The organism is Pseudoalteromonas sp. SG44-8, from assembly GCF_014164125.1.
Lineage (GTDB): Bacteria > Pseudomonadota > Gammaproteobacteria > Enterobacterales > Alteromonadaceae > Pseudoalteromonas > Pseudoalteromonas rhizosphaerae.
In genome coordinates this window covers 1-50,122 of sequence record NZ_JACJEQ010000029.1, presented here as the reverse complement: position 1 = coordinate 50,122, position 50,122 = coordinate 1, and the positions used below count along the sequence as shown (strand labels likewise).

Here is a 50,122-nt window from a genome sequence, read left to right as displayed (position 1 = left end):
CCGCTGACCGCTGACCGCTGACCGCTGACCGCTGACCGCTTACTTAAGCCTAATAGCCTTAGCTTCAATATCAATTAGGCCTTGCTTAAACAAACCGCCAATGGCTTTTTTATAATTTGCTTTACTGGTTGAGAAAACTTTTTTAATTGTCTCAGGATCCGATTTATCACCTAAAGCAATAACACCGCCTTCGGATTTTAATCTATCCATTATTTTCTCACCCAAGTCACTTACTTTAGCCATACCTGGTTTTTCAAGAATAACGTCAATTTTTCCGTCTTCACGTACTTTTTGAATAAATCCAGTTAAGCGTTGGCCAACAAACATGTTTTTAAACACCATGTTGTAAAATATAACGCCGTAATGTGCTTCTTCTATTAATACTTTATAGCCAATATCGGTTTTGCCAGCGACAATTAACTGTACTTCTTGCAGCGGGGCGTACTCAGGCTCCGTTTTATTGATAAAACGATTAAAGTTATTTGATGCACAAATACGGCCACTGGCGTTATCTAAATACAAACGTACTAAATAAGAATAGCCTTCTTGCATTCTTGGCTTTTGTTCGTTGAACGGTGCCAGTACATCTTTATCAAGCCCCCAATCTAAAAAAGCGCCAATGCTGTTGATTTCTTTAACACGAAGTAGGGCGTATTCACCTACTTGAGCTAACGGCTTTTTAGTTGTTGCAGTGGCGAGATTAGCATTATCTAAAAAGATAAATACGCTGACACTGTCGCCAGCTTCTAGCTCATGTTTAATTTCACTGCTTGGTAAAAAAACTTCACCCAGATCATGACCATCAAGGTACGCGCCTTCGTTACTTACTTCGTTAACGAATAGGGTTTGGGTGGTTCCAAGGTAACTCATAATTATTCCTGTTCTGGCTTTTTACGACGGCGCATTGGTGCATCACCATCAATATTAAGAGGGGCTTTGATTGGCGCTTGTGGCTTTTTAGGTTTTGCTTTGCGTTTAGTCACAGCTTTTACTTTAGGCTTTACATTTTCTTGTGCTTTAGCCCATGTTGCATCAGGTTTTGGTTCGCGTAAACCTTTAAACTTACCTTTTAACCCTGCAACGGTATGAAACTCAAGTTCATCATTTAAGAATGATTTAATTGCTTTATAGCTTAACCAATCTTTAGGACCGACCAGTGAAATAGCGGTACCTTTAAAGCCAGCTCGACCAGTTCTACCAATACGATGCACATACTCTTCAGCGTGTTTAGGTAAATCAAAATTGATTACATGAGTTACGCTCAGTAAATCAAGACCACGAGAGGCAACATCGGTGGTTATTAAAATTTTAAAGTTTTCACGGCTAAAGCCGTCCATGATATCTAAACGTTTATTTTGTGCTAAATCACCTGCTAATGCTTGGGCTTTAAAACCTTTAGCATTAAGTGATTCGCTTAAACGGCTGGTATCTGTACGAGTCGCTGTAAATATAATGCATTGCCCGACCTTGTCTTGCTTTAAAAAATGCTCAAGCAGCGCTTCTTTATGATCAAGGTGATCTGCTAAATATAAGCTTTGTTTAATATCTGAATGTTGTTCGTTAGCCGCACTAAGGGTAATTTGTTTTGGCTTTTTCAGTAAATTACGTGATAACGCATCGACTTGTGCATGATCCAGTGTCGCTGAAAACAATAATGTTTGGCGCAGGCGATGATCTGCTTGCTCGTTGATCATCTTTAACTGTGGAGTAAAACCTAAATCTAAAATACGGTCAGCTTCATCAAAAATAAGTAACTCAAGGCCACTTAGCTGTAATGAACGCTGAGTTAAGTGATCGGCTAAACGACCCGGTGTAGCAATAACAAATTGCGGGTCGTTACGCAGTGCTTTAATTTGATCATTAAAGTTTTCACCGCCTAATATTTTCACCGCTTTAATATTAGTACCTGCAATTAGCAGGCGAAGTTGGGTAAATACTTGGGTCGCCAGTTCACGAGTAGGCGCCACAATAAGCACACGAGGATCACGTTTACTGAGCGCCTTTTGTTTCATAACCCGTTGAACAGCAGGTAATAAAAATGCCAAGGTTTTGCCCGACCCAGTTTTAGACTGGGCGAAAATGTCATGGCCTGCAAGTGCGGTGGGCACTGCATGGGCCTGAATATCAGTGGGCTGGGTGATCCCTTGATGCGCTAATTGTGTTTCAAGGCGAGTATCAATCCCAAGATCAGTAAAATGCAAAGTGTGTTTCTCCAAAATGAGCAATTTGTTTGGGTATAAATAATTTCGCTATTATAGCGCAGTCCCGAGTGCGGCTAACAGTAAAAAGCCAATTATCACTGCTTTTTTTGCATTTAATTAGAAAAAGCGTAAAATACGCGCCCTCAATATGTATTATGCGCCGGATTTACGATTCGGTTACCGCCAATAACGGCTAAAGCAAAATAGGAATCACCATGACTGCTGTCCATAAAGACAATGTAACCAGCGAGCACTTTGTTGTATGTGCACTTTATAAGTTTGTTTCTTTACCTGAATACGAAGCCCTACGCCAACCATTGTTAGATGTGATGGAAGCCAATGAAGTACGTGGTACTTTATTAATTGCCGCAGAAGGTATCAACGGCACAGTTTCTGCCAAGCGTGAAGGCATTGACAACCTTTTAAGCTGGTTAGACAGCCAACCGAACCTTAATAACATTGTTAGCAAAGAATCATTTGATGATGAATGCCCGTTTTACCGTACTAAGGTAAAACTAAAAAAAGAAATCGTCACAATGGGTGTTGAAGGGATTGATCCGCTGAAAGTGGTTGGCAGTTATGTAAAACCACAAGATTGGAATGCATTGATCTCAGATCCTGAGGTTATTTTAGTTGATACCCGTAACGATTATGAAATCGAAATTGGTACTTTTCAAAACGCAGTAGACCCAAATACTAAAACATTCCGCGAGTTTCCGCAGTGGGCGAAAGAAAACCTCGATCCGAGCAAACATAAAAAAGTAGCTATGTTTTGTACTGGTGGTATTCGCTGTGAAAAATCAACTGCTTACATGAAAGAGCAAGGTTTTGAAGATGTGTACCATCTTGAAGGCGGCATTTTAAAATACCTAGAAGAAGTACCAAAAGAAGAAACCATGTGGGAAGGTGAGTGCTTTGTATTTGATAATCGCGTAGCAGTCGATCACGACCTACAAAAAGGCTCATACGATCAATGTCATGCGTGTCGTATGCCAATCACTGAAGACGAAAAACTCAAACCAGAGTACATGGAAGGTGTTTCGTGTCATCATTGTATTGATGATGTCACCGACGAACAACGTGAACGATTTGCTGAGCGTCAAAAGCAAATTGAATTAGCGCAAGCTCGTGGCGAAGGCCATATTGGCAACGAAGCACAAGCCGTATTACAAAAGCGTAAAGAGGCTAAAAAAGCACAAAAAGACGCACAGCGTAAAAAGTAATTTAGTAGAGTTATTACTATCGTTTTATAAAGCCTCAGCATTGTCTGGGGCTTTTTTAATGGTAATCAAGATTGAATAAATTTAATCCTTAGGGTTTTATTGCACAATAACAGCCCCCTAATTCAAAAGGTAAGATATTATGTTTCGGATCATCTTGACCTTTGCTGCTCTCATCTAATTTTTGTGCTGCAAGTACAGCACAAGAGCTTTTTCAACAATAAACTGCGCTTGAGTTACATGGAGGATGTTGCGTTTTATAAGAGTAATAATAACCAAGCAATTAAAGATAAAGAGCCTGAAATTTAGATACTGTTATCGGGCCTGCGCTGAACAAATTTCATCACTGTTGCCAAAAGCGGCATTGACCTAGCTTTTAGAGTTTTTCAGCAACAGTGGGGGATATATAAGTAATTGGATACGTTTAAGATCTAAACGATATATGAGCACATATAATATGAGCAACACAGAATTTCTGAATAGTTACAAACTTTAGTTCGCAGTTTACTAGGTTTTAAACTTGCTATATTAAGTCCACAACTAATATCGATCATTGCGGACTTACACTGTAAACTAATTTTTAATATGGATTACTATCTAACCCTTTAAATTTAAAGGGTTTTGATTTAATAAAATAAGAACTGGATTCCCCAGCATAAGTCTGGTTTTTATCTAATGCCAACTTCATGACATCTGCATTTTTTTCAAAGTTCACTTTATTAAAGTCTACCCAAACAACATTTGGAGTAAGCGCATTTTCAAAGTAGTAAATTAAATTCCCCTGATCAGCAACAACTCTCCAGCGAGTGTTAGATAAGTGAGGTTGCCCCTCGATTGCAATTCCATAAGGAACTGAAACATTACGGACAACGCTAAACACACTTGCGGCTGCGATTTTAGGGTCACTAGTTTGTGGTAATACGCTCAAGTAATAAGATGCTCGAACAAAACGATCGGCGGCTTTACCAGTACCTGGGAGAAAGTCTTGACCAGAGACCGTATCCCAATAGCTCTTTATAGCAAGTTGTTGTTCATATACAGGGTCATTAGTCATCACTTTATATGAACGATCATGATGTATTTTTAATTTGCCAGCTATGTACTCAAAAATAGCACTATCTCCGCTTGCATCAGATAATGATAAGTGAACTGTCGTGAACTTATCGGTGTCAGGAATAAAGTCTGATACAACTGCAAACTTTTCTTGTTCGAAAAACTTTACCGCCTCATCAACAGTTGCGAAATTATCAAGCGCGTACTGTGCCCAAGCTGCAATAGTAAGACCTGGACGCTCACCATCATAATCAAATTTGGGATATTCAGATGCTACCAACCATAATAGGTTTGCAACTAGTCCTTTTTCATTCATTCCGTCAGGTGCTGCAATATCCCATGAGCTAGCGACTACGCTTCCATACTTTGAACGCCATCTAATTGAGTTAGGCCCAACCTCACCATTACGCTCAATCCCCTTGGGGAAAATCCATAAATTTGCAGGGATATTAATAGAAAAATCCATACTTCTACCGGTCAACACCGTGTTATCTGGGCCATGATAAACAAGGCGAGTACACGCATTAACTTTTGCGTTTAGTAGCATAGTAGAAATCAGAAAAATTTTAGTAGTCGTTGCAATAAATTTTTTCATATCTAGGACCCTTTTTTAAATTATGTCTCAGTCTGCACAAAGTACCGCAAATGTTATGCAAATAAACCTTTCTTGCACCTAGGCTGTACCTGGAATAAGACATCAGATCACAAAAGATAAAACCACATCATTTGATGACCAATACAAACTTTAAATTTTAGCTCATTTTTTCTATGTTATTAGTGAGATTAGAATTTATTTATATTTTTAAAAGGAAAAAGTAAACACGCATTCTAAAGTATGTATTTTCCATATTATTAATTTTTAATTAGTCCAAAATACAAACTGGTTGATACATGGCAATTGCAAGGAAACGTCAAATAAATTGTGTGGATACGGTTATTACCATTGCGTATCCCGTGGCGTGCGTCGTGCATTTTTATGTGGTGAGTATCTTTTTTAGGTAAATAATTGTGATAGGTGTCATCTTAAGTTTTAAATAAGCGTGTTAATACGGTGATGTTTTTATTAAATCACCATGTATACATGCTAACTTTAGATTAATGTTTTTAAATGCGCTTCGGCGGCATTGGTGAGCTGTTCAGGTGTCATGTCTTTAGCGTTATCTACAGCAATAGTGCATTGCTCTAGTGTGTACACATCTTTTTTATACATAAAAATCAGCGGCTCACAACCGTCCTCTTTAGCTTTTGCTGATGTCCAATAAACGGCTGAAAATTCAACATTGCCATGTTCGTAAGACTCAACGCTAACTTCTCCGCTGTGATCGAATTGTAGTTGTTTAGAAAGCTGTTCACTAATGTTAATAAGGTTGACCAAAAATACGGCTTCTTGGTGTGTAATACCATGTATATCGGTAAATTTTTGCTTAAACATAATTGTCCTTTTAAATATAAACTAGCAGAGTGGACCCTAATAAAAACTATTGTTGCATACTATACCTGTTTGCCCACTTACTCAAAAGTACTTAGCAATAAACTAGATATTTTTGACCACTTTCAGGGTTTATTAACCCGTAAATTCAACAATTTTTAGTTCTAAAAGCTCAAACTACCATTATGAGTAAATTTAAGACAATACCTTATTCTGACCAATTAGGCTGTTTATATATAGGGTATTTATAGCTAGTTAGCCTCTTAGCATTAAATACACTGCTATAGTTACTTTCCCCTATAAAGGTATTTCAACGTATTGTTTTGACAGTTAATCGAACTAGACTTTTTATTGATCAAAACACTGTTACACTGCGTACCATAATGGAAATAATAATTAATTAGGTGATCTTTTTGAAATTACGAGTTCTTTTAGTCAGTGTTTTTATTACTTGTTCAGCGGTAATGCCATCGGCATTTGCTGCAAACGTAATTGTTGAACCTGTTGCGATGGAACGTGCAAAAGAGCAAGTTCAAGCGGTTGGTAATGCCGAAGCGATTCGCTCTGTTATCCTCTATCCTGCAGTGGGGGATAAAGTCACGGCTGTGCATTTTAAACCCGGTGATCAGGTAACCGCAGGAGCTATTTTATTAGAGCTCGATTCGCGCAGACAAAAAGCGGCGCTTAATGAAGCGAAAATAAAACTTGCAGATAGTGAACGAATACAAACACGTTTACAGCAAAGTCACGCTAAAGGCGCGGTGCCAAAAAGCGATCTAGATGATGCAAAAACCGTGTATGAGTTAGCTATGGTTGCGGTGACTAAAGCCGAAACCGAATTAGAAGATCGCCAAGTACGAGCACCTTTTAGTGGCACCATGGGGTTAACGGATGTCGAAGTTGGCGATCGAATTACCACTCAAACAGCCATCGCCAGTATTGATGATACTCGTTCGTTATACATTAATTTTAATGCACCAGAGTCAGCTATTACAATGCTTAGAACTAGCGGTAATGTGACTGTGATGCCGTGGCAAGGAAGCGATGCGATAAATGCGCAAGTCGCTTATCTTGACTCACGCATTGATCCACAAACACGTACGCTGCGTGTCAAAGCAAAACTGGATAATGCACAAGCACAATTTTTACCGGGTATGAGTTTTAGAGTACATATTGAGGTATTAGGGCAGAGTTTAGCTGCAGTGCCTGAAGCTGCGCTTTTATGGGGGGCAACTGGCCCCTATGTATGGAAAAGTGTTGAGCAAAAGGCAACTCGCGTTGATGTTAAAATCCAGCAACGTTTAGCGGGTCGTTTGCTCGTATCTGGGCCTTTAAACGAAGGCGATATTTTGGTAGTTGAAGGCGTACAACGTTTACGCCCAGCGCAAGAGCTTAATTATATCAAGCCGCTTGCAGCAGCGCAGGAGTAGGTATGAAACAACAACCTATGATGCAAGATCTCCCTTCAATGGCCATTCGCCGCCCAGTGCTTATTGTAGTACTTAATTTACTGATCATTATTGCGGGTATTGCGGCCATTGCCGGGGTTGAAGTTCGTGAACTGCCTGATGTTGATACGCCAAGGATCACGGTGTCGGCTTCATTTCCTGGGGGCTCTCCAGAGACTGTTGATACCGAAGTAACCAGTAAACTTGAAGGGGCGGTAGCCCGCGTAAGTGGTGTAAAAACCATTCGCGCACAAAGTGAAGAAGGTAACGCACGGATTGTTGTTGAGTTTCGTGCTGGTGTTGACCTTGATGATGCTGCGAATGAAACCCGTGAGTCGGTAGCACGTGTACAACGTGAGTTGCCTGAAGAAGTTGAGCGCGTTTCTATTATCAAGGCTGATAATGATGCTGAGGCGGTTGTATCGCTAACCGTATCAAGCGATACCATAGCCCTTGAAGCGTTGACTGAACTGGTTGAGGTTGATTTAGCACCGCAGTTTTTAACCATTCCAGGTGTGGCCGATGTACGTTTAAATGGTGACCGAAAACGTGTTTTACGGGTGCGTCTTGATCCACTTAAATTAACCAGTTTTAATTTAACCGTTCCTGATGTAGCCCAAGTACTGCGCCAAGCGCCATTTGATGTACCGGCAGGTAGTTTGAAATCGACGGATCAACAAATTATAGTGCGCGCAGATGCAACCTCAGTTACCGCTGAGCAAGTGGCCGATATTATTATTCGTGATGGTACGCGTATTGGTGATATTGCGGCGGTGTATTTTGGTCCTGCGGATCCTCGCTCTATGGTGCGCTTAAACGGCCAGCCAGTGATTGGCATGGAAGTTATACGTCAAGCACAGTCAAATACCATTGAAATATCTGACGAAGTATTAAGTTTATTAGCAAAAATGCAAACGCGTTTTCCGGAGCTGAAATTTACTTTAACTTCCGATGATGCACAATTTATCAGGAGCTCAGTTGATGAGGTGATTTACTCACTGGTGTTAACTGTGCTGCTGGTGATCATTACATTATGGGTATTTATCGGCTCTTGGCGCGCGACTTTAGTGCCTGCATTTGCAATTCCTGTTGCCTTGGTTGGTTCATTAGCGTTGATATGGGCACTGGGTTTTTCAATCAATATACTTACTTTGCTGGCATTAGTGTTAGCAACGGGGTTGATTGTTGATGATGCGATTGTGGTCAGCGAAAACATTCAACGTCAACGCGGTTTAGGCCTTGGCCGCCGTGCTGCTGCGGTAATTGGCACGCGAGAAGTGTTTTTTGCTGTTGTCGCAACGACAGCGGTGTTAGCGGCGGTATTTGTTCCTATCGCTTTTTTACCCTCAACCGCAGGGCGATTATTTAGGGAGTTTGGTGGGGTACTTGCGGGAGCGGTGATCATTTCAAGCTTTGTAGCGCTTTCATTAGTGCCAGCGCTCACCTCAAAGCTAAAACTCAAACAAGGTGGTAAACACCCATTTGCTAAAATAGGTCATTGGCTTGCTAATATTTATACTAAAACCATTCATTGGGTGCTTGATCATGCGTGGCTTACGTTTATAGCTAGTATATTAGTCGCTGCGGGTTCGGGTGCTTTGTATCTCAATTTAGATAATGAATTACTGCCTTCAGAAGATCGCGGAAAAATACGTATCTTTGCTCGGGGCCCTGACGGTGTTGGTTTGAATTTTATGGACCGTCAAGCAATGCAAATGGAAGATATTTTGCTGCCGTATGTGCAAAGCGGCGAAATTGAATCTATTTATACTGTTGTAGGGCAGTGGGATCCAAATATTGTGTTTATTACCGTGCCTTTAAAACACTGGGATGAGCGTCATTTTTCACAGCAAGAGATCATTAATAAAATTCGAGGTCCGCTGGGTAATATTCCTGGGGCGGCAGGTTATCCGTCTGGGTCAAATAGTTTAAATTTACGCGGTCAAGGTGGCGGTATTGAGCTGGCACTATTAGGGCAAGATTACCTGCAGATTTATAAGGCCGCACAAGATTTTGCTGCACAGGTTGAGCAGACTATCCCGTCGATTGACAACGTGCGTATTTCATATCAGCCATCACAGCCGCAATTGCGCGTTAATATTGATAGACGCCGTGCAGAGGAATTAGGGGTGTCACTGAGTGATATATCAATCACCTTACGTGCTGCGATAAATGGCGATGATATTGCAGATTTAAATATTGGTGACCAATCGGTACCGATTATTCTGCAAGCACAAAATCAAACCATTAAAGATCCCAGTGATCTCGCTAATTTATATATCAGTGCAAATAGCGGTCAGTTAGTACCACTGAGTAGCGTTGCAACCATAACAGAAGAAGGTGTTGCCGCCGAGCTTGAACGCCACGCACAGCGTCGTGCTATCGAGCTTGATATGGAACTGCCGGCGGACATGAGTATTGCACAGCTGGTATCGCAATTACGTGATATTTCAGAGCAAACGCTACCAAGTGGCATTAGCTTGGCATTTAAAGGTGAAGCTTTAACCTTTGAAGAAACTTCTAATGAAGTATTTATCACTTACATACTGGCATTTTTAATCGTATTTTTAGTATTAGCTGCACAGTTTGAAAATGTTAATAGCGCCGTGGTGGTGATGGTAACGGTACCGTTTGGTATTACATCAGCAATTTTAGCACTGTATTTAACTGGTACTTCGTTAAATATTTACTCGCAAATAGGTTTGGTGATGTTAATTGGTTTAATCGCGAAAAACGCGATTTTGTTAGTTGAATTTGCTGACCAATTGCGCGACCAAGGTTTAACTGTTCGTAAAGCTGTAGAGCAAGCAGCATTAGTACGTTTAAGACCAATTACTATGACCTTGATATCAACCTTACTAGGTGCACTGCCGCTGATATTATCAACCGGGGCGGGAGCTGAGGCTCGCAATGCCATTGGCTGGGTCGTGTTTGGTGGCTTGTCTTTAGCGGTGCTATTTACGTTGTACTTAACACCGGTAATTTACTTGGGCTTAGCGCGCTTTACTACCCCTCGTGGTGATGAAAGTAAGCAACTTGCGCAGGAGCTTGATAAGGTAGAGTAAATCACAATTAAAATAGCCTAATTAACTATTTATCTTTGAAAAATAAGTTAATTAGGCTCACACTTGGGAAAGCTATCCCCAACAGGTTTTTTTTATGCAAGCCGAACAAGTAGAAATCGCGCAGTTTTTAGCACAACACCCGCCTTTTGACAGCCTACCGAGTAAAGCAATCAATGAGCTCGCGCAACAGGTTGAAGTCGCCTACTTTAGAGCGCACACCGATATTTTATTATTTGGTCAAGATATAGCCGATCTTTATGTGATCAGAAGCGGCTCTGTTGAAATGTATCGACGTAATGGGGAACTGGATAATCGTTTAACCACTGCCGGTATATTTGGGCAGATGGGTTTACTGATGAATCGCAAGGTTCGCTTTCCAGCTAAAGCACTTGAAGATACGCTAGTGTATTGCATTAATGTTGAACTATTTAACCGCTATTGCGACGAATTTGATTCATTTGCTGACTATTTTGAAACGGATGGTAATGTTCGTTTACATCAGGCAATTGTTGAACAAGCCGATGGTAATGATTTAACCACAGCAAAAGTAAAATCGCTGATCCACCGTGATGTGGTAACAGTTAATACTGATTCAACGGTGCAACAAGTTGCCCAGCTTATGACTGATGAATCGGTGTCATCGGTTTTAGTTACTGATAGTACCAAACCTATTAACGACGACCCAGAGGAAGATGATGGTCAAGTTGTTGGTATTATCACAGACAAAGATTTACGTACCAAAGTCATTGCTCATGGGCTGGCATTTGACACACCCGCGCATACAATAATGTCTACAAACTTGGTTTTATTAGATGCCAATGCCTATGTTTTCGAAGCTGTACTTGCGATGCTACGTGATAACTTACATCACTTACCGGTGGTCCAAAAACGCCGTCCAATTGGGGTTATTTCCCTTTCTGATATTTTACGCTATGAATCACAAAGCAGCTTGCTATTGGTACGTGGAATACTTGCGCAGCAATCAATTGAAGATTTAACCCACTATGCACGCCAGCTGCCGAATGTGTTTGTACGCATGGTAAATGAAGATGCAAACTCGCATATGATTGGCACGGCAATGGCTGTGATTGGCCGCACTTTTAAACAAAGGTTACTGGTATTAGCCGAAGAAAAGTATGGGCCGCCGCCGGTTGCATACTGTTTTATCGCATTAGGTTCAATGGCGCGGGATGAGCAACTCATTGTTACTGATCAAGATAACGCGCTCATTCTAGATGATGATTATGATGATGAACTTCATGATACGTATTTTCAAAATATTGCCGATTTTGTTTGTGATGGTTTAGCTCAATGCGGTTATACCTATTGTGATGGCGAAATAATGGCGTCATTTAAAAAATGGCGAAAAACACGTGCACAATGGTTTGAGCAATTTGCTCAGTGGATAGAGCTGCCTAAACCGCAAGCCTTACTAAATAGCTCCATATTTTTTGATTTAGACGGGGTGTGGGGTAAAACCAAATGGGCCGATGAGCTTAAAATATTTATTGCCAAACAAAGCAAAGTTAATCGCGTATTTTTAGCTAATATGGCTGCAAATGCTCGCAACAGAACCCCACCATTGGGGTTTTTTAAAGGCTTTGTTATGGAGCACAACGGTCAGCATAAACGTTCTATGAATTTAAAGCGCAGAGGCACAGCGCCGCTTTCAGATGTTATTCGTGTTCACGCATTGGCGGTTGGATCACGTAAGCAAAACTCGTTCGAACGCTTAGAAGATATTATTGAAGCCAAGCTTCTACCACAAGGCAAAGCACAAGATTTGCGAGATGCGCTGGAATATATTGCCATGATGCGGATCCGTCACCAAGCGTGGCAAATTGAACAAGGGGAAGAACCCGACAACGATTTAGACCCTCATTTATTATCGCCTTTTGAGCAGCGTAACTTAAAAGAAGCTTTTGCAATTTTAGAAAAAGCACAAAGCTATTTGAAATTTAGTTACTCAGCAAACTCTGGGGTAAAGTAATTTATGGCTTTCAGAAAGCAAGCAATGATTGACTGGGCAACACGCTATAAAAATTTATTAAGCGGCGCTCAAAATGACACTATCAAACGTTTTTATGGAGCTGCTTTTAGCGATAAATTCGCAGCAATTAAAGATGTGCCATTTGTTGCAATGGACTTTGAAACAACCGGTTTAGATAGCACCAGTGATGATATTGTCAGCGTTGGTTTAATTCCTTTTAATTTACAGCGTATATATTGCAAAGATAGTCGCCATTGGGTGGTGCGCCCTAGGCGTAATTTCAACGAGGGATCCATTGTAATACATGGCATAACACATTCAGAAATTGACGATGCACCGGATTTTAATCATATTATTGAGCCATTATTGCAAGCACTCAGTGGTAAAGTGGTTGTTGTACACTATGGCGCGATTGAGCGGCACTTCTTAAATACTGCACTGTTACTTAGGCTTAACGAGGGGATCAACTTTGCTTTGGTCGATACCATGGAAATTGAACGAAAAGCCTTAAAAGCCAGGCAGGGTTTGCTAGGTTGGTTATTTAATTCTAAGTTAGGATCGCTTAGATTAGGTGATTGTCGCCAGCGCTATTCATTACCTGTGTATAAAAACCATAACGCTTTAACTGACGCTTTAGCAACGGCTGAACTGTTACAAGCACAATTGAGTCACCATTACCGAGAAGATACACCGATCTCGCAGTTATGGAGTTAAAAGTTTCTTAACCTGAACTTTGGCTAATAAGCTTAAATAAAAAAACGCCGCAAATTTGCGGCGTTTGTGGTTTTAAATAGCGTTTATTTAGCCGGTAACGGCTCAGTTCTCAGACCTAAAATAAGGCTTAAACACATAAACAGCAAGACGATTGTAAATGGTAAGCCGGTAGAGACCGCACCTGCTTGCAGTGCTTCGATTGCTTGTGTACCACCAATCCACAGTAGCGCGGCTGCGATAGCACCTTCAATAGATGCCCAAAATATGCGTTGTGGTACTGGCGCATCAATTTTCCCGCCAGCAGTGATAGAGTCTATTACTAATGACCCTGAATCAGATGAAGTGATAAAAAACACTAAAACTAATAGCACAGCAATTACAGACAAAATATTAGACATAGGTAATTCATCTAGCATTTGAAACATAGCCATAGGGACATCGGTTAAACCATTTAGGCCAAGTGCGCCAACACCATTGACTACTTGATCAATTGCGATACCGCCGTAAATTGACATCCATAATACTGTAACCAATGTTGGAATAAGTAATACCGCAATCAAAAATTCACGGATAGTACGACCGCGTGATACGCGAGCGATAAACATGCCTACAAACGGTGACCACGAAATCCACCAAGCCCAGTAAAATACAGTCCAGCCATGCATCCATGTTTCGTCTTCACGGCCATGTGGATTACTTAATGGAATGATATTTTCTACATAACCCATAAAGGTGGTAGGAATATTACCCATCGCAACAGCAAAGCCAACTAAGCAAACAAATACCAAAAGGGCAAAAGCAATTAGCATGTTGATATTACTAAGGAGTTTTACACCGCCATCGATACCACGCACAACAGAAATAATAGCCAGTAGGGTAACGCCAACAATAACGAGTATTTGTGAGCCAATGCCACCTTCGAGACCAAACACGTGGTTTATCCCCGCAGACGCTTGCTGAGCGCCTAACCCCAATGATGTTGCCAAGCCAAATAAAGTTGCCAGTACTGCTAAAATATCAATGATATGACCAGGCCAGCCCCATGCTTTATCGCCCAATATAGGGTAAAAAATTGACCGGATAGACAGTGGTAAACCTTTGTTATATGTAAAGAATGATAGTGATAAGCCAACTACAGCATAAATAGCCCAAGGGTGCAGGCCCCAATGGAACATAGTTGCCCCCATTGCCAGTTTTGCAGCTTCTGGGGTGTTGGCTGTTACATTCAGTGGTGTTTCATACCAACCAGTAAAATATGCAACCGGTTCAGCTACCCCCCAAAACATTAAGCCAATACCCATGCCTGCGGCGAATAACATAGCGAGCCATGAAACACGAGTATATGAAGGCTTAGCATCACTGCCTCCTAAACGGATCTTTCCGTAAGGAGAAACAATCAGTGCTAAACAAAAAATAACGAAGAAGTTTGCAGCCCACATAAACAAGGCATCAAAATTATTAATTATATCGAGTTTCACACCATCAAGTGCTGCTTTTGCAGTTTGTGGATCGGTAGCGAGAATGGCGATTAAAAAGATGACAATCAGGCCCGCGCTGATGCCAAAAACAGGGTTGTGTATATCAAATCCCCATTTTTGCACGTTATCCTGACCTACGGTGTAATCCGTATTGTCGATACTATATTTGTCATGATTTTCGCTCATGCAATACCTCTTTTGTTGTCCTAACAAGCTGCTTGTTACCAGCAACATACCTAATTTAATTAGTCTAAGTAACCTGAGCTTTGGATAATAAATCACTACGTTAGTAAATTTTTAAAGCAAAGTTCAGGTTAGGTAATAATTGATACTTAAATTTATTTGAAGACTAACTAATTTAAAAGATGATCATACAGCTACTAGTGTATGAGTTAAATACCAAATGTAAATGATTTTGTAGTTAAATAGCGGCTTATATGGCCATTGCAACCATTTTTATGTTTTTATATAAAAGTACATAATTCGCAAAAGGTCAAAAATTAGTTTGATTGTTAAAGTAATCGCGGCTGTTTTTTGTGGTTAATTGAACTATTATTTTTGTAGTTGTAAAAGGCAGCTGCACGAGATTGACGTTTTATAGTCGCAGTAATGAAAGCGTAATATGAATATGATTTAACATTAGGTGAGCTATATCATTGATCAGTTGCGATAAGGAATTTAGTCATTACTATGAGTAACCATGGCAAAGAGAACACTAAAAACACAGCTGATGAGCATCAATTAGTCCATCATTACCAGCGTGTTCGACACCAAAGCGTGACGTTAATAAACTCGTTATCAGCAGAAGATTGCCAATTACAAGCTATGGCCGATGTAAGCCCTAGTAAATGGCACCTTGCGCACACAACGTGGTTCTTTGAAACTTTTTTACTAATTGCACATAGCTCTCACTACACAGTATTTAACCCTAACTTTAAAACTTTATTTAACTCATATTATAACGGTATAGGTGAACAATTTAAGCGTGCCTGCAGAGGGAGTTTATCGCGGCCTAGTTTAGATGACGTGATTACCTATAGAGAATATGTTGACCGGGCGGTGATTGAATTACTGAGTGCACCGTGTAGCGAGTCAATAAAGCAAGTTATTGAATTAGGACTTAACCATGAACAACAGCACCAAGAATTAATGCTGATGGACATTCAATATAACTTTTCAGTTAATCCGTTGTTTCCTGCTTATTGTGACACTAACAAAATCCGTATAGAAAATCCTGTTACGCAAGCCAGTCCTCTTAGCTTTGTGGCATTTTCAAAGCATACTGCAAATATTGGTGCAACTGAGCAAACGTTTAGCTACGACAATGAACGGCCAACTCATGAAGTGCTTATTCAGCCATTTAAATTTGCTAATCGGCTAACTACCAATGCTGAGTATTTAGCGTTTATACAAGATGGTGGTTACCAAAACCCAGAGCATTGGCTCAGTGACGGTTGGGCGCAGATAAATAATGCTCGGCAAACTGCGCCACTCTATTGGCATAAAGTAAATAATGAGTGGTTTGAATTTACATTAGCTGGATTACAGCCTTTGGCGCTAAATGAGCCGCTAAGCCATGTTACCTTTTACGAAGCAAACGCTTTTGCACATTACTCACAAGCACGCCTCCCAACCGAATTTGAATGGGAAAGCGTTGCTAACAGTAATGCGGCGCAAACTATCACCCAGCTGACCGACAACTGTTGGCAGTGGACAAACAGTGCCTATTTACCGTACCCAGGCTTTAAGCCAATAGCAGGCGTGGCAGGGGAATACAATGGTAAATTTATGGCGAACCAAATGGTACTGCGCGGTGGCTGTAAACTTACCCCACAAAATCATTTAAGACTAACTTATCGCAATTTCTATTATCCACACCAAGCGTGGATGCGCAGTGGTATTAGACTCGCTAAGGATTGAGCATGAGCCAAATAACAACATTAACGACAATCGACATTGATAACCGCTTTTTAAACGATGTGATTGCGGGACTGTCACAGCAGCAAAAGAATCTACCCTGTAAATATTTTTACGATGATAATGGGGCCGCTTTGTTTGAGCAGATCACTGAGCTTGATGAGTACTATGTGACACGCACAGAGCTGAGCATTTTAACCAAGCACAGCCAAGCAATTGCCAAGTTGCTTCCTGATAACTTATCAATCATAGAGCCGGGCTGTGGCTCGGGTAAAAAAATTGCTTATTTGTTAGCGCACTTAGTGAATGTGAAAAGTTTTGTGCCATTTGAGATCTCTAATGAAATGCTTAATTACTCACTGGCTCATTTATCTCCATTATTTCCTGAGTTAGCTATTTCGCCGTTGTTGGGGGATTTTACTCATAGCCAAATGGTAAAGCAGTTAAGCCGTGAAACACAATTGGATAGCCAAACGAATCTCGTGTATTTTCCAGGCTCAACAATAGGCAATTTTTCACCACTAAAAGCCATTGAGATCATGAAAAATTTCCATCGGTTATGTGGTATTAACGGTTATGTACTGATTGGCATTGATTTGCTCAAAGACCGTCAAGTATTACTTGATGCTTATGACGATAAACAAGGCGTCACCGCGGCATTTAATAAAAATTTGCTCCAGCGTATTAACGCTGAGTTAAATGCTGATTTCGATCTTAGCCAGTTTAATCACCAATCACGGTTTAATGAAAAACTAAGCCGTATTGAAATGCATTTGATCAGTAACTGTGATCAAACAGTCACCGTCAATGGCGAATCATTTAGCTTTTCTCAAGGTGAGAGTATCCATACAGAAAACTCCCATAAATACGCACTACAGGCATTTACTGAACTTAGCGCCCAAGCTGGATTACGTTTAGAGCAAACGTGGCAAGACGAGCAGGGGTATTTTGCATTGTGTTTATTAAGGCCAATTTAAACAATGAACAGTCCATAATTTATTATTTAACTGTACTTAGCTAAAAATGCTGCGCAAATTGATTTTTTAATAGTATAAATACTACATTAAACCTACGGCTGCTGGTGTAGCCATTATAAAACCTTATTACGAAGAGGTTAGTGTGGACAGTTCTACTAAATTAAAAACGATTGCAGCACATTTATTTGCACAACGCACAAGTGCAGCGCCACAATCAGATTTACCGCCACAATTAGCATTAACAAGCACTGAAGATAGTTTAGCTGTTCAACAATTGATGATTGCATTAAACAAGGGCCAAGTATTTGGTTGGAAATGCCTATTACCACTTGATAACGGTGCGATTATTTTGGCTCCAATATTAAAGCCGCCGCAATCATTTGCACAAATCTGCACATTATATACTGAACAAAACAAGGCACGGATAGAGCCTGAAATTGCTTTTGTGTTTGCGCAAAATATGCCAAAGCAGGCCAGCTATAGCGAAGCTGAAATTGACCACGCGGTGAGTGACACGCATATGGCACTTGAGCTGATCCAAAACCGTTTCTCTACAGCTTATCAAGCAAATCACTTTGCAAAGTTAGCGGATGGTTTAAGTAACCAAGGGGTGTTACTTGGTCCTAAAATTAATAAGCAAGCGGCTTATGATGCGGCACATATTACTATCGCGATAACACAAAATAATCGCTGTCATAGCTATCTTGGCAAGCACCCATGTGGTCTGGCACAAACACCAATCTATTGGGCAGTAAATTATCTGGCTAAGTGTGGGATCACGCTCGCTGCTGGCCAAATTCTCATAACAGGCTCATATTGTGGTGTTATTGAGTTAGACACTGATGTTGATACTGAAATTGACTATGCAGGGCTTGGAAAATACACCGTCAAATTTAGTGGCTTAACTGATAATGACATTACTGTTTTTTAAACGGTAATTAATGGTTGCTCCGGCAACAGAATCTTGGAAAAGCTGGCCATGTGTTTGTTCAGTGTATTGTTTGATTATCGGGGCAATAATGCTGATGGCTGAACCAGTAGCGCTATCTTCATCCACGCCATAATAAGGAGCAAAATATCGAAAATGCCACTGTGTGGTTTGATTAGCTGTTTGGCGTTGTTGCAATACAATCACTGCATTTGGGTAGTATTGTAATTGTGCTGTATTTATCGCGAGTGTTTCTAAAGGCTGAACACTGTTAATCATCACAGTACTGTAGCCGTTAATTTCTGCTGTTTTATAGCTTTGCACTATTGAGGTAGGAATGGCTTGTTGCAGCAGAACCTCTGTTTGTACCTCGGTGCTATCAATGGTGACTAATTGTAGTTGCAGTGCGCGTTGATGTATTCTGGTTTCAAATACTTCCCCTGTATTTGTATAAAAGGTGTTTGGGCTAAACCCTTGCCATTTTTGTAAAAACAGTGCAGCGGCGAGTGTCCCATGACCACAGCGGCTGATCTCATGGCTGTGATTAAACCAACGAATAGGGCATCGATTTTTTTTGATATTGGCTTGATTTAAAAATACGGTGGCGGGCTGAGCGGTGTTTTTTGCAATGCGCTGCATTAGTCGAGTTGTTAACCCTGTTTTATAAATAACAATTAACGCAGACGAACCTTTACAGCGTCTCGCTGTATCGTTAAAAACTTGCTCAATAGCAAAAGACTGCACAAAGCGCGGGGCTTTGTGCAGTCTGTGAGTTATTGCCAGATTTAATAAGCGACTAGGCTTATTATTTCTTTTGTGCATAGGCGTCGTTATGAATACCTGCGGCACGACCTGATGGATCGGCATTATTTTGAAATGATGCATCCCATAATAACGCTTCAGGCGTTGAACAGGCGACTGACTTACCGTGTGGTACACATTTAGCGGCTGCATCACCTGGGAAGTGAGATTCAAAAATAGTACGGTAGTAATACGCTTCTTTTGAATCAGGTGTGTTAATAGGGTATTTAAATTTTGCGTTTTCAAGCTCTTGATCGGTTACTTGCTCGTTTACAAACTCTTTTAATGTATCAATCCAGCTGTAGCCTACACCATCCGAAAACTGCTCTTTTTGACGCCATAACACTTCATCAGGTAAGTAGCCGTCAAAGCCTTCACGTAAAATATGCTTTTCAATTTTGCCATCTTTACACATTTTAGCTTCAGGGTTGATACGCATAGCAACATCAACAAACTCTTTATCAAGGAAGGGAACGCGGGCTTCTACACCCCATGCCGCCATTGATTTATTTGCGCGTAAGCAATCAAACATGTGCAGTTTAGATACTTTACGGTTTAATTCTTCATGAAACTCTTGTGCATTTGGTGCTTTATGAAAGTACAAGTAACCACCAAATAGCTCATCAGCGCCTTCACCAGAGAGCACCATTTTAATACCCATCGCTTTGATTTGGCGAGCCATTAAGTACATTGGCGTCGAGGCACGAATAGTGGTTACATCGTAGGTTTCAATGTGATAAATAACTTCACGTAGGGCATCAATCCCTTCTTGAATCGTAAATATAATCGGGTGATGAACAGTTCCTATCATATCAGCTACTTTTTGTGCAGCCGCTAGATCTGGGGAGCCCTCAAGGCCAACCGAGAAAGAGTGCAGCTTAGGCCACCATGCATCGCTTTCATCATTATCTTCAATACGTTTTGCTGCAAAACGTTGGGTAATAGCTGAAATAACGGATGAATCTAAACCACCTGACAACAACACGCCATAAGGTACGTCACACATTAATTGACGTTTAACGGCGGCTTCAAGTGCATCTTTGACGTCTTCGGCTTTTGCGCTGTTATCTTTAACTGCATCGAAGCTTTGCCAATCACGGGCATAATATGGGCGCAATTGACCATCTTTACTCCATAAAAAATGTCCAGGAGGAAATTCTTCAATATGCTTACAGATTGGTGAAAGTGCTTTTAGCTCTGAGGCAACATAAAAGTTACCGTGCTCATCGTGGCCAGTATAAAGTGGAATAATACCAATATGATCACGGCCAATTAAATAAGCGTCTTGTTCTTCGTCATATAAACAAAAAGCAAAAATACCGTTCAGATCATCTAAAAATTCAGGCCCTTTCTGTTTGTATAACGCTAAGATAACTTCACAATCTGATTGAGTTTGAAAAGTGAAATCGGTTTCAAGGTTAGCGGCAAGTTCTTTGTGATTATAAATTTCGCCATTAACCGCTAGAATATGAGTTTTTTCAGGATTGTATAAAGGCTGCGCACCGCTTGATACACCAACAATGGCTAAACGTTCATGCACTAAAATCGCTTTCTCTGATGAATATACACCAGACCAATCAGGCCCGCGGTGACGTAATAATTTTGACATTTCAATTGCTTGCGTACGCAATGGAGCGGGATCAGACTTTATATCTAATACACCAAAAATTGAACACATAGTAACTCCTCATTCCTATCATGTGTGTTAGTTAGGTCATAATACCTAACCATTCACGTTTGTTTTAACAGAAATAATTAACTAAGTCACATAGCTTTTACAATATTTTCAGAATAATTTATGCACCAGCATGGCCGCTGATGCACCAAATTGGTCAGTGGGTGGTGCCAGCCGCGACTTTTACATCTTGTTTTGCAACAATAGCTTCGTTGATCATTACTTTTAACGCGCTTAACACGGTTTCTTCGCTCATACTCGGTGCGCCATTATGGTGCACAGCTTGGCTTGGTAAATAAGGGATATGCACAAAGCCCCCTTTGATGTGTGGTTCATGCTCATTGATATGATGTAATAGACCATACATAACGTGATTACACACATATGTACCCGCTGTATTAGAAATGGCGGCTGGGATCTCACTTTGTTGCAGTGCTAATAACATGCGTTTGATAGGTAATTGTGCAAAATAAGCGGCAGGAGCATTTTTGACGACGGGGTGATCAATGGGTTGCTTTCCTGCGTTGTCTTTAATTCGGGCATCATCAATATTAATCGCGATACGCTCTATGCTTATTTCACTGCGGCCACCGGCTTGGCCGATACATAATACTAGAACCGGATGATGCTGCTCTATGGCTTTATAAAGCACCTCTAATGAGGTATTAAACTCACACGGTAGCTCAAGGGCTATTACTCGGTGCTTAGCGATTAAATGTTCGTCGAGTTTGCTTACCGCTTGCCACGACGGATTGAGCGATTCGCCGCCAAATGGTGCAAACCCAGTTATCAATACGCAGGGCATGCTTGATGTCAGTTTAGTCATTAAAAATCACCATATACATTAAAATAATATTGACCGTTAATAAGGCCAGCGCAGTAGGTATTTGCACCTTTATAACATGGTATTTGTCTTTTAGGTCGAGTAATGCCGCTGGAATGATATTAAAGTTTGCTGCCATTGGCGTCATTAACGTTCCACAGTAACCACTGTACATCCCAATTGCTACCAGTGGTGCGGCGCTGGCGCCATGACCTTCGATTAAAAAAGGCATAGCAATACCCGCAGTCATTACCGGAAATGCAGCAAACGCATTTCCCATCACCATGGTAAATAACGCCATGCCAACACAATACAGCACCACCAGCATAAAACGATTCTCTGGCGCTATAAATAAAGTAACCAACTCTTTAATTGAGTCTCCTGTTTGCGCCACAATAAACACGCCACCAAGCATTGCTAGCATTTGTGGCAGTATTGCTGCCCAACCGATAGAATCTAGCAGCCGACGGGATTCAGTGACAGCTTCAATCGGATTTCCCCCAGTAATTTTCCAGCCAATAAGTAGCGCAGATACACACGCTATAGTGAGCGATGCGAGAGTTAAATGACGTTGATCAAGTAAGTAATAATCACCAATTGCGATACCATCAAAAGAAACAGTCAGTAATACCGTGATCACGGGTATCATTAATGCGGGAACAAATAATTTATTGCCTAGGCGAGAGGCCGATTGTGTTTGTTGCTGCTCAGTGAGTGGTTGATAACTGCCCATGCTTACTAGGTTTAAACCCGCTAACAGGGCAATTAATACTACGCTCACACCAACCCATAAATAAGTGTTGGCTTTGCCGAACAAGGCAATAGATACATCACCAAATAAAAAACTGCTACCAAATAACAACCAAAATAATGCTGTGGTGAGCCTTTTTGGATGGTTTTTGTCTTGCAGCGTTCGAACAACTAAAAACATCACAACGAGACCGATTAATAAATAAATGTTCTCAATGGTGATAATTGTAGCGTTTGAGTTAGTTACATCGGTTGTTAGTACTTTACTCATCACACTTCCTGCTGTTTGTAGTGAGCAACAGCCAGAGCTATTTTTGCTTCTAAACGAGATAATCTAAATAAATGAATAATGAGTGCGGCAATGGCGGTCGGAATAGCCCATAAACCAATATGCAGCGGTTCAATACCGGCAATGCCGTTTTCCTTTAAGAAGGCATCCATCAATAGTACAGCACCAAAAGCAATGAAAATGTCTTCTCCAAAGAACATCGCAATATTATCAACGGCAGCTGCATGGGCGCTGATCATGTCTTTTATGGGTTTTGGCAGCTCACCGTGTTTATTGGTCGCGGCACCTAATGCCATGGGGGCTAATAATGGACGAACAGTTTGTGCTTGACCGCCAAGGCTTAATAACCCAAGGGCTGCTGAGCATTCTCGAACGATAAAATACAGGGCTAATATACGTGCGCTGGTGGCACTTTGAATTTGTGCAATCCAGTTTTTCGCATGCTGTTGTAAACCATAGCGCTCTAGCAGTGCGATAACGGGTAAAATAAGAATAAAGCTGGCCAGTTGACGAGAGTTCATAAACTTCTCGCCAAAGGTTTGCAAAAGGGTGAGGATATCTAAATTTACCGCCCAACCAGTTGCAAGGCCAGCAACGGTTACTACAATCAGTGGGTTAAAGCGCAAGGCAAATCCTAGCACAACCACTGGAATGCCAATTAATGGCCAATAATTAAGATCAAACATCATAGTTCCTACACTGTGCTGTGTTTATTATTATTTATTAAGCTGAGCTTTTATTTAGTGATTGGTTATCTGATGCTCAAGTTTTTTAGTGCAATAGTCAATTGTTGTAGGTGAGCGTCAAGTTTTCGCTGCGCAGTATTTGCAGCTGCTAGGTTGACGAATTCAAATCGCACAAAGTCACCAGGTTTAAGTTGTGCAAATTGGTGTTGATCCGCACTTATTATAGTACCAAGTAGCGGGTATCCTCCGGTTGTTTGGCCATCATTTAGCAATACGATAGGCTCACCACTGGATGTTAGTTGGATAGAGCCCGGGCTAACAGCTAAAGAAGGCAATGAATGTGTATGCATTAATTGATTATGCTCAGTACTGAGCCTTACTCCCATACGATTACTTTGCGGACTGACTTGCCATTTCGTCTGGGCAAAAAAATCACTAAATTGTTGTGATAGTAATTGTTGATGTGGGCTTGAATGGACGCGGATCACACTGCGCTTAGCGGGGGCAATCGCACCACGTTGCGGCCAATTGCCATCAAATGGCGTGATTGGGACTTGATCATTGGCTTGTAAAGGCGCGCCCGTTAGGCCACCAAAACCTGCTGCAATATCGGTGGCTGTTGAATTCATCACTGCATGACAATCAATGCCGCCTTTAATTGCGAGGTAGCTGCGAAAACCTTGCCGAGCGGTGGCAAATGTCAGTGTTTGTCCTTGCTCTACTGGGTAACTCCAGCCGGGATAAATACTTACTCCATCAAGCTTTGCTTGCATATCAGCGCCATGCAGCGCAATAACAGTGGCACATTGAAACTGTAATTGCGCTAAGCCTAAAGTGATCTCAATAACACTTTGATTGTCATCATTGCCCACTAAACGATTGGCAATGATCATTGCATAAGGGTCAAGCGCACCAGATTGGGCAATTCCTAAATGACGATAGCCATGACGACCAAGATCTTGAATCGTCATTTGCATTCCGGGCTTTATTACGGTGATCATAATACCGACTCCTTAGTAACAAATTGCAGCGTATCGCCCGGTTGTATTGCGCATGGTGGAGTATTTTCACTGTCAAATAATGCAAAATCACTGTGGCCGATAATATGCCAACCACCGGGCGAATCAGCTGGGTAAATCGCAGTTTGATTAGCGCCAATGGCAACCGAACCTTTGGGCACTCGAGTTCGCGGCTGTGCTCTGCGCGGAGTATGTAATTGACTATTCAGACCGTGCAAATATGCAAAGCCTGGCTGAAAGCCTAAAAACAATACTTGATAATGCCCTTGGCTATGTATATCAATTACTTGTTGTGGCGATAAATTGTGATACTCAGCTACATAGTCTAGATCTGGGCCGTAGTCACCACCGTATTGGGTAATAATCTTATGATGCTTACCCTGATAGTCGTGCGGATTTATATTTGCCCACCAAAGTGCTAACTGAGCTTGCCAGTGAGCAAGCGAAGTAGGGTCTATTAAATAAACTGTCAGCGAGTTCATTGCGGGTACTACATCTATAAAGGCGTCGCTGGTGTTGCATTGTTGCACTAGTGCCCAGATTTTTTTTTGAATGCTCAGACTGTCATCGTTTAGGGCAGTGGCATCAAGCAATATGCTGTTATTACTGAGGACACTAATAGTTGGAGAGATAGTTTGTTGATCCATAGCCAAATGTATTTATTATTCTTGAATACCTCAAACTAGCATATAACGTATGAAATGTTTATAGCGATGCGACTAGTTAACAACCTTGCAATATTAACATTACCCAGTGTAGCGCAAACACATTAGTTTGGTTATGGAATGTTCTGGACTAATACACGTAAACTAGATATGTGAGTCAGACTATAAAAAACTGTGGCATATCACTCACTGTTGCTTAGAGTAGGTGTTTGATAATGCCACAGTTGTTATAACAACTAATGATGTTAGTAGAATGCATTAAGTTATAATAGCTTACTGCTAATTACTTAACAGCCACTCACTGAGCAAGCGCACACCATAACCTGTGCCGCCTGGTGAAATTTCATCTTTTCCTTTAGTTGCTAGTGCATTACCTGCAATATCTATGTGTACCCAACGAGTTTCACCAGCAAAATGTTGCAAAAAGCTGGCGGCCGTTGTTGCTCCGGGGCCACTTGAGCCTAGGTTTTTAAGATCGGCAATGTCTGAACTTAAGGTTTCTTTATATCCCAGCGGTAAGCGCCATAGGTTTTCATTTACTTGTATTCCAGCTAAAGTGAGTTGCGTAACAAGCGTATCGTCATCAGAAAACACCGCCGCATAATCGTTACCTACGGCTTTGATTTTAGAGCCGGTAAGGGTGGCAACGTCTATCATGATCTCCGGCTTGAAATATTCACGTGCATACCACATTGCATCACTTAATACTAAGCGTCCTTCTGCATCAGTATTAACAATCTCAACGCTTAAACCTTCTGCGGTGCGAACCACATCACCAGGGGCAACAGCGTATTGCGACACCATATTGGCAGCCATACCCATAACGGCAACAATGTTTTTGTCAGCTTTTGCAAGCGCCATTGCTTTGATAGTCCCAAGTACAGCGGCGGCGCCAGCCATATCAGATTTCATACGCGCAATTGATGCGCCTGTTTTGATACTATAACCACCAGAGTCAAAGGTGATCCCTTTACCAACCAGAGCAATAGGGGTCGCGTTTGAGCCTTTGTAATGTGCAACGACTAAGCGAGCGCCTTGTTCGCTGCCACGCCCGACAGCTTCAAGTGCCCCCATACCTAGTTCTATTAATTGCTTAGGCTCTAAAATAGTGATTTCTACACCTAGAGACTCAAGCTCTTTTGCCGCACTAGCAAAGTCAACAGGAGTCATTTCGCTGGCCACTTCTGAGGTTAAATCACGTGCTAAAAACACTCCTGCTTGAATGCTTTCAAGTTCAGAATAGTTACGTTTTGTTTGCTTGGAATTACTAACGTCAAAATGATAACTGACAGTGTGAGTGTTCGGAGTTTGTTTATATTTTTCAAAACGATGGTCGCGTAAATTTGCACCGTGTGCAAAGTGAGCACTAAGTACACTGTTATTGTTTACGCCTTCAACGTCATCGAATGCAACCGCAGCAGTTGTTGTTTTACTGCTCATTAATCGCGCATGAATATTACCACCTAGTTTGGTCATTAACGCTCTATCAAGCTTATCTTGCTTACCGGTACCAACAATCAGCACGCGTTTATAGTCACTATTATAAGGTGCAATTAATTCAACAGTACTGGCGTATTTGCCACTAAAACTTTCATTTTCAATAGCGTGCTGTAATTGAGCATTAAACTTTTTATTGATTGAGTTAAATGCGGTATTGCTCCCATCCTCACTGTAAAACAACACTAATGCTTGTGCATTACTATCAAGCTTGGAAGAAAAATTAAACTCTGCAGCATGGCTTTGCGTACTAAGTGCAAGGGCAATTGATAATGCAGAAAAAGCAATAAGGTTTTTCATGTTTGTACCTTTATTAAATAAACACGTTTTACCTCATTTATTCGCATAGGTTAAGTCGGATTCGGTAAAGCCGCAATAATGAGCGATAAAATAACCCACATTCCTGAAATAATATGTTCTGCTTCAAGGTCTACTAAAATGAAGCAACAAATAGAAAGAGGTAGAGTATGTTGGCAGCAAAGAATTGGCTTAAATTAACCACTTTAACAATTTTGTTCAGTTCGGCAAGTTATGGTGTTTCCCTTAACAATGAAAAAGATAATGATATTCAAGCAACAATGCATTTAGAAACCATGGTACTTGGTTCTGGTTGCTTTTGGGGGGCAGAAAAACGTTATGAAGCGCTTCCTGGTGTAATTGATGCAAAGTCAGGCTATGCAGATGGTAAGGGTTTTAAAGCAACTTATCGTAATATTACCCAATCATCGCGCAAGTTCGATGAAAATAATTACGCTGAAGTTGTTCAGGTTACTTACAATAGCAATATAATCAGTGCTGCAACGTTATTAAAAAGTTACTTTGAAAGTCATGATCCAACGCAAAAAAATCGCCAAGGAAATGATATTGGCACGCAGTACCGTTCAATTATTTTAACTACTACTGAGCAACAAGCTGCACTGGCTGAAGAATTAAAACAGCAGTATCAAGATAAACTAACCCAAGCTGGTTATGGCTCTATAAAAACCATTATAAAACCATTAACGGTATTTTTTCCGGCTGAGGAATATCACCAAGACTACTTAGTTAAAAATCCTAATGGCTATTGCCCTGATCATTCAACAGGCGTTGTTTTTGAAAAACGCAGTGATGATAAAGTTGATAATACGGCTTTACTCGCAGGAAAGCAGATAGTGATCATTGATTCACGAGATTACTGCCCTTATTGTGAAAAACTCAAAAAAGATGTGTTAAATGATTATCAAGGAACCATTGCCGTCACTTATCGTAAAGCCGATCAACTTGATGGTTTAACGATTAAATCAGCGACGTGGGCCACCCCAACAATCTTATTTTTAGAAGATGGTAAAGAGGTTTATGGTCGCCAAGGTTATGTGTCTAGCGAAGAGTTTTATAAAGCACTTGGCGCATTTAAATTAGGGGATAGTGAAGCATATACAGTGGCATTTAAGGCCCGTACAGATAGTCCGTTTTGTAAACAGTACGATATTTTTAAAAATACCCCGGACGGTATTTTTATAGACAAACTCAGTGGTGTACCACTTTTTGATACTCGGGATCGATTCAAATCGGGCACCGGGTGGCTGTCATTTACTCACCCCATCAAAGACAGTGTGACCATGCATGAAGACAATAGTTACGGTATGCAACGTATTGAAATTAAATCTAAATCTACGGGTATTCATTTAGGGCATTTGTTCCCAGGTGAAGGCCCAAAAGGTGAAGATCGTTATTGTATCAATGCAACTGTGTTAGATTTTGTCGCTCGCAAAGACACCTAACAGTTTAGAATAATGGCTGAGGAAATGCAGAGTAAGGCTTCAAAATAAACTATTTTTACGATAAACCCATTGAGCTGGGTTTATCGTATTTAATGAGTTGTATATCAAATTATAAGAGTACAATTAATGTCGGATCATCACTGTTATTGGCTTTATTTTAAGTGTTTAAATGTGTCTAGCAGCCATTTTATAAATAGCTCAAGCTGTGCATTTGCCTCTCCAGGGTAGTGCTGTACTAAATAGTATTTATCCTTGGTTACTAATGGTTCATCAGTAAAGTTGCACAACCAGCCTTCGTCAAACCATGTTTGACTAATAGGCAAAGGAATTAGCGCTATACCCATACCTTGTTGCGCTGCACGGGCAACACCAAACATACTATCTACTTGTATAATTTGCTTGGGTGAAAAGTCATCAAGGCCTGCATGTTCAGCCCATTGATGCCAAGCCCAAGGACGCGCTTTGTGCAAAATTAACGGCACTTGTTGTAATGCTTCAAGTGGCTTTTTGTGCCACTGTTGCCAATTTTCTTTATTACAAGCCGGTGTGTATTGTAATGAAAACAGCTCGTGGACAACGCCTTCAATTGGCTTCGAAGACGACAGCACAATAGATAAATCACTTTGTTTAGTTAACTCTTTACGCGTTTTCATGGTGTTTAGTTGTAAATTGGTTTTAGGGTGCTCAACAGTCCACTCGCTCAGTTTCGGCATTAATAACTCACTGGCAAAAAACTCTGGCAAAGTAATGCTGATGGTTATATTTTCTTGCAGCTGACTAAATTCGTTAATGGTTTTTTCGAGTGCTTTTATAAGTGGTGATACCGAGTCATAAAAGTTTTTCCCCGCAGCTGTAAGTCTAATTGAGCGTGTTTGGCGCTCAAACAACTCAATCCCTAACTGTTCTTCTAGTTGCTTTATTTGATGACTAACAGCAGATGGAGTCAAATAAAGCTGATTGGCGGCTTCTTTAAAGCTTAGCGTTCTTGCCGCAAAACAAAATGAACGCAATCCTCTGATAGGTGTTTGCATGATAATACTATTTAATTAACTCATACCGTTAGTTAAGCAATTATTAACCCAATTTGCAAAGTACGCACAAGATTTGTATGGGTTATCGTGAATTAGTGCATTTATGCTTAAAAAGCACACTTTAAAAGTTTATTTAATCTACAAAGCTGAGTTTGACAGCTAAATAGTTAGTTATTTTACTTTTTATGCATTACAGATAGCGGGTGGTTTTCACAATTATGGGGCACAAACAGTTTTTTTGCCATAACATAGTGCAACCTAGCAATAGGGTAAAAAAAATCCCTCTTGCGAGGGATTTTGGGTAACTCAGCGCCATTGGCACTGGGAATGAGGTCGGTACAGGGTGAACCTGAGCGTTAAATTAAAAAACCATCTCAGGGATTTCACCATCAACAAGTAATTTACCTGCTGTTTTACTAATAATTTCATCAACTGACACGCCCGGTGCGCGTTCTAAAAGATGAAATGCGCCGTCTTTGACTTCTAACACGGCTAAATCTGTTACTATTTTCTTTACACAGTTAACACCAGTTAAAGGTAAAGAGCAACTTTCTAGCAGTTTCGAGTCACCATGTTTACTTGCATGGGTCATAGTAACGATAATATTTTTTGCACCAGCGACAAGGTCCATCGCGCCGCCCATGCCTTTGATCAACTTTTTAGGGATCATCCACGATGCGATACTACCGTTTTGGTCAACTTCAAATGCACCTAGAACAGTTAAGTCTACATGACCTCCACGGATCATTGCAAAACTATCTGCACTATTAAATATGGCTGCGCCTTTAGCTGCTGTCACGGTTTCTTTACCCGCGTTTATCATATCTGCATCAAGCTCTGCTTTAGTAGGGTATTGCCCCATGCCTAGTAAGCCATTTTCAGACTGTAACATCACTTCAATGTTATCAGGTACGTAGTTTGCCACTAACGTAGGAATACCGATACCGAGGTTAACGTAATAACCGTCTTGTAGTTCTTGTGCAACGCGCATTGCGACTTGTTCACGTGATAATGCCATAATTATTGCTCCTTAATCGCGAGTGGTTACACGTTCAATGCGTTTTTCAAAGTTACCTTTGATCACGCGATTAACAAAAATACCAGGGGTGTGAATTTGGCTTGGTTCTAATTCACCCGGTTCAACAATTTCTTCTACTTCGGCAACGGTAATTTTACCTGCTGTTGCGGCCATTGGATTAAAGTTCATGGCAGTATGGCGAAACACTAAATTACCATAACGGTCCGCTTTCCATGCTTTTACAATGGCAAACTCACCAGTGATTGATTCTTCTAAGATATAAGGGCGTCCGTTAAATTCTTTTACATCTTTACCTTCTGCTACAGGCGTACCGTAACCTGTCGCTGTATAAAAAGCAGGAATGCCAGCACCACCGGCACGCATTTTTTCAGCCAGCGTACCTTGCGGAGTAAGCTCGACATCAATCTCGCCGCTCAACAATTGCTGTTCGAATAGGGCATTTTCACCCACGTAGGAGGCAATAATTTTTTTAATTTGCTTGTCGTGCAATAAAATACCTAAACCAAAATCATCTACACCGCAGTTATTCGATACCACAGTAAGTTCTTTGGTTTGTTTACGTTTGATTTCGCTGATCAATCCCTCAGGGATACCGCATAAACCAAAACCACCAGCGATAATGGTATCGCCATCTTTTAAGCCTTCCATTGCAGCTTCATAACTTGAAACCACTTTATCGAAACCGGCCATGGGCCCACTCCTTATTTGTAATTATATGACTACTAATTTAAGGCTAAATATAGACTATTGATCAGTAGTTTGATTTTTAAGTGCCAAGGATACCTTGCTCACAGGTTGTTTATTTAATGCCGTGCAAATTGCCCAACCAGCTTTAGCCAGTCTTTCTAAATCAATTCCATGCTCTATGCCAAGTCCTTGTAGTAAGTAAACTACATCTTCAGTGGCAACATTTCCTGACGCACCCTTTGCATAAGGGCAGCCACCAAGGCCTGCAACTGCACTGTCAACCGTTGCTATACCTCGCTTTAAGGCAGTGTAAATATTTGTGAGCGCTTGACCATAAGTGTCGTGAAAATGAACAGCTAACAATGACTTATCAATTTCAGCTAGTAGTACGTCCAACAGCTCATCGACCTTTTTTGCGGTACCTACGCCAATAGTGTCACCTAGGCTTACTTCGTAACAACCAAGGTCTAATAACTTTTGACATACTTGTAGTACGCGCTGCGGATCGATATCGCCTTCGTATGGGCAGCCAAGCACACAACTAACATAACCACGAACACGAATATTATGTGATTTAGCAAAGGCCATTACATCAGTAAATCGGGCTATGCTTTGGTCAATTGAGCAGTTAATATTCTTCTGACAAAAGGCTTCACTGGCAGCAGTAAAAATAGCAAATTCTTTAATACCCACAGCATGGGCTGCTTCTGCACCTTTTAAGTTAGGCGTAAGTGCCGTTAAATTAGTCGTAGGTAAATCAAGCGCACTGATCACATTGCTGGAATCGGCCATTTGTGGCACCCATTTCGGTGATACAAATGCGCCTGCTTCAATGTCTTTAATACCTGCATCAGCAAGAGCGTTAATTAAGGTTACCTTATCTTGGGTAGTTACTGCACGCTCGTTTTGTAAGCCATCACGGGCACCCACTTCAACAATGCGAACATGACTTGGTAGTGGACTATTCATCTGCTGCGCTCTCATCGCTGACAATTGCTAATAGGGCACCATGACTCACCAGAGCACCTTCTGCAAAACAATAGCTTTGCAATACACCATCATGGGGGGCGGTGAGCGTATATTCCATTTTCATTGCTTCGATGATCACCACAGCATCACCTTTTGTGATGGTGCTGCCAACGTCAATAAGGTGTTTTACAACGGTACCATTAAGTGGTGCTGCAAGCGGTAGGGCATCGCTTTCGTGATCACTGATATAGTGTTTATCAAAAATATCAAAGGTAGTTTGCAATGCTTTGTACATTACTGTGATGGTATTGTCTGCAGTAACCACATGGGCGATATGTTTATTGTCATTGATAAATACACTACACAGGTTATTGTCGATACTGCCAGAGGTTGTATAGTCAACCTCATCGATGCGGACTGTGTACCCCGCTTGATGAGCTGTTGCAGTGATCGCATTATCAACGAATGGCACCTTGATTGTTGCTTCTGCATTGAGTTTAAAACCAGCTAGACTGTCCCATGCGTTCTGAGTTCCTTGACGATTAAGCCCAGTTAAATAGCTAAATGCAGCTATAATGCGGCTGCTAACAGCGTGTTGTTGATCAACTTTAAGCAACGCATCGCCTTGCTCTTCAATAAAGTGAGTATCAGGAGCGCCTTGCTTAAAGGTTGCATGGTTAGCAAGGGTGTGTAAAAAACTCACATTACAACTAAAGCCCGCTAAATGAAATTGTTCAAGGGCTGTGCTTAATCGTGCTAAAGCTTGCTCGCGAGAGTCATCATGAACGATCAATTTAGCGATCATAGGATCGTAAAATGGACTGATCTCATCCCCTTGCATGATCCCAGTGTCAATGCGTACATACTCAGATTGAACTGGTATATACAAGCCATTGATGGTACCAGAGCAAGGAATAAAGTCATTGCTTGGATCTTCGGCGTAAATACGCGCTTCAAAGCTGTGGCCCTGTAATTGGATATCACTTTGTTGCATGGGTAATGGGTTACCTGCGGCGACGTTAATTTGCCAATTAACTAAATCGACACCAGTCACCATTTCAGTAACAGGGTGCTCAACTTGCAGCCGGGTGTTCATTTCCATAAAGAAGAATTCATCGCCACACAGTAAAAACTCAACCGTGCCTGCACCTCGGTAATTGATCGCAAGTGCACAGCGTACTGCGGCTTCGCCCATTTCTTTGCGTAGTTCGTCAGATAAACCAGGCGCGGGGGCTTCTTCAATCACCTTTTGATGGCGGCGTTGTAATGAACAATCACGATCACCTAAGTACACACAGTTACCGTGATTATCAGCAAACACTTGCACTTCAACATGGCGTGGTTTATTAACATAGCGCTCAAGTAGTACTAAGTCGTTACCAAAACCGGCGATTGCCTCACGCTGTGCACCTTGTAGAGCACTGATAAAGTCTTTTGCATGTTCAACCACGCGCATGCCTTTACCACCGCCACCAAAGGCTGCTTTGATAAGCACTGGGTAACCAATTTTTTCAGCTTCAGCTTGTAAAAACGCAGGATCTTGTTTGTCACCATAATAACCAGGTACTAATGGTACATTCGCGGCTGCCATTATTTCTTTGGCGCGGGTTTTTGAGCCCATTGCTTCGATACTGCTCGCTGGTGGGCCTATAAACGCAATATTATTGGCTTCACAGGCCTTTGCAAATTCACTGTTCTCAGATAAAAAGCCGTAACCAGGGTGAATGCAATCAGCACCTGCATCCAGTGCTACTTGGATAATTTTATCAGCTACCAAATAGGAGTCTTTACTCGGCGCTGCGCCAATATGGTAGGCTTCATCGGCGAGTTTTACATGTTGTGAATTTTTATCTGCATCAGAGTAAACCGCCACAGTGGTTAAGCCCATTTGCTTTGCGGTACGCATAACCCGACAGGCAATTTCGCCGCGATTAGCAATAAGAATTTTTTGTAATGATTGTGTGCTCATGGTGATCCCTATTTTTGCCAATTTGGTGGGCGTTTTTCAAAAAAGGCAGATAACCCTTCTTGACCTTCTTCAGATACGCGAATTTTGGCGATACGCTCTGCGGTTAAATTTATGATTTGTTCATTAATATCATGGCCAGCTACATCGTTGATCAATTGTTTTGCTGCGCGAACCGCGACAGGGCCGTTGTTGATCAGTGTTTCGAGTAGTTGATCAAGCGCGCATTCAAGTTTACCGGTTACTTGATGAATTAAGCCTAATTGCTTGGCTGTGTGGGCATCAAAAATCTCAGCGGTTAAAAAATAACGACGTGCAGCGCGCTCGCCAATGGCTCTGATCACATACGGGCTGATTACAGCTGGAATGAGGCCAAGTTTTACTTCGCTTAAACAAAACTGTGCATTGTCTTGGCATATGGCTATGTCACAACAGGCAATTAAGCCCAGTGCGCCGCCAAATGCCGCGCCTTGCACAGCACATACCGTTGGCAGTGGGCTGCTGGCTAATACATGCATTAATTTGGCAAGTTGTTTTGAATCCGCAAGATTCTCACTGAAGTCATTGTTTGCCATGGACTTCATCCAATTAAGATCAGCCCCTGCAGAGAAATGCTCTCCCTCAGTTTTTAAAACAAGGGCGCGTACATCTAAGCTATTAGCATGCTCTATACATTGAATAAGTTCTTGGATCACTTGCTCGTTAAAGGCATTGCGCTTTTCAGGGCGACTTAAAACGAGTACAGCCACATTTGATTTAGTTATTTGTAGTGTTACTGACATACTCACGTCCTTACATTCTAAATACGCCGAATTGCGAATCACGTTTTGGTGCATTGGCTGCAGCACTGAGGGCTAAACCTAGCACACTTCGGGTATCTGCTGGATCGATGATACCGTCATCCCACAAACGGGCGCTGGCATAGTATGGATGACCTTGTTGCTCGTATTGCTCGATAATCGGCTGTTTAAACTCGCTGATTTGATCATCAGTCATGCTTTGGCCTTTACGGGCTAAACCATCTTGCTTAACTTGCGCCATAACGCCTGCTGCTTGTTCACCGCCCATCACAGAAATACGCGCATTAGGCCACATCCACATCATAGTCGGTTCAAACGCACGACCACACATGCCATAGTTACCTGCGCCATAAGAGCCGCCAATTAATACGGTAAATTTTGGAACATCAGCACACGAAACAGCCATCACCATTTTAGCGCCGTGTTTAGCAATGCCTTCGGCTTCGTATTTTTTACCTACCATAAAGCCGGTAATATTTTGTAAAAACACCAGTGGAATATTTCGTTGTGCGCACAGCTGTATAAAGTGCGCGCCTTTTTGAGCTGACTCACTAAACAAAATGCCATTGTTAGCAACAATCCCAACCGGATGACCATAGATTTTCGCAAACCCAGTCACTAAGGTATCGCCAAAGTAACGTTTAAACTCATCAAATGAAGAATCATCCACGGTACGCGCAATCACTTCACGAACATCAAATGGCTTTTTAAGATCGGTGCCAACAATGCCGTATAATTCGTTAATATCATAACGCGGTGCTTTTACTTGCTCTAATATTGGCGAAGTAGGGCGTTGATAATTAATTCGTTCAATACATTGGCGAGCAATTGATAACGCATGAGCGTCATTTTCAGCGTAATGATCGGCAACCCCTGATGTTTTACAGTGGACATCAGCGCCGCCAAGTTCTTCTGCGGTTACCTCTTCACCTGTAGCCGCTTTTACCAGCGGTGGGCCGGCTAAAAATATTGTGCCTTGCTCTTTTACAATGATGCTTTCGTCGGCCATTGCAGGCACGTACGCGCCACCTGCGGTACATAAACCCATAACGACTGCAATTTGTGGAATGCCTTTGCCCGACATACGCGCTTGATTATAAAAAATACGACCAAAGTGCAGTTTGTCAGGAAACACATCATCTTGCTCAGGTAGGTTGGCACCACCTGAATCAACCAAATATATACACGGTAGGTGACACCGCTCGGCAATATCTTGTGCGCGTAAATGTTTTTTAACGGTTAGCGGAAAATAGGTGCCACCCTTAACTGTCGCATCATTGGCGATGATCATACATTCAACGCCTTTAACACGGCCAATACCGGCAACTACACCGGCACAAGGAATCGCTTGCTCATATACACCAAATGCTGCAAATTGTGAAATCTCTAAAAATGGTGAACCTTCGTCAAGTAAGGTACTAATGCGTTCACGCACGAACATTTTACCACGGCTTTCATGGCGTTTTATTAACGCTACGCCACCACCTTGGCTGATCTCGCTTACTTTATCGCGTAAATCATCAACCAGTGCCGCCATATTTTTATGATTTTGCAAAAACTGCGGGTCGTGAGGGTTGACGCTTGATTTTAAAATAGTCATAGCGCTTATCCTTAACGGCTTTCAGTAAATAATTCGCGACCAATTAGCATGCGACGAATTTCCGAGGTACCGGCACCAATTTCATAAAGCTTAGCGTCACGCAATAGGCGGCCAGTGGCGTATTCGTTGATATAACCGTTACCACCGAGAATTTGAATAGCATCAAGTGCCATTTTAGTTGCCAGCTCTGCCGCATATAAAATTGCGCCTGCGGCATCTTTACGGGTCGTTTCACCGCGATCACATGAACGCGCAACAGTGTATACATAAGAGCGAGCTGCATTCATTTGTGTATACATGTCGGCTACTTTGCCTTGTATCAGCTGAAATTGACCAATCGGTGTATCAAACTGCTTACGTTCATGAATATAAGGTACAACAATATCCATACAGGCTTGCATGATACCCAGCGGGCCTGCCGCTAGCACAACACGTTCATAATCAAGGCCACTCATTAGTACCTTAACGCCTTCGTTTAAATTGCCAAGGATGTTCTCTTCTGGTACTTCACAGTTTTCGAACACTAATTCACAGGTATTTGAGCCGCGCATCCCGAGTTTGTCGAGTTTTTGGGCGGTAGAAAAACCAGGGAAATTACTCTCAACAATAAATGCGGTGATGCCTTTAGCGCCAGCGGTTAAATCAGTTTTAGCATAGATCACTAAAGTATGCGCATCTGGACCATTGGTGATCCACATTTTATTACCGTTTAAAATGTACTTATCGCCTTTTTTCTCGGCTTTAAGTTTCATTGATACTACGTCAGAGCCTGCGTTAGGCTCACTCATGGCAAGGGCACCAATGTGCTCACCACTAATTAATTTAGGTAAGTATTTTTCTTTTTGTGCTTGCGTGCCATTGCGATTAATTTGATTAACACACAGGTTAGAATGAGCACCGTAACTTAGGCCGATAGAGGCACTCGCTCGGCTAATTTCTTCCATTGCGATTACGTGCTCTAGATAACCTAAACCGGCACCACCGAGCTCTTCGGGTACGGTCATACCTAATACACCCATTTCGCCAAGTTGTGGCCAAAGCTGATTAGGAAACGCATTATCAAGATCGGTTTTTTCAGCTAAAGGGGCAATTTCTTGGCTAGCAAAACTGTTTACATGATCGCGGATCATATCTGCGGTTTCGCCAAGGCCAAAGTTCATTTCTTTATATAGTGAAATAGTGCTCATGATTCATTCCTGTGTGAGAGACTGTTAATGAATAGTCATTTAATCGTTATTGTTTAAAACTAGTTATTCATCTAATTGATTTAAGGTGTCGCGACAACGACGCTCTGCGGTTACTAATTCCATCAAGACAACTTTAATGTCATCCATTTGTTGGCTTAGATCAGCTTTTTTATCTGAGATTAAGTCAAGCATAGTCACTAACTGTTTAGCGCTGGATTTATCGGCATCATAAAGTTCAAACAAACGGCCTGTTTCAGCTAAGGTAAAACCTAACCGCTTGCCACGTAAAATAAGTTTTAAACGCACTTTATCGCGTTTTGAATAAATACGGGTTTGGCCATTACGCTCAGGTGAAATTAAGCCCTGATCTTCGTAAAAGCGAATTGAGCGGGTGGTTATATCAAACTCTTTAGCCAGTTCACTGATACTAAAGGTTTGTTCATTGCTTGCCGGTTCGGCGGCTGAACTTGCAAAGTTTGTTTGATTATCTTGATTCATAGTGTTTTTACCTCATTCGAATAACTCCAATATAAGTGAAGTTTACGTAAAGGTAAAGTGGATTGTAGAACTTATACTTTAGACTAATAACCTAAAGCCATAAATAGCAGGTGTAACCTGTATTAATGCAGCTTGCAGGGGCGCTGTTTGTATTAGGCTACAGCAAAATAAAGATATGTTTACACTTTTGTTGGGCGCAAAAACCTTGATTTTAGATTTACGTTGGCGTAAACGTAAATATTATGTATGCTCATAAGCAGATTATAAATACAGTGTTTGGCTAATCTCTGCATATGAATATAGCCAATTATAAAATGGAGCCTTTTTTATGACTACCGAAGCCGTTGTTATTGTAGCAGCAAAACGCACCCCAATGGGTGGTTTTATGGGAGCCCTTAGTGATGCAGCCGCCACTGAGTTAGGTGCAACAGCCATTGCCAGTGCGCTTGCTGACACCGGATTAAGCGATACAGCTATTGATGAAGTGATCATGGGCTGTGTATTACCGGCAGGTTTAGGTCAAGCGCCAGCACGTCAAGCAATGTTAAAAGCAGGTCTTGCGCGCAGTACTGGCGCTACGACCATCAACAAAGTATGTGGTTCAGGTTTAAAGGCCGCCATGCTTGCACATGATTTAATTAAAGCCGGTTCAATTAACAGCGCGGTTGCAGGTGGCATGGAAAGCATGACCAACTCGCCATACTTTATTCCTAAAGCGCGTGGCGGTATGCGGATGGGCCATGGCGAAATTAAAGATCACATGATGAGTGATGGCCTAGAAGACGCATACGATAATAAAGCGATGGGCTGTTTTGCTCAAAATACGGCTGATGAATACGGTATTGGCCGCGAGCAAATGGATGAATTTGCACTTAATTCACTGACCAAAGCAAATGCTGCGATTGCAAATGGCGATTTTGTAAATGAAATTGCGCCGCACACTATTAGCTCTCGCAAGGGCGATGTAACCATCAGCATTGACGAGCAACCAGGTAATGCACGCCCAGAAAAAATTCCCGGTTTGCGTGCTGCGTTTAAAAAAGACGGCACCATCACTGCTGCTAATTCATCGTCAATTTCAGACGGTGGCGCAGCCCTTATTTTAATGAGTGAATCGCACGCCAAAGCACAAGGGCTGACGCCACTGTGTCGTATTGTTGCGCACAGTACCCATTCTCAAAAACCAAGTGAGTTTACTCTTGCTCCTGTTGGCGCAATGAATACTTTGCTTGCAAAAGCAGGCTGGACAACTGACGACGTTGACTTATGGGAAATTAACGAAGCATTCGCCATGGTAACAATGTTGGCGATTAATGAATTAAAACTTGATGCCAGCAAAGTGAATGTTAATGGTGGTGCTTGTGCACTTGGCCACCCAATTGGTGCTAGCGGCGCACGTATTTTAGTGACACTTATCCATGCTCTTAAAAATCGTGGCCTGAAAAAAGGCGTAGCGTCTTTATGTATTGGCGGTGGCGAGGCGGTCGCACTGGCGGTTGAAGCACTATAAATTAGTTAAATTTAAACTCTTACAGCCGTAGGCTCTTTTAACAATAACTACTGCGGCTTAATTTATTACCCTCTGGGGAGGAGTGCGTTATGCACCAAGTACCATTACTGATCAACGGCGAATTTGTTCAATCAACATCAGATCAACTGATTGACGTTATTAATCCAGCAAACCAAGAAGTGTTAGCACAAGTACCGTGTGCTACCGACGCTGAAATGGATGCGGCTATCGCATCAGCCAAAGACACCTTCAAAAGCTGGAAAGATGTGCCAATTACTGAACGTGCGCGCATTATGATGAAGTATGCAGCACTTTTAAAAGAGCACCACGATGAACTAGCCACCATTATTTGCCATGAATTAGGCAAAACCTTTGAAGATGCCAAAGGCGATGTTTGGCGTGGTATTGAAGTGGTTGAGCAAGCAGCTAATGCGCCATCTTTAATGATGGGCGAAACCATGGAAAACGTGGCCCGTAAAATCGATACTTACTCATACATGCAACCACTGGGTGTGTGCGCGGGTATTACGCCGTTTAACTTCCCAGCGATGATCCCACTATGGATGTTCCCACTGGCGATTGTCTGTGGTAACACCTTTATTTTAAAACCTTCTGAGCAAGATCCGCTGACGCCAATGCGACTCGCTGAACTGTTCATTGAAGCCGGCGCACCAGCAGGTGTATTACAAGTTGTTCATGGCACTAAAGTACAAGTTGACCGCTTATTAGAAGATCCCGCAGTACGTGCAATTTCGTTTGTTGGCTCGTGTGGCGTAGGTGAATACATTTACTCTAAAGGCACTGCTAATTTAAAACGTGTACAAGCCTGTGTCGGTGCTAAAAACCACATGGTGATAATGCCTGATGCAAGTCGCTCACATGTAGTTAATAACCTTGTTGGTGCCTCTGTTGGTGCTGCGGGTCAGCGTTGTATGGGTATTTCAGTGGCGGTGTTTGTTGGCCAAGCGAAAGACTGGGTTGAAGACATCAAAGCCGGTTTTGCCAATGTGCGCCCGGGTGTGTGGGATGACAAAGATGCAGCCTATGGTCCGCAAACATCGACCGCAGCCAAAGCGCGTATTTTGTCACTGATTGCACAAGGTAAAGAGCAAGGTGCAACGTGTTTAATTGATGGCTCTGATTTTACTGTTGCAGGCTATGAAAAAGGTAACTGGGTAGGACCTACCTTATTTACTGACGTCACCACTGAGATGGATCTATACAAAGAAGAAATTTTTGGCCCAGTACTGGCGTGTATGTTTGTTGATTCGCTTGATGAAGCAATCGCGCTTATAAATGATTCTCCATTTGGTAATGGCACGTCGTTATTCACCTCAAGTGGTGCGGTTGCGCGTAAGTTCCAACATGAGATTGAAGTTGGTCAAGTGGGTATTAACGTACCAATTCCTGTGCCACTGCCATTCTTTTCGTTCACCGGTTGGAAAGGTTCATTCTATGGCGATACGCATACGTACGGTAAGCAAGGTATTCGTTTTTATACTGAGACCAAAACAATTACTTCACGTTGGTTTGAAGACGAGATTGCCTCTGGTCCAAACATGAGCATTAATCTTAAATAACTAATTTAACTTACTCCACATAATAAAAAAGAGGGGCACGAAGGCTATTTCACACACAATATTGCCTTCGTTGCTCTTCACGAATATCTAATTTGACAACGCAATTATAAACAAGAGGTCTCCAATGGACTTTAATTTAACTGAAGATCAGCAAGCATTTGCTCAAACAGCTCGTCAATTCGCAGAATCAGCACTGGCTCCTTATGCAGCAAAATGGGACCGCGAACATATTTTTCCAAAAGATACCATTAAAGCTGCAGGTGAACTGGGTTTCTGTGGTTTGTATACGCCAGAGGAAGCAGGCGGTTTAGGCCTGTCGCGCTTAGATTCAAGTATTATTTTTGAACAGTTGGCGATGGGTTGTACAGCTACAACCGCAATGTTGACCATTCACAATATGGCGACCTGGATGATTGCAAGTTTTGGTACTGAGCAAACAAAAGCTCAATATTGTGATCAACTTGTTATGGGTGAGCTACTAGCTTCTTATTGTTTAACAGAGCCTGGTTCAGGCTCCGATGCAGCCTCATTGAAAACAAAAGCGGTTCGTGATGGCGATGATTACGTGATCAATGGCTCAAAAATGTTTATCTCAGGCGCAGGCGAGACCGAAGTGTTAGTAGTTATGGCGCGTACTGGCGGTGAAGGAGCGGCGGGTATTTCTGCGTTTGTAGTACCGGCTGATGCCAAAGGCGTTGAATACGGTAAAGCAGAAGAAAAAATGGGCTGGAATGCGCAGCCAACACGACTAATTAGTTTTGAAGATGTACGCATACCTGCTCATAATTTATTAGGTCAAGAAGGTCAAGGCTTTAAGTTTGCAATGCAAGGCCTTGATGGCGGGCGTATTAATATTGCAACTTGTTCAATTGGCACTGCCCAAGCGGCACTTGAAACAGCCCGTGAATACTTAAAAGAACGCACACAATTTGGTAAACCGTTGGCTGCTTTTCAAGCGCTGCAATTTAAAATTGCCGATATGAATACCGAGCTTGTTGCGGCGCGTCAAATGGTGCGTTTAGCGGCTTTTAAACTTGATAATAATGACAGCGAAAAAACCACTTATTGCGCCATGGCAAAGCGTTTTGCCACTGATGTCGGTTTTACTGTTTGTAATGACGCACTACAAATTCATGGTGGTTATGGTTATATCAAAGAATACCCACTGGAGCGCCACGTTCGTGATGTGCGCGTTCATCAAATTCTTGAAGGTACTAACGAGATCATGCGGGTGATTATTGCACGCCGTATTTTAGCTGAATCAGCAGCCGATATTTTATAAGGATCGCGAAATGTCAAACCCAAGTATTGAATTAACCATTGAAGGTCACGTAGCGATTTTAACCATGTCTAATCCGCCAGCGAATACCTGGACTAAAGACACGTTAATTGCCTTAAAAAATATGGTAAATGAGCTCAATGACAATAAAAATGTTTACTCCTTAGTGATCACCGGTGAAGGTGAAAAGTTCTTCAGTGCTGGTGCTGATTTAAATGTATTTGCTGGTGGCGATAAAGGCGTAGCAGCGACTATGTCGCAAGTATTTGGTGACGCATTTGAAGCATTAACTGCATTTCGAGGTGTATCCATTGCCGCGATCAATGGCTATGCCATGGGTGGTGGTCTAGAAGTAGCGTTAGCATGTGATATTCGCATTGCAGAAGAGCAAGCACAAATGGCACTACCAGAAGCCAAAGTAGGTTTACTACCGTGTGCGGGTGGCACGCAAAACCTAGCATGGTTAGTTGGTGAAGGCTGGGCTAAACGTATGATCTTATGTGGTGAGCGTCTAAAAGCAGATAAAGCCCTTCAAATCGGCTTAGTTGAAGAAGTGGTACCACAAGGCGAAAGTCTTGCAGTGGCACTTAAATTAGCTACTCAAGTGGCAGATCAAAGTCCTGTTGCTGTTAGTGCCTGTAAAACCCTGATCCAAAAGGGCCGCACTCAGCCAATGGCGCATGTATTACCGCTTGAACGTGAGTTATTTGTTGGTTTGTTTGATACACAAGATCAACAAGAAGGGGTGAATGCCTTCCTAGAAAAACGCAAAGCAAATTGGGTGAATGGCTAATGATTGAGTTAACGCAATTAAATTCACCAGATGCGCTCGTGGTGTTTGAAACTGCGAGCGCTGCAAACGGTTCACTCATTGGTTTTGCCACGCTCAACTCCCCTAAATCGTTAAATGCACTTAATTTTGAGATGATCAAATTATTAGCGCCGCAACTTAACGCATGGGCGGCTGACAGTAATGTTGCGATGGTGATACTTAAAGGGGCAGGGGATAAAGCATTTTGTGCCGGTGGTGATGTAGTCAGCCTGCATAATGCTATGAACAGTGGTGAACCGGCAAATCTAATAGAAGATTACTTTGCTCACGAATATCGCCTTGACCACCTCATTCATTGTTATGATAAACCGATCCTTGTTTGGGGTAATGGTATTGTGATGGGCGGCGGTTTAGGCTTAATGGCGGGTGCAAGTCATCGTGTGGTAACTGAGAACTCACGTATAGCTATGCCTGAGCTAACAATTGGTTTATACCCAGATGTAGGCGGCAGTTATTTTCTACATAAAATGCCTGAACATGTCGGCTTATTTTTGGGGTTAACTGCAGCGTCTATTAATTGTGACGATGCAATGTATGTGGCATTAGCTGATCACTACCTCAAAGCGGATAAATACGACACTCTGATTGAGCAATTGTGCAGCATTAAGTGGGGTAAAACGGCTTCATTGAATCACGAGAAGCTGACCAGCTTACTTACCGAACTTGATAATGTTTCTGGGCGTATGCCAAAAGGCAATGTAAAGGCGCATTTAGCCACCATTCAAAAATTGGGTGAGCTTACTGATCTACGCGATAAAGTAAATTATATCTTAAATCTAGAAACTGACGATACGTGGCTTACCCGAGCGCAAAAAGCATTAAAGCATGGTTGCCCGCTCAGTTGCGCCTTAGTTGAGCGTCAACTTGCCAGTTCAAAAGGTAAAAGTTTAGGCGAATGTTTTCAAATGGAACTGGGTATGTCGGTTCGCTGTGGTGAAGTCGGCGAGTTTCAAGAAGGTATTCGTGCGTTACTGATTGATAAAGACGGCGCGCCTAATTGGCAGTTTAAAACGCTTGAACAGATCCCAGATGAATTAGTCGAGAGTTTTTTTGTTCAACGTTGGGATCACGACTCACATCCACTAAAACAACTTACACAAGGATAATGTTATGTCACTTTCTATTGGTTTTATTGGTTTAGGTAACATGGGTGGCCCAATGGCTGCCAACTTAGTTAAAGCGGGTCATCAGGTTAAGGTGTTTGATTTAAACCGAACGGTCGTAAATCTACTTGCTGAAAATGGCGCGATCGCCGCGGATGATGCTAAACATTGTGCAACGGATGTTGATGTATTGATCAGCATGCTACCGGCCAGTAAGCACGTTAAGTCACTTTATTTAGGTGATACCGGACTTGTACATATTTTAGCAAAGTCAACGTTAGTAATTGATTGTTCAACGATTGATGCAGCATCAGCACGCGACGTAGGCGCTGAGCTTAGTGAACATGGTATCGACTTTGTTGACGCGCCGGTATCCGGTGGTGTTGCCGGTGCAACGGCAGGTACACTGACCTTTATCGTCGGTGGTGGCGATGAGCAATTTGCTAAGGCCCAGCCGGTGCTTGCTGATATGGGTAAAAATATCTTTCATGCAGGTGATATTGGCGCAGGACAAGTCGCAAAAATTTGTAATAACATGCTATTGAGTATTCTTATGGCGGGAACCAGTGAAGCAATTCAAATGGGTATAAATAATGGCCTTGACGCAAAAGTGCTGAGCGACATTATGACCGCCAGCTCTGGTCGTAACTGGACTCTTGAGCTTTACAATCCTTGCCCAGGTGTGATGGACACAGCCCCGGCTAGTAATGATTATAAACCAGGCTTTATGGTTGATTTAATGGCTAAAGACCTAGGTCTTGCGATGGAAGCCGCGCAGCAAAGTAATTCAGTAACCCCGATGGGGTCAATGGCTAAAAACCTTTATACCATGTTGCAACACCAAGGTGCGGGCAGCGAAGACTTTAGCGCCATATTTAAATTATTCTCGAAGGAGTAACAGGTGGAAATTAAAAATAATACCGTGGTGATCACCGGTGGCGCACAAGGCTTAGGATTTGCAATGGCGCATAAACTTGCGTCGCTTGGTGCTAATATTGCGTTAATTGATATGCAACAAGCGTTGTTAGATGATGCAGTTGCTGAGCTTAGCCAACATGGTGTAACTGTAAAAGCCTATGTTGCCAATGTGACTGATGAAGATGCGGTGGTAAATACATTTAATACCATCAATACAGATTTTGGTCATATTGGTGTATTGATAAATAATGCCGGTATTTTACGCGATGGTATGTTTATCAAAGCTAAAGAAGGCAAAGTGGTTGCAAAAATGGCGCTTGATCAATTTAAGTCAGTGATTGATGTAAACTTAACCGGCGTGTTTTTAGCGGGGCGTGAAGCTGCATGTCATATGATTGAATCGGGTAAAGGTGGCGTGATAGTTAATATGTCGAGTGTTGCTCGTGCAGGTAACATTGGTCAAACTAACTACGCTGCGTCGAAAGCGGGTGTGGTAGCGATGACTACAGGTTGGGCAAAAGAGCTTGGCCGTTTTGGTATTCGTGTAGGTGCCATTGCACCAGGCGTTATTCGTACTAATATGACTGATGCTATGAAACCAGAAGCCAAGCAGCGTATGCTAGCAGTAACACCCGTAGGGCGCTTTGGTGAAGCGGATGAAATTGCGCACACCGCGCAGTATATTATCGAAAACGACTTCTTCACCGGTCGCGTGGTTGAGATTGACGGCGGTATTCGTTTGTAAGTAAACCTTTTTTAAGTGTAATAAAACGGCAAGCCTCGGCTTGCCGTTTTTGTTTTATAACTTAATTGGTTAATAAAGTAGCATTTTAAATGGCGCTGTATGTACATACAGTGCTTTTTTGTTTATCAGTAATAGCTTAACGAATTGGGCTGTAATTCATTTAGCGCTTCCTATTTTAGTTGTCATAGTTGCGATGAACTTCTACTATTAATTATCTATTTGTTCTTATAATGATAAGCACCTTCAGGGATCAAACATACATGATTGAGATAAACGAACAGATACTGAAAGATATAAATAGAAATTTTATTATTCCTCCTAAACCTGAAATATTAACTGAGTTACAAAATTTAATAGCAACTGGCGATGCGCCTATTGCTGATGCCGCTAAGGTAGTGGTAAAAGATTTAGCAATTTCATCAGCAATACTAAAAATAATAAATTCTCCTGCTTATGGCTTATCTCGTACTGTTGCTGATATAAAACAAGCCGTGATGTTTCTTGGTTGGGACGGAGTCAATGCGCTTGCACAGGGCTTGAAATTAAAAGAAATGTTTGCAACCGATAACAGCTGTATTAGTTTAGAAAGATTTTGGGATACTTCAACCGAGATTGCTAATGTAAACATGATGATAGGTCAGCGTCTTAAAAAACAGATAGCCATAGAGCCCTTGTATACGCTTGGGCTTTTTCATGATTGCGGTGTGCCTCCTATGGCAATAAAATATGATAATTATTTAACCGCTTTACACTGTGCTAATCAAACAGACAAAGAAACTATTATTGAGATTGAAGAGCGTTTATATAAAACAAACCATGCAGTTGTTGGCTATTATTTTGCTAATAGTTGGCATTTACCAAAAGAGATATGTCAGTTAATCCTCAACCACCACAATGCAGCTATTCTTGCTGAGGTGACAGATACAGATGAACAAATCTGCTTTGCTATTTTGAAAATGTCTGAAAACTTAGTGACTATGGTCAGACGAGGCTCGCCTATACCACAGTGGGGTATTATAGAATCAAAAGTCTTAGATGTACTGCATTTGAATGATGATGAGTATTGTGACTTAAAAGAGGACGTTATTGATTTTTTAAACAGTTGCTCATAAATAATTAATTAAGGTTCTTAGCTTTCGCCTCAGCTATCGTTTAGTGCCAATGTTAGTCCAGTTTTTTGCACTATATTTCTACTTGCTTGGGCACCTTACTGAGCAGCCTAATAACCTTGAGCCGCTGTTACCTTGGAACATTGAGTAAACTAGGTGTTGTTAGCTATATCGAAAACAAAAGGAATTAACATTGCGCTAGGCAATGACTTAGATTCACAAGGTTTAGTATCATTGAGAAATATTTGGATACATATTCATTACGGGATATGACCCGCCAATTGCACTTTCTGTTAATAAAAAGTGCATCATGGGTGGTGTGGGGACTGGAGGTTAGAGACCTACGACTCACGATCATATAATTACTTTTCATCTTTGTCATTGATTATTGCTGCGAGAGCAGGGCGAACAACAGCAAGAATTAGAACTATGATTACCAGTGCACCCATAATCAATTTGACTAGTTTAAAGAACCAAGGTTTTTGCCATATTTTTCCAGTTTCTTCTTCTAGTTTCTTTTGTTTGATGAATTCATCATAAGCTTTATTCAAATCAGAGTGCTTAGTAACTTCGGGATATTCAATAACAATACCAATTTTAACCAACGATACACGAGCTAATTCTGATTGTTCTTGGTTGACGTAAAGCATATGGTTTTTAACATCTGCATAGTAGTGAATACGCTCTTGCTCCAATACATCTGCGATTTTAACTGAGTCAACCAAACGCATATCCTGAATTAATGGCCTATAAATTGGACTATCTTCATTTGCCCATTTAACAGCCAAAATTGCAAGGAGTATTGATATACACAAAACCACCAGTAGCTTGTGTTCTTTTGTGATTAGTTTATTAATTTCATCTCTCCGTGATATCGAAACTACAACCGAGCTTACGAGTAGTTATAACGAGGCTGTAGAATAACTTTATACACCGCTTTCACAATGCTTCGCAATGAAAGCCTCAATCATTGCATCAAATGACTTAAATACTGGGTTGTGCGGGTGAGTTCGCCCCCTTAACACATTTTTATCGCTGTTGTATACAGATAAAGACTCTTGGTATTTTTTGCAACCATTAACATAATCATTATCTGTACCGTATGCATTACCCATAGAAAACAAAGCCTTTGACACACCCCAGTAATCTCCGTCTTCTTCAAATGCTTTAGCAGCTAACTCAAAATGTTTAATTGATTTTGAAGCTGTTGGATCGTATTCATTGTGTTTTATGTAAAAGTCTTTGTGTTCGCGGTAACTGCTATTCTTATAAAACAAACCTAGAAAGGTATGAGCCTCAGCAACACCATAAATATTTTTTGATTTTTCAAGTTCAGCAAGTGCCTCTAATCCAAGTTTTTCAGCTGCTAATCCTCGTCCCTGAGTTCCCATTAGTTGATATGCGTAATTTAGCTTCGTCATAGGGTCACTTGTATATGGAACTCCTGCCGCAGCGCAGCCTAGTAAAAATAAAGTGATTAGTGAAATAATGGTTAGCTTCATGCCAAACTTTCCTTAGGTGTATAACGAGCCTAAAGAATAACTCGTTTTTAATTTATTTTTATTGATGCATTAACCATAGCCGAGTTCCTATTTTGATTCAATTAGTTACTTTGATGATACGTAAAATATAAAAAAGGATTTGCTGTTGCTTTAATTAGCGTTTTGGAAGGTATGACAGGTGTTTAGTGGCTTATTTGGAGAGGTAGCAGCTTACCTTTATTAATGCATCGTGTTTTGCAGCTTTTCTATATTATGAACTAAGCAATACAGTTGCCGCAGTGTGAAGAGAGGCATTCACTTTCGTTTGACCGCGTAAGGTCAATTTGTTCATGCCTTGTTAATTGTAATATTGCGCTTTTTACTTAAAGGTATGCGGGCTCAACACATCCTAATCTTTTGTCATTCCTTCAATAAAAAGCTGTCGTCGCGCCATTGGGCTGTCTATTTTGACCTTCATTTTAATTAGCTAACGGTGGATTTAGATCACTGGAACCGCCGTAGGATAAGAATGTGTTACTGGCGGCAATGGCGCTCTTTTAAGGTATAACACGCACTAAAGTACGCAGTTTAATGAAATTGGGTGTTAGCAAACAGTGTGATATCACCAGTACCAAAAGTAGGCGCTTGGAAGCGAAGGCCCTTGTCGAAGCTCAAAAACAAAAGGAATTAACATTGCGCTAGGCAATCACTTAGATTCACAAGGTTTAGTGTCATTGAGAGATATTTGCATCAATATTCATTACGGGAGATGACACACCCATCATGCACTTCCTGTTAATAAAAAGTGCATGATGGGTGGTGTGGGGGCTGGAGGTTAGAGACCTCCGGCTACCCGATTAGGTTTCGTTTACGCTTTTCATTGCTTTAAATAATAACACCGACATCAAAATAGCAAAGAAATTAATCGTGATGGAAGATTCCCCTATTGCCCAAGAGAGATGGAATGTAAAACCCAATAATAAGGAGAATGCCCAACCACCAATATCAAAGCCTACTATTTGTATTACATAGAGCCAAAAAGCCAGTTTAATAAATGACACCTTACCTTGTCGAATTTTGTATGCGACAAACAAGTTTATGAAAATGAGAAGAGGCGTAAGCAACACTAATAATAAAGTAACTCCTTCTGCGTCGGGAAGTAGTGCTAACAAACTTGAGCTAACTAAAACACTCAGTATGCTGGCTACGATCAGTGCATAAAATGCTATTCTGGTATATCCATTTTGAATCAATTTTACCAACCTTGGATTAGAAACATAACGCTTACAATAACGGGAAAAACCGAGCGCTTTGCAACGAAGTTGCAGCGAGGCTTTTTCCCAATGAGCGAAGCGAATGATGTTTATTGTTTTGTTAGTGTTCATTGTCAGATTCAACCGTTT

At 41.5% G+C, this 50,122-nt stretch carries 42 protein-coding genes and 1 pseudogene; 18 read left to right on the top strand and 25 right to left on the bottom strand.

Annotation, left to right across the window (positions count from 1 at the left end; all coding sequences use genetic code 11):
• Window positions 1-39 precede the first annotated feature (39 nt).
• Together H5163_RS17570 and H5163_RS17565 are read right to left on the bottom strand one after the other, a co-directional pair.
• Window positions 40-870, bottom strand: a complete 831-nt coding sequence (locus H5163_RS17570) for a S1 RNA-binding domain-containing protein (protein ID WP_182719011.1) — start codon at window positions 868-870, stop codon at window positions 40-42.
• Window positions 871-872: 2 nt separating this feature from the next.
• On the bottom strand, window positions 873-2,201 hold the full coding sequence (locus H5163_RS17565) for a DEAD/DEAH box helicase (protein WP_182735630.1): 1,329 nt from the start codon (window positions 2,199-2,201) through the stop codon (window positions 873-875).
• 215 nt (window positions 2,202-2,416) lie between these two features.
• Here H5163_RS17565 and H5163_RS17560 point away from each other — a divergent pair, with 215 nt between their 5' ends.
• A complete protein-coding gene (locus H5163_RS17560; RefSeq protein ID WP_182730596.1) occupies window positions 2,417-3,424 on the top strand; it encodes a rhodanese-related sulfurtransferase in 1,008 nt (335 codons plus the stop codon).
• Window positions 3,425-4,001: 577 nt separating this feature from the next.
• On the opposite strand, the gene H5163_RS17555 is transcribed toward H5163_RS17560, so the two are convergent.
• A complete protein-coding gene (locus H5163_RS17555) occupies window positions 4,002-5,069 on the bottom strand; it encodes a linear amide C-N hydrolase (protein ID WP_182735629.1) in 1,068 nt (355 codons plus the stop codon).
• 296 nt (window positions 5,070-5,365) lie between these two features.
• Between H5163_RS17555 and H5163_RS21480 the strand changes: the two are divergent.
• Window positions 5,366-5,469 (top strand): annotated as a pseudogene (locus tag H5163_RS21480) (transposase); the annotation flags it as partial.
• Window positions 5,470-5,564: 95 nt separating this feature from the next.
• Here H5163_RS21480 and H5163_RS17550 read toward each other — a convergent pair.
• Window positions 5,565-5,906 (bottom strand): hypothetical protein, encoded by a 342-nt coding sequence (locus H5163_RS17550; RefSeq protein WP_149982479.1) that lies wholly within the window; start codon window positions 5,904-5,906, stop codon window positions 5,565-5,567.
• Between the two features lie 410 nt (window positions 5,907-6,316).
• Here H5163_RS17550 and H5163_RS17545 point away from each other — a divergent pair, with 410 nt between their 5' ends.
• The 4 genes from H5163_RS17545 (at window position 6,317) to H5163_RS17530 (ending at window position 13,120) form a co-directional block, all read left to right on the top strand.
• The gene (locus H5163_RS17545) at window positions 6,317-7,333 is read left to right on the top strand and encodes an efflux RND transporter periplasmic adaptor subunit (protein ID WP_182730593.1); all 1,017 of its coding nucleotides are present in this window, start codon (window positions 6,317-6,319) and stop codon (window positions 7,331-7,333) included.
• A gap of 2 nt (window positions 7,334-7,335) precedes the next feature.
• Window positions 7,336-10,416, top strand: a complete 3,081-nt coding sequence (locus tag H5163_RS17540; protein ID WP_182735628.1) for an efflux RND transporter permease subunit — start codon at window positions 7,336-7,338, stop codon at window positions 10,414-10,416.
• Window positions 10,417-10,510: 94 nt separating this feature from the next.
• Window positions 10,511-12,406: a DUF294 nucleotidyltransferase-like domain-containing protein gene (locus tag H5163_RS17535; protein WP_145233241.1), complete on the top strand. Its 1,896-nt coding sequence runs from the start codon at window positions 10,511-10,513 to the stop codon at window positions 12,404-12,406.
• A gap of 3 nt (window positions 12,407-12,409) precedes the next feature.
• Window positions 12,410-13,120 carry a 3'-5' exonuclease gene (locus H5163_RS17530; RefSeq protein WP_182735627.1) on the top strand — a complete coding sequence of 237 codons (711 nt, stop codon included), beginning with the start codon at window positions 12,410-12,412 and terminating at the stop codon, window positions 13,118-13,120.
• 83 nt (window positions 13,121-13,203) lie between these two features.
• Here the strand turns inward: H5163_RS17530 and H5163_RS17525 are convergent, their stop codons facing one another.
• Complete coding sequence (locus H5163_RS17525; RefSeq protein WP_145233245.1) at window positions 13,204-14,784, bottom strand: BCCT family transporter; 1,581 nt, start codon at window positions 14,782-14,784, stop codon at window positions 13,204-13,206.
• Between the two features lie 504 nt (window positions 14,785-15,288).
• On the opposite strand from H5163_RS17525, the gene egtB reads away from it, so the two are divergent.
• The 3 genes from egtB (at window position 15,289) to H5163_RS17510 (ending at window position 18,423) form a co-directional block, all read left to right on the top strand.
• Entirely contained in the window at window positions 15,289-16,518 is a 1,230-nt protein-coding gene (gene egtB / locus H5163_RS17520; RefSeq protein WP_182735626.1) for an ergothioneine biosynthesis protein EgtB, read from the top strand.
• A gap of 2 nt (window positions 16,519-16,520) precedes the next feature.
• Window positions 16,521-17,492, top strand: coding sequence for an L-histidine N(alpha)-methyltransferase (gene egtD / locus H5163_RS17515; protein WP_182735625.1), 972 nt, complete (start codon window positions 16,521-16,523; stop codon window positions 17,490-17,492).
• Between the two features lie 142 nt (window positions 17,493-17,634).
• Window positions 17,635-18,423 carry a 2-keto-4-pentenoate hydratase gene (locus tag H5163_RS17510; protein ID WP_220494598.1) on the top strand — a complete coding sequence of 263 codons (789 nt, stop codon included), beginning with the start codon at window positions 17,635-17,637 and terminating at the stop codon, window positions 18,421-18,423.
• On the opposite strand, the gene H5163_RS17505 is transcribed toward H5163_RS17510, so the two are convergent.
• From H5163_RS17505 to H5163_RS17470, 8 genes are all read right to left on the bottom strand, one after another.
• Window positions 18,394-19,242: a PhzF family phenazine biosynthesis protein gene (locus tag H5163_RS17505; protein ID WP_182735624.1), complete on the bottom strand. Its 849-nt coding sequence runs from the start codon at window positions 19,240-19,242 to the stop codon at window positions 18,394-18,396. The two genes, H5163_RS17510 and H5163_RS17505, sit on opposite strands and share 30 nt — an antisense overlap.
• Window positions 19,226-20,899, bottom strand: coding sequence for an asparagine synthase B (gene asnB, locus H5163_RS17500; protein ID WP_145233255.1), 1,674 nt, complete (start codon window positions 20,897-20,899; stop codon window positions 19,226-19,228). Before asnB ends, H5163_RS17505 begins: the two co-directional genes overlap by 17 nt.
• 154 nt (window positions 20,900-21,053) lie before the next feature.
• Window positions 21,054-21,722: a pyroglutamyl-peptidase I gene (gene pcp / locus H5163_RS17495; protein WP_149982472.1), complete on the bottom strand. Its 669-nt coding sequence runs from the start codon at window positions 21,720-21,722 to the stop codon at window positions 21,054-21,056.
• On the bottom strand, window positions 21,715-22,740 hold the full coding sequence (locus H5163_RS17490; RefSeq protein WP_145233259.1) for a DUF979 domain-containing protein: 1,026 nt from the start codon (window positions 22,738-22,740) through the stop codon (window positions 21,715-21,717). Before H5163_RS17490 ends, pcp begins: the two co-directional genes overlap by 8 nt.
• Window positions 22,740-23,444 (bottom strand): DUF969 domain-containing protein, encoded by a 705-nt coding sequence (locus H5163_RS17485; protein WP_145233413.1) that lies wholly within the window; start codon window positions 23,442-23,444, stop codon window positions 22,740-22,742. Before H5163_RS17485 ends, H5163_RS17490 begins: the two co-directional genes overlap by 1 nt.
• Window positions 23,445-23,509: 65 nt before the next feature.
• The gene (locus H5163_RS17480; protein ID WP_182735623.1) at window positions 23,510-24,445 is read right to left on the bottom strand and encodes a biotin-dependent carboxyltransferase family protein; all 936 of its coding nucleotides are present in this window, start codon (window positions 24,443-24,445) and stop codon (window positions 23,510-23,512) included.
• Window positions 24,442-25,110, bottom strand: coding sequence for a 5-oxoprolinase subunit PxpB (gene pxpB / locus H5163_RS17475; RefSeq protein WP_182735622.1), 669 nt, complete (start codon window positions 25,108-25,110; stop codon window positions 24,442-24,444). The genes H5163_RS17480 and pxpB overlap by 4 nt, the downstream gene beginning before the upstream one ends.
• 297 nt (window positions 25,111-25,407) lie before the next feature.
• Window positions 25,408-26,925 carry a leucyl aminopeptidase gene (locus H5163_RS17470; RefSeq protein ID WP_182735621.1) on the bottom strand — a complete coding sequence of 506 codons (1,518 nt, stop codon included), beginning with the start codon at window positions 26,923-26,925 and terminating at the stop codon, window positions 25,408-25,410.
• 167 nt (window positions 26,926-27,092) lie between these two features.
• On the opposite strand from H5163_RS17470, the gene msrA reads away from it, so the two are divergent.
• The gene (gene msrA / locus H5163_RS17465) at window positions 27,093-28,385 is read left to right on the top strand and encodes a peptide-methionine (S)-S-oxide reductase MsrA (RefSeq protein ID WP_182735620.1); all 1,293 of its coding nucleotides are present in this window, start codon (window positions 27,093-27,095) and stop codon (window positions 28,383-28,385) included.
• Window positions 28,386-28,537: 152 nt separating this feature from the next.
• On the opposite strand, the gene H5163_RS17460 is transcribed toward msrA, so the two are convergent.
• From H5163_RS17460 to H5163_RS17420, 9 genes are all read right to left on the bottom strand, one after another.
• Window positions 28,538-29,416, bottom strand: coding sequence for a LysR family transcriptional regulator (locus H5163_RS17460; protein WP_145233266.1), 879 nt, complete (start codon window positions 29,414-29,416; stop codon window positions 28,538-28,540).
• 361 nt (window positions 29,417-29,777) lie between these two features.
• A complete protein-coding gene (locus H5163_RS17455) occupies window positions 29,778-30,434 on the bottom strand; it encodes a 3-oxoacid CoA-transferase subunit B (RefSeq protein ID WP_145233269.1) in 657 nt (218 codons plus the stop codon).
• A gap of 12 nt (window positions 30,435-30,446) precedes the next feature.
• Window positions 30,447-31,145, bottom strand: coding sequence for a CoA transferase subunit A (locus H5163_RS17450; RefSeq protein WP_145233270.1), 699 nt, complete (start codon window positions 31,143-31,145; stop codon window positions 30,447-30,449).
• Window positions 31,146-31,199: 54 nt separating this feature from the next.
• Window positions 31,200-32,111 carry a hydroxymethylglutaryl-CoA lyase gene (locus H5163_RS17445; protein ID WP_182735619.1) on the bottom strand — a complete coding sequence of 304 codons (912 nt, stop codon included), beginning with the start codon at window positions 32,109-32,111 and terminating at the stop codon, window positions 31,200-31,202.
• Entirely contained in the window at window positions 32,104-34,080 is a 1,977-nt protein-coding gene (locus tag H5163_RS17440) for an acetyl/propionyl/methylcrotonyl-CoA carboxylase subunit alpha (protein ID WP_182735618.1), read from the bottom strand. Before H5163_RS17440 ends, H5163_RS17445 begins: the two co-directional genes overlap by 8 nt.
• A gap of 8 nt (window positions 34,081-34,088) precedes the next feature.
• Window positions 34,089-34,859 carry an enoyl-CoA hydratase/isomerase family protein gene (locus H5163_RS17435; protein WP_149982464.1) on the bottom strand — a complete coding sequence of 257 codons (771 nt, stop codon included), beginning with the start codon at window positions 34,857-34,859 and terminating at the stop codon, window positions 34,089-34,091.
• A gap of 10 nt (window positions 34,860-34,869) precedes the next feature.
• On the bottom strand, window positions 34,870-36,477 hold the full coding sequence (locus H5163_RS17430; RefSeq protein WP_182735617.1) for a carboxyl transferase domain-containing protein: 1,608 nt from the start codon (window positions 36,475-36,477) through the stop codon (window positions 34,870-34,872).
• Window positions 36,478-36,488: 11 nt separating this feature from the next.
• A complete protein-coding gene (locus H5163_RS17425; protein ID WP_182730585.1) occupies window positions 36,489-37,664 on the bottom strand; it encodes an isovaleryl-CoA dehydrogenase in 1,176 nt (391 codons plus the stop codon).
• A 63-nt stretch (window positions 37,665-37,727) separates the two neighbouring features.
• Window positions 37,728-38,162: a MerR family DNA-binding transcriptional regulator gene (locus H5163_RS17420; RefSeq protein ID WP_145233276.1), complete on the bottom strand. Its 435-nt coding sequence runs from the start codon at window positions 38,160-38,162 to the stop codon at window positions 37,728-37,730.
• Window positions 38,163-38,490: 328 nt separating this feature from the next.
• Here H5163_RS17420 and H5163_RS17415 point away from each other — a divergent pair, with 328 nt between their 5' ends.
• From H5163_RS17415 to H5163_RS17380, 8 genes are all read left to right on the top strand, one after another.
• Window positions 38,491-39,672: an acetyl-CoA C-acyltransferase gene (locus tag H5163_RS17415; protein WP_182735616.1), complete on the top strand. Its 1,182-nt coding sequence runs from the start codon at window positions 38,491-38,493 to the stop codon at window positions 39,670-39,672.
• Window positions 39,673-39,761: 89 nt separating this feature from the next.
• Window positions 39,762-41,252 (top strand): CoA-acylating methylmalonate-semialdehyde dehydrogenase, encoded by a 1,491-nt coding sequence (locus H5163_RS17410; protein ID WP_145233279.1) that lies wholly within the window; start codon window positions 39,762-39,764, stop codon window positions 41,250-41,252.
• Window positions 41,253-41,376: 124 nt separating this feature from the next.
• Window positions 41,377-42,534, top strand: coding sequence for an acyl-CoA dehydrogenase family protein (locus tag H5163_RS17405; protein WP_182735615.1), 1,158 nt, complete (start codon window positions 41,377-41,379; stop codon window positions 42,532-42,534).
• Between the two features lie 10 nt (window positions 42,535-42,544).
• On the top strand, window positions 42,545-43,324 hold the full coding sequence (locus tag H5163_RS17400; RefSeq protein WP_145233284.1) for an enoyl-CoA hydratase: 780 nt from the start codon (window positions 42,545-42,547) through the stop codon (window positions 43,322-43,324).
• Entirely contained in the window at window positions 43,324-44,469 is a 1,146-nt protein-coding gene (locus H5163_RS17395) for an enoyl-CoA hydratase/isomerase family protein (protein ID WP_182735614.1), read from the top strand. The genes H5163_RS17400 and H5163_RS17395 overlap by 1 nt, the downstream gene beginning before the upstream one ends.
• A 4-nt stretch (window positions 44,470-44,473) precedes the next feature.
• The gene (gene mmsB, locus H5163_RS17390; protein WP_182735613.1) at window positions 44,474-45,364 is read left to right on the top strand and encodes a 3-hydroxyisobutyrate dehydrogenase; all 891 of its coding nucleotides are present in this window, start codon (window positions 44,474-44,476) and stop codon (window positions 45,362-45,364) included.
• 3 nt (window positions 45,365-45,367) lie between these two features.
• Window positions 45,368-46,129, top strand: coding sequence for an SDR family oxidoreductase (locus tag H5163_RS17385; RefSeq protein ID WP_145233291.1), 762 nt, complete (start codon window positions 45,368-45,370; stop codon window positions 46,127-46,129).
• Window positions 46,130-46,389: 260 nt separating this feature from the next.
• A complete protein-coding gene (locus tag H5163_RS17380) occupies window positions 46,390-47,241 on the top strand; it encodes an HDOD domain-containing protein (protein WP_182735612.1) in 852 nt (283 codons plus the stop codon).
• A gap of 359 nt (window positions 47,242-47,600) precedes the next feature.
• Here H5163_RS17380 and H5163_RS17375 read toward each other — a convergent pair whose 3' ends face one another.
• The 3 genes from H5163_RS17375 to H5163_RS17365 form a co-directional block, all read right to left on the bottom strand.
• Window positions 47,601-47,963 carry a hypothetical protein gene (locus H5163_RS17375; protein WP_220494597.1) on the bottom strand — a complete coding sequence of 121 codons (363 nt, stop codon included), beginning with the start codon at window positions 47,961-47,963 and terminating at the stop codon, window positions 47,601-47,603.
• A gap of 201 nt (window positions 47,964-48,164) precedes the next feature.
• Entirely contained in the window at window positions 48,165-48,740 is a 576-nt protein-coding gene (locus tag H5163_RS17370) for a hypothetical protein (RefSeq protein WP_182735610.1), read from the bottom strand.
• 836 nt (window positions 48,741-49,576) lie between these two features.
• On the bottom strand, window positions 49,577-50,122 hold a 546-nt coding region (locus H5163_RS17365), incomplete at its 5' end, for a hypothetical protein (RefSeq protein ID WP_220494596.1).

Bases quoted from the DNA above. Each gene is read 5' to 3' on its own strand.
- H5163_RS17570 (WP_182719011.1), bottom strand. From the start codon at position 870: ATGAGTTACCTTGGAACCACCCAAACCCTATTCGTTAACGAAGTAAGT.
- H5163_RS17560 (WP_182730596.1), top strand. From the start codon at position 2,417: ATGACTGCTGTCCATAAAGACAATGTAACCAGCGAGCACTTTGTTGTA.
- H5163_RS17555 (WP_182735629.1), bottom strand. From the start codon at position 5,069: ATGAAAAAATTTATTGCAACGACTACTAAAATTTTTCTGATTTCTACT.
- H5163_RS17550 (WP_149982479.1), bottom strand. From the start codon at position 5,906: ATGTTTAAGCAAAAATTTACCGATATACATGGTATTACACACCAAGAA.
- H5163_RS17540 (WP_182735628.1), top strand. From the start codon at position 7,336: ATGAAACAACAACCTATGATGCAAGATCTCCCTTCAATGGCCATTCGC.
- H5163_RS17535 (WP_145233241.1), top strand. From the start codon at position 10,511: ATGCAAGCCGAACAAGTAGAAATCGCGCAGTTTTTAGCACAACACCCG.
- H5163_RS17530 (WP_182735627.1), top strand. From the start codon at position 12,410: ATGGCTTTCAGAAAGCAAGCAATGATTGACTGGGCAACACGCTATAAA.
- H5163_RS17525 (WP_145233245.1), bottom strand. From the start codon at position 14,784: ATGAGCGAAAATCATGACAAATATAGTATCGACAATACGGATTACACC.
- egtB (WP_182735626.1), top strand. From the start codon at position 15,289: ATGAGTAACCATGGCAAAGAGAACACTAAAAACACAGCTGATGAGCAT.
- egtD (WP_182735625.1), top strand. From the start codon at position 16,521: ATGAGCCAAATAACAACATTAACGACAATCGACATTGATAACCGCTTT.
- H5163_RS17505 (WP_182735624.1), bottom strand. From the start codon at position 19,242: ATGCACAAAAGAAATAATAAGCCTAGTCGCTTATTAAATCTGGCAATA.
- asnB (WP_145233255.1), bottom strand. From the start codon at position 20,899: ATGTGTTCAATTTTTGGTGTATTAGATATAAAGTCTGATCCCGCTCCA.
- pcp (WP_149982472.1), bottom strand. From the start codon at position 21,722: ATGACTAAACTGACATCAAGCATGCCCTGCGTATTGATAACTGGGTTT.
- H5163_RS17490 (WP_145233259.1), bottom strand. From the start codon at position 22,740: ATGAGTAAAGTACTAACAACCGATGTAACTAACTCAAACGCTACAATT.
- H5163_RS17485 (WP_145233413.1), bottom strand. From the start codon at position 23,444: ATGTTTGATCTTAATTATTGGCCATTAATTGGCATTCCAGTGGTTGTG.
- H5163_RS17480 (WP_182735623.1), bottom strand. From the start codon at position 24,445: ATGATCACCGTAATAAAGCCCGGAATGCAAATGACGATTCAAGATCTT.
- pxpB (WP_182735622.1), bottom strand. From the start codon at position 25,110: ATGGATCAACAAACTATCTCTCCAACTATTAGTGTCCTCAGTAATAAC.
- H5163_RS17470 (WP_182735621.1), bottom strand. From the start codon at position 26,925: ATGAAAAACCTTATTGCTTTTTCTGCATTATCAATTGCCCTTGCACTT.
- msrA (WP_182735620.1), top strand. From the start codon at position 27,093: ATGTTGGCAGCAAAGAATTGGCTTAAATTAACCACTTTAACAATTTTG.
- H5163_RS17460 (WP_145233266.1), bottom strand. From the start codon at position 29,416: ATGCAAACACCTATCAGAGGATTGCGTTCATTTTGTTTTGCGGCAAGA.
- H5163_RS17455 (WP_145233269.1), bottom strand. From the start codon at position 30,434: ATGGCATTATCACGTGAACAAGTCGCAATGCGCGTTGCACAAGAACTA.
- H5163_RS17450 (WP_145233270.1), bottom strand. From the start codon at position 31,145: ATGGCCGGTTTCGATAAAGTGGTTTCAAGTTATGAAGCTGCAATGGAA.
- H5163_RS17445 (WP_182735619.1), bottom strand. From the start codon at position 32,111: ATGAATAGTCCACTACCAAGTCATGTTCGCATTGTTGAAGTGGGTGCC.
- H5163_RS17440 (WP_182735618.1), bottom strand. From the start codon at position 34,080: ATGAGCACACAATCATTACAAAAAATTCTTATTGCTAATCGCGGCGAA.
- H5163_RS17435 (WP_149982464.1), bottom strand. From the start codon at position 34,859: ATGTCAGTAACACTACAAATAACTAAATCAAATGTGGCTGTACTCGTT.
- H5163_RS17430 (WP_182735617.1), bottom strand. From the start codon at position 36,477: ATGACTATTTTAAAATCAAGCGTCAACCCTCACGACCCGCAGTTTTTG.
- H5163_RS17425 (WP_182730585.1), bottom strand. From the start codon at position 37,664: ATGAGCACTATTTCACTATATAAAGAAATGAACTTTGGCCTTGGCGAA.
- H5163_RS17420 (WP_145233276.1), bottom strand. From the start codon at position 38,162: ATGAATCAAGATAATCAAACAAACTTTGCAAGTTCAGCCGCCGAACCG.
- H5163_RS17415 (WP_182735616.1), top strand. From the start codon at position 38,491: ATGACTACCGAAGCCGTTGTTATTGTAGCAGCAAAACGCACCCCAATG.
- H5163_RS17410 (WP_145233279.1), top strand. From the start codon at position 39,762: ATGCACCAAGTACCATTACTGATCAACGGCGAATTTGTTCAATCAACA.
- H5163_RS17405 (WP_182735615.1), top strand. From the start codon at position 41,377: ATGGACTTTAATTTAACTGAAGATCAGCAAGCATTTGCTCAAACAGCT.
- H5163_RS17400 (WP_145233284.1), top strand. From the start codon at position 42,545: ATGTCAAACCCAAGTATTGAATTAACCATTGAAGGTCACGTAGCGATT.
- H5163_RS17395 (WP_182735614.1), top strand. From the start codon at position 43,324: ATGATTGAGTTAACGCAATTAAATTCACCAGATGCGCTCGTGGTGTTT.
- mmsB (WP_182735613.1), top strand. From the start codon at position 44,474: ATGTCACTTTCTATTGGTTTTATTGGTTTAGGTAACATGGGTGGCCCA.
- H5163_RS17380 (WP_182735612.1), top strand. From the start codon at position 46,390: ATGATTGAGATAAACGAACAGATACTGAAAGATATAAATAGAAATTTT.
- H5163_RS17370 (WP_182735610.1), bottom strand. From the start codon at position 48,740: ATGAAGCTAACCATTATTTCACTAATCACTTTATTTTTACTAGGCTGC.